The sequence below is a fragment of the Pelomonas margarita genome (assembly GCF_043555875.1).
GTDB lineage: Bacteria > Pseudomonadota > Gammaproteobacteria > Burkholderiales > Burkholderiaceae_C > Pelomonas > Pelomonas margarita.
This window is the reverse complement of record NZ_JBIGHW010000003.1, coordinates 393140-447254: the sequence shown is the minus strand read 5'-3', so window position 1 is coordinate 447254 and position 54115 is coordinate 393140. Positions and strand designations below refer to the sequence as shown.

General features: G+C 69.1%; 53 protein-coding genes (2 of these 53 cut by a window edge). 25 read left to right on the top strand and 28 right to left on the bottom strand.

The genetic code is table 11. The features are described from left to right. Window positions 1–861, bottom strand: partial view of a flagellin N-terminal helical domain-containing protein gene (locus tag ACG0Z3_RS08100; RefSeq protein WP_394396768.1) — the 5' portion only. Its footprint begins 6 nt before the window's first position; 861 of the gene's 867 nt are visible here — the first part of the coding sequence; it begins with the start codon at window positions 859–861; its stop codon lies beyond the left edge, outside the window. A 437-nt stretch (window positions 862–1298) separates the two neighbouring features. Between ACG0Z3_RS08100 and ACG0Z3_RS08095 the strand changes: the two genes are divergently transcribed. The 3 genes from ACG0Z3_RS08095 to flhC all read left to right on the top strand — a co-directional run bounded on the left by ACG0Z3_RS08095 (window position 1299) and on the right by flhC (window position 3033). Continuing rightward, entirely contained in the window at window positions 1299–1763 is a 465-nt protein-coding gene (locus tag ACG0Z3_RS08095) for a hypothetical protein (RefSeq protein ID WP_394396767.1), read from the top strand. A gap of 244 nt (window positions 1764–2007) precedes the next feature. Then, a complete protein-coding gene (gene flhD / locus ACG0Z3_RS08090; RefSeq protein WP_394396766.1) occupies window positions 2008–2328 on the top strand; it encodes a flagellar transcriptional regulator FlhD in 321 nt (106 codons plus the stop codon). A 168-nt stretch (window positions 2329–2496) separates the two neighbouring features. Then, window positions 2497–3033, top strand: coding sequence for a flagellar transcriptional regulator FlhC (flhC, locus tag ACG0Z3_RS08085; protein ID WP_268165336.1), 537 nt, complete (start codon window positions 2497–2499; stop codon window positions 3031–3033). On the opposite strand, the gene ACG0Z3_RS08080 is transcribed toward flhC, so the two are convergent. Genes ACG0Z3_RS08080 through ACG0Z3_RS08070 form a run of 3 tightly spaced genes read right to left on the bottom strand, consistent with a single transcriptional unit; the run spans window position 3034 to window position 5896 of the window. Then, complete coding sequence (locus ACG0Z3_RS08080; RefSeq protein ID WP_394396765.1) at window positions 3034–4590, bottom strand: O-linked N-acetylglucosamine transferase, SPINDLY family protein; 1557 nt, start codon at window positions 4588–4590, stop codon at window positions 3034–3036. It abuts the gene before it with no gap. Continuing rightward, the gene (locus ACG0Z3_RS08075; protein WP_394396764.1) at window positions 4587–5258 is read right to left on the bottom strand and encodes a class I SAM-dependent methyltransferase; all 672 of its coding nucleotides are present in this window, start codon (window positions 5256–5258) and stop codon (window positions 4587–4589) included. Before ACG0Z3_RS08075 ends, ACG0Z3_RS08080 begins: the two co-directional genes overlap by 4 nt. Then, a complete protein-coding gene (locus ACG0Z3_RS08070) occupies window positions 5255–5896 on the bottom strand; it encodes a glycosyltransferase family 32 protein (protein ID WP_394396763.1) in 642 nt (213 codons plus the stop codon). The genes ACG0Z3_RS08075 and ACG0Z3_RS08070 overlap by 4 nt, the downstream gene beginning before the upstream one ends. A gap of 131 nt (window positions 5897–6027) precedes the next feature. Between ACG0Z3_RS08070 and ACG0Z3_RS08065 the strand changes: the two genes are divergently transcribed. The 11 genes from ACG0Z3_RS08065 (at window position 6028) to ACG0Z3_RS08015 (ending at window position 17683) form a co-directional block, all read left to right on the top strand. After that, window positions 6028–7086: a glycosyltransferase family 2 protein gene (locus ACG0Z3_RS08065; protein ID WP_394396762.1), complete on the top strand. Its 1059-nt coding sequence runs from the start codon at window positions 6028–6030 to the stop codon at window positions 7084–7086. Then, on the top strand, window positions 7083–7853 hold the full coding sequence (locus tag ACG0Z3_RS08060; protein WP_394396761.1) for a class I SAM-dependent methyltransferase: 771 nt from the start codon (window positions 7083–7085) through the stop codon (window positions 7851–7853). Before ACG0Z3_RS08065 ends, ACG0Z3_RS08060 begins: the two co-directional genes overlap by 4 nt. A gap of 89 nt (window positions 7854–7942) precedes the next feature. Beyond that, the gene (gene motA, locus ACG0Z3_RS08055) at window positions 7943–8800 is read left to right on the top strand and encodes a flagellar motor stator protein MotA (RefSeq protein ID WP_394396760.1); all 858 of its coding nucleotides are present in this window, start codon (window positions 7943–7945) and stop codon (window positions 8798–8800) included. A gap of 97 nt (window positions 8801–8897) precedes the next feature. Beyond that, window positions 8898–9872, top strand: a complete 975-nt coding sequence (motB, locus tag ACG0Z3_RS08050; RefSeq protein WP_394396759.1) for a flagellar motor protein MotB — start codon at window positions 8898–8900, stop codon at window positions 9870–9872. 55 nt (window positions 9873–9927) lie between these two features. Next, window positions 9928–10320, top strand: a complete 393-nt coding sequence (gene cheY / locus ACG0Z3_RS08045; protein ID WP_233371843.1) for a chemotaxis response regulator CheY — start codon at window positions 9928–9930, stop codon at window positions 10318–10320. Between the two features lie 32 nt (window positions 10321–10352). Further along, window positions 10353–10982 carry a protein phosphatase CheZ gene (locus ACG0Z3_RS08040; RefSeq protein WP_394396853.1) on the top strand — a complete coding sequence of 210 codons (630 nt, stop codon included), beginning with the start codon at window positions 10353–10355 and terminating at the stop codon, window positions 10980–10982. A 185-nt stretch (window positions 10983–11167) separates the two neighbouring features. Beyond that, window positions 11168–12337, top strand: coding sequence for a flagellar biosynthesis protein FlhB (flhB, locus tag ACG0Z3_RS08035; RefSeq protein ID WP_394396758.1), 1170 nt, complete (start codon window positions 11168–11170; stop codon window positions 12335–12337). Window positions 12338–12438: 101 nt separating this feature from the next. Further along, the gene (flhA, locus tag ACG0Z3_RS08030; RefSeq protein ID WP_394396757.1) at window positions 12439–14529 is read left to right on the top strand and encodes a flagellar biosynthesis protein FlhA; all 2091 of its coding nucleotides are present in this window, start codon (window positions 12439–12441) and stop codon (window positions 14527–14529) included. Further along, window positions 14526–16154: a flagellar biosynthesis GTPase FlhF gene (gene flhF, locus ACG0Z3_RS08025; RefSeq protein WP_394396756.1), complete on the top strand. Its 1629-nt coding sequence runs from the start codon at window positions 14526–14528 to the stop codon at window positions 16152–16154. The genes flhA and flhF overlap by 4 nt, the downstream gene beginning before the upstream one ends. A 17-nt stretch (window positions 16155–16171) precedes the next feature. Continuing rightward, window positions 16172–16951 (top strand): flagellar biosynthesis protein, encoded by a 780-nt coding sequence (locus ACG0Z3_RS08020; RefSeq protein WP_394396755.1) that lies wholly within the window; start codon window positions 16172–16174, stop codon window positions 16949–16951. Between the two features lie 18 nt (window positions 16952–16969). After that, window positions 16970–17683 (top strand): RNA polymerase sigma factor FliA, encoded by a 714-nt coding sequence (locus ACG0Z3_RS08015; protein ID WP_394396754.1) that lies wholly within the window; start codon window positions 16970–16972, stop codon window positions 17681–17683. A 168-nt stretch (window positions 17684–17851) separates the two neighbouring features. Here the strand turns inward: ACG0Z3_RS08015 and ACG0Z3_RS08010 are convergent, their stop codons facing one another. Genes ACG0Z3_RS08010 through ACG0Z3_RS08000 form a run of 3 tightly spaced genes read right to left on the bottom strand, consistent with a single transcriptional unit; the run spans window position 17852 to window position 22347 of the window. Continuing rightward, window positions 17852–19690 (bottom strand): GGDEF domain-containing protein, encoded by a 1839-nt coding sequence (locus ACG0Z3_RS08010; protein ID WP_394396753.1) that lies wholly within the window; start codon window positions 19688–19690, stop codon window positions 17852–17854. 60 nt (window positions 19691–19750) lie between these two features. Next, on the bottom strand, window positions 19751–21970 hold the full coding sequence (locus ACG0Z3_RS08005) for a putative bifunctional diguanylate cyclase/phosphodiesterase (RefSeq protein WP_394396752.1): 2220 nt from the start codon (window positions 21968–21970) through the stop codon (window positions 19751–19753). An 8-nt stretch (window positions 21971–21978) separates the two neighbouring features. Next, window positions 21979–22347: an Hpt domain-containing protein gene (locus ACG0Z3_RS08000; protein WP_394396751.1), complete on the bottom strand. Its 369-nt coding sequence runs from the start codon at window positions 22345–22347 to the stop codon at window positions 21979–21981. Window positions 22348–22490: 143 nt separating this feature from the next. On the opposite strand from ACG0Z3_RS08000, the gene ACG0Z3_RS07995 reads away from it, so the two are divergent. Continuing rightward, window positions 22491–23834, top strand: coding sequence for a sensor histidine kinase (locus tag ACG0Z3_RS07995; protein WP_394396750.1), 1344 nt, complete (start codon window positions 22491–22493; stop codon window positions 23832–23834). Between the two features lie 79 nt (window positions 23835–23913). Here ACG0Z3_RS07995 and ACG0Z3_RS07990 read toward each other — a convergent pair whose 3' ends face one another. The 7 genes from ACG0Z3_RS07990 to ACG0Z3_RS07960 all read right to left on the bottom strand — a co-directional run bounded on the left by ACG0Z3_RS07990 (window position 23914) and on the right by ACG0Z3_RS07960 (window position 33622). Then, window positions 23914–24534 carry a response regulator gene (locus tag ACG0Z3_RS07990; protein WP_394396749.1) on the bottom strand — a complete coding sequence of 207 codons (621 nt, stop codon included), beginning with the start codon at window positions 24532–24534 and terminating at the stop codon, window positions 23914–23916. Between the two features lie 9 nt (window positions 24535–24543). Further along, window positions 24544–26985 (bottom strand): PAS domain-containing sensor histidine kinase, encoded by a 2442-nt coding sequence (locus ACG0Z3_RS07985; protein WP_394396748.1) that lies wholly within the window; start codon window positions 26983–26985, stop codon window positions 24544–24546. Between the two features lie 44 nt (window positions 26986–27029). Continuing rightward, complete coding sequence (locus tag ACG0Z3_RS07980) at window positions 27030–28211, bottom strand: EAL and HDOD domain-containing protein (RefSeq protein ID WP_394396747.1); 1182 nt, start codon at window positions 28209–28211, stop codon at window positions 27030–27032. Window positions 28212–28329: 118 nt separating this feature from the next. After that, on the bottom strand, window positions 28330–29631 hold the full coding sequence (gene flgL, locus ACG0Z3_RS07975) for a flagellar hook-associated protein FlgL (protein ID WP_394396746.1): 1302 nt from the start codon (window positions 29629–29631) through the stop codon (window positions 28330–28332). Window positions 29632–29644: 13 nt separating this feature from the next. Then, a complete protein-coding gene (flgK, locus tag ACG0Z3_RS07970; RefSeq protein WP_394396745.1) occupies window positions 29645–31627 on the bottom strand; it encodes a flagellar hook-associated protein FlgK in 1983 nt (660 codons plus the stop codon). Window positions 31628–31640: 13 nt separating this feature from the next. Next, window positions 31641–32522: a flagellar assembly peptidoglycan hydrolase FlgJ gene (gene flgJ, locus ACG0Z3_RS07965; protein WP_394396744.1), complete on the bottom strand. Its 882-nt coding sequence runs from the start codon at window positions 32520–32522 to the stop codon at window positions 31641–31643. After that, window positions 32522–33622, bottom strand: coding sequence for a flagellar basal body P-ring protein FlgI (locus ACG0Z3_RS07960; protein WP_394396743.1), 1101 nt, complete (start codon window positions 33620–33622; stop codon window positions 32522–32524). Before ACG0Z3_RS07960 ends, flgJ begins: the two co-directional genes overlap by 1 nt. A 131-nt stretch (window positions 33623–33753) precedes the next feature. On the opposite strand from ACG0Z3_RS07960, the gene ACG0Z3_RS07955 reads away from it, so the two are divergent. The 5 genes from ACG0Z3_RS07955 to ACG0Z3_RS07935 are packed head-to-tail and all read left to right on the top strand — an operon-like array spanning window position 33754 to window position 39002. Further along, on the top strand, window positions 33754–34155 hold the full coding sequence (locus tag ACG0Z3_RS07955; RefSeq protein ID WP_394396742.1) for a GntR family transcriptional regulator: 402 nt from the start codon (window positions 33754–33756) through the stop codon (window positions 34153–34155). Beyond that, complete coding sequence (locus tag ACG0Z3_RS07950; RefSeq protein WP_394396741.1) at window positions 34152–34994, top strand: ABC transporter ATP-binding protein; 843 nt, start codon at window positions 34152–34154, stop codon at window positions 34992–34994. The genes ACG0Z3_RS07955 and ACG0Z3_RS07950 overlap by 4 nt, the downstream gene beginning before the upstream one ends. Continuing rightward, entirely contained in the window at window positions 34991–36367 is a 1377-nt protein-coding gene (locus ACG0Z3_RS07945) for a hypothetical protein (RefSeq protein ID WP_394396740.1), read from the top strand. Before ACG0Z3_RS07950 ends, ACG0Z3_RS07945 begins: the two co-directional genes overlap by 4 nt. A 4-nt stretch (window positions 36368–36371) precedes the next feature. Continuing rightward, entirely contained in the window at window positions 36372–37709 is a 1338-nt protein-coding gene (locus tag ACG0Z3_RS07940) for a hypothetical protein (RefSeq protein WP_394396739.1), read from the top strand. A gap of 36 nt (window positions 37710–37745) precedes the next feature. After that, window positions 37746–39002, top strand: a complete 1257-nt coding sequence (locus ACG0Z3_RS07935) for an amidohydrolase (RefSeq protein ID WP_394396738.1) — start codon at window positions 37746–37748, stop codon at window positions 39000–39002. 33 nt (window positions 39003–39035) lie between these two features. Here the strand turns inward: ACG0Z3_RS07935 and ACG0Z3_RS07930 are convergent, their stop codons facing one another. From ACG0Z3_RS07930 to flgB, 7 genes are read right to left on the bottom strand one after another with little or no spacing between them, the layout of a single operon-like run. Next, window positions 39036–39710: a flagellar basal body L-ring protein FlgH gene (locus ACG0Z3_RS07930; protein ID WP_394396737.1), complete on the bottom strand. Its 675-nt coding sequence runs from the start codon at window positions 39708–39710 to the stop codon at window positions 39036–39038. A 10-nt stretch (window positions 39711–39720) separates the two neighbouring features. Further along, the gene (flgG, locus tag ACG0Z3_RS07925) at window positions 39721–40503 is read right to left on the bottom strand and encodes a flagellar basal-body rod protein FlgG (RefSeq protein ID WP_394396736.1); all 783 of its coding nucleotides are present in this window, start codon (window positions 40501–40503) and stop codon (window positions 39721–39723) included. Between the two features lie 2 nt (window positions 40504–40505). Next, entirely contained in the window at window positions 40506–41237 is a 732-nt protein-coding gene (flgF, locus tag ACG0Z3_RS07920) for a flagellar basal-body rod protein FlgF (RefSeq protein WP_394396735.1), read from the bottom strand. A gap of 19 nt (window positions 41238–41256) precedes the next feature. Beyond that, a complete protein-coding gene (gene flgE, locus ACG0Z3_RS07915; RefSeq protein WP_394396734.1) occupies window positions 41257–42555 on the bottom strand; it encodes a flagellar hook protein FlgE in 1299 nt (432 codons plus the stop codon). 41 nt (window positions 42556–42596) lie between these two features. Then, window positions 42597–43238 (bottom strand): flagellar hook assembly protein FlgD, encoded by a 642-nt coding sequence (locus tag ACG0Z3_RS07910; protein WP_394396733.1) that lies wholly within the window; start codon window positions 43236–43238, stop codon window positions 42597–42599. Between the two features lie 16 nt (window positions 43239–43254). Continuing rightward, window positions 43255–43671 (bottom strand): flagellar basal body rod protein FlgC, encoded by a 417-nt coding sequence (flgC, locus tag ACG0Z3_RS07905; protein ID WP_394396732.1) that lies wholly within the window; start codon window positions 43669–43671, stop codon window positions 43255–43257. 17 nt (window positions 43672–43688) lie between these two features. Continuing rightward, window positions 43689–44102: a flagellar basal body rod protein FlgB gene (flgB, locus tag ACG0Z3_RS07900; RefSeq protein ID WP_394396731.1), complete on the bottom strand. Its 414-nt coding sequence runs from the start codon at window positions 44100–44102 to the stop codon at window positions 43689–43691. A gap of 145 nt (window positions 44103–44247) precedes the next feature. Here flgB and flgA point away from each other — a divergent pair, with 145 nt between their 5' ends. The 3 genes from flgA (at window position 44248) to ACG0Z3_RS07885 (ending at window position 45818) form a co-directional block, all read left to right on the top strand. After that, window positions 44248–44946 carry a flagellar basal body P-ring formation chaperone FlgA gene (gene flgA / locus ACG0Z3_RS07895; protein WP_394396730.1) on the top strand — a complete coding sequence of 233 codons (699 nt, stop codon included), beginning with the start codon at window positions 44248–44250 and terminating at the stop codon, window positions 44944–44946. Window positions 44947–45085: 139 nt separating this feature from the next. Next, window positions 45086–45421 carry a flagellar biosynthesis anti-sigma factor FlgM gene (gene flgM / locus ACG0Z3_RS07890; protein ID WP_394396729.1) on the top strand — a complete coding sequence of 112 codons (336 nt, stop codon included), beginning with the start codon at window positions 45086–45088 and terminating at the stop codon, window positions 45419–45421. A 4-nt stretch (window positions 45422–45425) separates the two neighbouring features. After that, window positions 45426–45818, top strand: coding sequence for a hypothetical protein (locus tag ACG0Z3_RS07885; protein WP_394396728.1), 393 nt, complete (start codon window positions 45426–45428; stop codon window positions 45816–45818). A gap of 48 nt (window positions 45819–45866) precedes the next feature. Here ACG0Z3_RS07885 and ACG0Z3_RS07880 read toward each other — a convergent pair whose 3' ends face one another. The 3 genes from ACG0Z3_RS07880 to kefF are packed head-to-tail and all read right to left on the bottom strand — an operon-like array spanning window position 45867 to window position 48839. Continuing rightward, entirely contained in the window at window positions 45867–46298 is a 432-nt protein-coding gene (locus ACG0Z3_RS07880; RefSeq protein ID WP_394396727.1) for a DUF1841 family protein, read from the bottom strand. A gap of 49 nt (window positions 46299–46347) precedes the next feature. Further along, window positions 46348–48189: a glutathione-regulated potassium-efflux system protein KefC gene (gene kefC / locus ACG0Z3_RS07875; RefSeq protein WP_394396726.1), complete on the bottom strand. Its 1842-nt coding sequence runs from the start codon at window positions 48187–48189 to the stop codon at window positions 46348–46350. After that, window positions 48186–48839, bottom strand: a complete 654-nt coding sequence (gene kefF, locus ACG0Z3_RS07870) for a glutathione-regulated potassium-efflux system oxidoreductase KefF (RefSeq protein ID WP_394396725.1) — start codon at window positions 48837–48839, stop codon at window positions 48186–48188. Before kefF ends, kefC begins: the two co-directional genes overlap by 4 nt. Window positions 48840–48884: 45 nt before the next feature. On the opposite strand from kefF, the gene ACG0Z3_RS07865 reads away from it, so the two are divergent. Both ACG0Z3_RS07865 and ACG0Z3_RS07860 read left to right on the top strand, forming a co-directional pair. Next, a complete protein-coding gene (locus ACG0Z3_RS07865) occupies window positions 48885–49340 on the top strand; it encodes a MaoC family dehydratase (RefSeq protein ID WP_394396724.1) in 456 nt (151 codons plus the stop codon). A gap of 55 nt (window positions 49341–49395) precedes the next feature. Continuing rightward, window positions 49396–50301, top strand: a complete 906-nt coding sequence (locus ACG0Z3_RS07860; protein ID WP_394396723.1) for a DUF808 domain-containing protein — start codon at window positions 49396–49398, stop codon at window positions 50299–50301. Between the two features lie 10 nt (window positions 50302–50311). Here ACG0Z3_RS07860 and ACG0Z3_RS07855 read toward each other — a convergent pair whose 3' ends face one another. The 4 genes in view from ACG0Z3_RS07855 to metG are tightly spaced (at most 43 nt apart) and all read right to left on the bottom strand, a layout consistent with a single transcriptional unit that may run on beyond the window. Beyond that, the gene (locus ACG0Z3_RS07855; RefSeq protein WP_268165385.1) at window positions 50312–51154 is read right to left on the bottom strand and encodes a segregation and condensation protein A; all 843 of its coding nucleotides are present in this window, start codon (window positions 51152–51154) and stop codon (window positions 50312–50314) included. 43 nt (window positions 51155–51197) lie between these two features. After that, the gene (locus ACG0Z3_RS07850) at window positions 51198–51398 is read right to left on the bottom strand and encodes a DUF3460 family protein (RefSeq protein WP_394396722.1); all 201 of its coding nucleotides are present in this window, start codon (window positions 51396–51398) and stop codon (window positions 51198–51200) included. A 29-nt stretch (window positions 51399–51427) separates the two neighbouring features. After that, window positions 51428–52162, bottom strand: a complete 735-nt coding sequence (locus ACG0Z3_RS07845; protein ID WP_394396721.1) for a YoaK family protein — start codon at window positions 52160–52162, stop codon at window positions 51428–51430. Between the two features lie 31 nt (window positions 52163–52193). Continuing rightward, window positions 52194–54115, bottom strand: the 3' portion of a protein-coding gene (gene metG / locus ACG0Z3_RS07840; protein ID WP_394396720.1) for a methionine--tRNA ligase. Its footprint extends 124 nt past the window's final position; the window shows 1922 of its 2046 coding nt (coding positions 125–2046); the start codon falls outside the window, past its right edge; the stop codon is at window positions 52194–52196.

Genomic DNA, 54115 nt, shown 5'->3' with positions numbered 1-54115 from the left:
AAGCAATGAGAGCACTTGCGACGGAATCTGATTCGCCTGGGCGATCATGGCGTTGCCGGCTTGTTGCAGGATGTTGGCTCGGGAGAGGTTGGCCGTTTCCTGCGCGAAGTCGGCATCGGTGATGCGGCTCTTGGCCGCACTCTGGTTCTCCACCGAGATCTGCAAGTTGGAGATGACCTGGTCCAGCCGGTTCTGCGAGGCGCCCAGCGTGGCGCGCTCGCCGTTGACCTTGTCGATGGCCGTGTCGATGTTGGTGATCACGGTGTCGATGGACGCTTCCGCCCCTGCGGCGGCGGTGATGACCGCGCGGCCAGCGCCGACGTTGTCGGTGCCCGCGACGGCCGTGAGCGTCGACTCGGTCGTCATGTTGGTCGTGGCGACGTCGATGCGGTCGTTGCTGGTCACGTTGGCGCCGACCTGGAAGGTCTGCGTGCCCGAATCAGCCGCCAGCACGGCGCGGCCGTTGAAGGTGGTGCCGCCCAGCACGCGCTGGATTTCCTTGGCGAGCTCGCCGAATTCCTTGTCCAGGGATTCGCGGTCGGCGCTGGTGTTGGTGGCGTTGCGGGACTGCACCGCCAGTTCACGCATGCGCTGCAGCGAGTCGCCCACCTTGGCCAGTGCGCCTTCGGCCGTCTGCGCCAGCGAGATGCCGTCGTTGGCGTTGCGGATGGCGACGTTGGAGCCGCGCACCTGGGCGTTCAGGCGCTCGGAGATGGCCAGACCGGCAGCGTCGTCCTTGGCGGAGTTGACGCGCAGGCCGGAGGACAGGCGTTGCAGCGACGTCGACAGCGATGACTGCGACGTGGACACGTTGCGCTGCGCATTGAGCGACAGCAGATTGGTATTGATGACCGAGGCCATGATGCGCTTCCTTTTCGGTGACAGAGAACCCGGCAACAGCGCCGGACGAAGACCCAGGTGCCCGGGTGCGGCACCCGTGCTGTCCGCCTGAGACGGCCTGGCGGCCAGCCCTGGCGGCGACGCCCGACGCTGTTGGCCGGGAGGACGCGTCGCCCCCCGAGAGAGACCCCGCTTCCTCCGGCGTTCCAGCCGGACCACGGAACTGTTTTCAGCGCCGTTGCATTGGCTATCGGTGCGGGATGGATGTTTCTTTAGGTTGATTTGTCAAGAGCGTGATCTTTTGAATAAAAGGGCGCGCAACGGCTTGTTCTTTGGATGGGCCGTTGGCGCGGGAAGCGCGCCCCAAAAGCACGGCTTTTCATGAGATCGGCGCGCCGCTCGGTTCCTAAAGTGCGGCTCAACCCGGCCGAACCCCTGCGCCGGCCTGGAGTCCCGCCATGCGAGCCCCGACTGCTTCCACCCGCAAGAGCAAGAACGCCCACCGCCCGGTCGCTGCCCCCAGCAACGACCCCAAGCTGCTGCTGGCCCGCGCCCGCAATGCCGCCTTCGCTGAGGCGGCCAAGGGCAATCTGGGTGGTGGCCTGGGTCTGCTCTACAACGCGCTGCAGGACGAGCCGATGAGCCACGACCTGCTGGCCGATATGGCAGCGCTGCTGCTGGCAGCCGGCAAGCTGGAGCACGCGGCGGCCTACGCCGAGCGCGCGCTGCAGGCTTGCCCGCTGCATGGCCCCAGCCTCTACACGTTGGCGTTCTCGTTGTCGGGTCGTGGCGAGGTGGACCGGGCGATCGGCGTGCTGACCGAACTCCAGCACGGCGCTGGCCGGGACAGCCTGCAGGCCGAGGCACCGGAGCTGGTGCTGGTGGCCATGATCGAGCTGGAGCGCCTGCGCCGGGCGCGCTGACGTTCCCTTTTCACGTGCGCGTGTCATCCGACATCGCGCCACACACCGCCGAGGCCCCGCAGCGAAAGCTGCGGGGCCTCGGTGTTTTCAGGCCCGACGCGCATGTAGGAATTTGCCTGACAAGCACTTCCTGCCAGGGTGACGCCGGGCACCGACGCCGCCTGATATCGGCGGAAAAGAGGCTTCAACACAATCCGTTTCACTGATCCGCAACGCCCACCCAACTCTGAAACGGAGCCCCGCCATGAACGCTGACCAAATGCTCGCCGAGATCCGTGAAGCCAACCTGTCCTACCTGATGCTGGCCCAGAGCCTCATCCGTGCGGACCGTGAGCAGGCGCTCTACCGCCTGGGCATCAGCGAGGAGACGGCAACCCTCATCGGCACGCTCAGCCCCGCACAGATCATGAAGATTGCCGCCGGCAACACACTGCTGTGCGCCTTCCGCATGAGCGATGACCTGGTGTGGGGTCTGCTGACCAACCACAGCAAGCCGGGTGCCAACGAAAGCGTCAGCCGCCTGCATGCGTCCATCCTGATGGCTGGTCGCCACGAGCATGCATGAAGCCCCCGGCGGCGCGGGACCGCGCCGCTGACCCCCCGAGGGGGTGGCGATCGCTCAGGGGGGCTGGCCCCTTCGCGACATCGCCCCAGGCGGGCGGCTTGGGGCGGCCCGGCGCTCGCCCGCAACACCGAATACTGAACACATACACACCGATTCCAGGAGCCCACCATGCGCGTCAAGAGCATCCTCACCGAAGCCAAGCAGATCGAACGTGCCGTTCAGCTGATCCACCTCGGTGCGCGCCTGCAGGTGCTGGAGTCCGAGACCGACCTGTCCTACGAGCGCCTGCTGCGCCTCTATAAAGAAGTGAGCGGCAAGTCGCCGTCCAAGGGCCAGTTGCCGTTCTCGACCGATTGGTTCATGACCTGGCAGCCCAACATCCACGCCAGCCTGTTCCTCAACATCCACGAGTACCTGAACAAGGCGGCCGAGATGGATGAGATCGACACCGTCATCAAGGCCTACCAGCTCTACCAGGAGCAGACGCAGGCGCAGGGGCTGGAGGCGATGTTGTCCGTCACCCGTGCATGGCGCCTGGTGAAGTTCGTCGACAACGGCATGTTGACGCTGACCAAGTGCTCCAAGTGCAATGGCCAGTTCGTCACCCACCCGCACGAGGTGGCGCGCCACTTCATCTGCGGTCTGTGCAACCCGCCGGCCCGCGCCGGCAAGGGCCGCGCGCAAGGCTCCATCCAGATGCACTGATCAGGCGGGCAGTGCCTGCGGCGGCAGCCCCGCCAGCGTGCGCGCCCACATGCGCTCGTAGAGCGCCTCCAGGTCGCGCGCGAAGCGCGTCGTGTCGTATAGCCCTGAGGGCCGCGACCGGATCCGTTCTTGCAAGGCTTGGCGCGCTGCGGCATCCCGCCCCAGCGCGTCGATGCGCTGGACATAGTCGGCGGCGTTTTGCGTGATGCAGTCCTCCAGCCCGGCTGCAGCCAGGATGCTTGCCGCCACGCGGCCGGGGAAGCTGTCGTTCATCAGCGTCACCACCGGCACACCGGCCGCCAGTGCATCGCTGGTCGTCGTGTGGCCGTTGCAGGGCCAGCTGTCCAGCGCCAGGTCGGCAACCTGCAGCCGCGCCAGGTGCTCGTCCATGCCCACCGGTGGCGCAAACACCAGGCGGCTGGCCAGGTCGCCCGCCGCCGCGCGCAAGCATGCATCGGCCTGCTCGCCGCCGCTGAGCTGCCAGAGCTGGGCCTCGGGCAAGCCGCGCAGTACGTCCATCCACGCTGCCCACAGCGGCGGCGTGATCTTGTAGGGTGCATTCGCTGCCAGCAGCACCAGCGCGTCGTCCCGCAAACCCAGGGCGGCGCGCGTCGGTGCCGGGCCGGGCGTGCGCCGGCGGTCTTGCGGCTGGTAACAGTGCGGCAACTGGGCGATGCACTCGCGGTAGTCGGCGGCGTGGGCCAGTGGCGTGACGACCGGGTCGCCGATCACGTAGTCGATGAAGCCGGCGCCGCTGGTGCCGGGGAAGCCCAGCCAGCTCACCTGCACGGGCGCCGGCCGGCAGGCGAGGGCGGCCATGCGGCTGCCGGCAGTGTGGCCCTTCAGGTCCACGAGGATGTCGATCTCATCGGCACGGATGCGCCGGGCCAGCGCCGCCAGATCCAGTCCGCCCACCTCGACCAGCGCGCCGCTGGCTGCGATGCGCTGCCGCAGCGCCGAGCCGTCGTCGGGGCCGTGCGAGTACAGCCGGATGTCGAAGCGCTGGCGGTCGTGGCTTTCCAGCAGGTCCACGATCAGCGCGGTCGTGGCGTGGGCGTGGAAGTCGGCCGACAGGTAGCCCACGCGCAAGCGCTCACGCCGCGTGGGCATGCGGGCGGGTAGCGGCTGCAAGTCGCGCGCCAGGTGGCGGCTGGCCAGCGCGGCGGACTTCAGCAGCTCGGTGCGCGTGTGTGGCAAGCCCACCAGCGCGAACGGCATGCCGAACTCGTCGTCGGCGGTGTCGGGCTTGGCAGCGAGTGCGGCGCGCAGCGCGGCGAGGTCGGCGTCCAGTTGGGACCAGTCGGCCGCCTTCTGTGTGGCGTGCACCAGATAGCCTTGGGCCATCACGCTGCCGGGCTCCAGCAGCGCGGGGGTGCGAAATGCTTCGGCCGCCTGGGCATGCAGGCCCAGTGCCTGCAACGCAAAGCCCAGTTGCAGGTAGGTCGCCGTGTCGGTGGGCGCCAATGCCAGGGCCTGCATCAGCAGGTCGATGGCTTCGACGGCGCGGCCGGCATGGCGCAGCGCCTCGGCCTCGGCGCGCAGGGTGGCGGGCGTCACTCGGCAGCCGAGGGCGCCGCCGTCCGGCTGGCCACGGCCAGCAGCGACATGCCGTTGAAGAAGAACATGCCGTCCAGCTGCCAGGGCGTGTACTTGCGGATCACGTTGGCCAGTGTGTATGGCGTGTACCAGCAGTTGTGGTCCGGGTGCACGACCTCGACAAAGGTCTGCGCGCCACTGTTGTAGTCGAAGTGCCGGCGAAAGCAGGAGTACGCATCGGGCACGGTGATGATGTATTGCTCGGCGCCCACGGCATCCAGCTGCTTCAGGAAGCCGCCCACGTCGGGCACATGCTCCAGCACCTCGGGCACCAGCACGGTGTCGTAGCGGTCGGTCACGTCGGCCCAGTCGCTGAAGAGACGGCCCTTCAGGTGGGGCTGCATCAACGGGAAGACCTCGCCGTGGATGTCGAAGCCGTCGAGCTGGCAGTGCGCGTCGAGCTGCAGGTGCAGCGATCGTTTCAGGTCGGTGATGGGCCAGTCCACGCAGCCCACGTGCAGCACGCGCTTGTCCGCGCACAACGCGACGAAGGCGTCCAGCCGCGGCACGCCGACGAAGTCCTCGCCGACCTTGACCTTCTGCACGAAGTACTTCTGATGCGCGTATTCCAGCGGGGAGACGGGCAGCTCATCCATGGTCTTGCGCTCGGTGGCGAGGACGGCGCTCATGCGACTTTCCTCTTGTGCAATTCGTCGTACTTGCCCAGGGTACTGCCCCATTCTTGCGCGGCGAACACAGGGCCGCCGCCGGTGTATTCCAGGCCGGTGAAGTGGCGCGGGATGAAGAAGTGGCTGGGCCAGATGGTCAGGTTGGCATAGCGCTGCATGCGCACCTGCTCGGTCAGGTACAGCGGGCCCACGCTCTGCCAGGCCATGCGGTCGACAACAGTGGTTTCCTTCTGCAGGTCCAGGATGATCTGGCCGAAGAAGGGGTTCTCGGGCACGGAGGCCACATAGCCGGCGGCGATCAGGCCGGGGCGGATCAGCTCGTTTTCCCAGCAGGCGCAGGCCTCGCCCTCGAACAGCCAGGGCTCCAGCGGGCGCTTGCAGATGCTGTCGGCGTCCACGACGAAGCCACCCTCGTGATACAGGATCTCCCAGCGCATCAGGTCGGCCACACCGTTGAGCTCGCGCTTGGCCATGTCGCGCATGTGGCTGGCGTTCACCCAGCCATAGCTGGCGAGCTCCTCGTTGCCCCAGACGCGCACGGTCCAGTCGGGGTTGTGCTGGCGCCAGGTGTCTATGCAGTTGTCGGGGCGCTTGGATTCGTCGCCCACCCAGATCACGTGCAGGGTGCGGGGGATCATGAGAGAGCCTCGCGGACGGTGGAAGTGGCGTGACTCTAGGCCGCCTGCCGCCGGCGCGAAACGCGGTGAAGAGGGGGAAATCCGCCCTTGAAATCGCCGAGCGGGGCCTCGCGCATGACCACAATGCCGGCATGACCGCTGCTGTGCCCTGCCGCCTGGCCCTTGTCGTGATCGCCCGCGACGAGGCCGCGCGCATCGGTCGGCTGCTGGACAGCGTGCGGCCGTGGGTGGACGAGATGCTGGTGCTGGACACCGGCTCGCGCGACGACACGGTACGGGTCGCCCGCTTGCACGGCGCGCGCGTTGCCCGCTTTGCGTGGTGCGACGACTTCTCGGCCGCCCGCAACGAGGCGCTGGCGCTGGCCGGCGCGGACTGGCATCTGGTGCTGGATGCCGACGAGTGGCTGATCGATGGTGGCGAGGCGCTGCAGGCGCTTCGCGACACGCCGCCGTCGTTCGTCGGCGCGTTGCAGCTGCGTGACCGCTTCGACCTCGCGCCCGAGCGCCAGGCTGAGGCTGTCGCCTGGCTAAGCCGTGTGCTGCCCGGCCCGTTGCGCTATGCCGGCCGGGTGCACGAGCAGCCTCAGCACGCCTTGCCGGTGCGCCGACTGCCGCTGGTGGTTGGGCATGACGGCTACGTGGCCGAGCGGCTGGCCCACAAGCGAGGCCGCAATCGCCAGCTGCTGCAGCAGGCGCTGGCCGAGGCGCCGGACGACGCCTACCTCTGGTACCAGCTGGGCAAGGACTGCGCGGTTTACGACGAGCACGACGGCGCCGAAGCGGCCTTCGCCCGAGCCTGCGCGCTGCCGGCCGTGGGCGCCGCCCCCTGGTGGCCCGATCTGCTGCCGCGCCGCCTGTTTGCGCTGAAATGCCTGGGGCGCCATGCCGATGCGATGGACTTCGCGAACACGCAGCTGGACGCCGCGGCCGACTCGCCCGATTTCTTCTTCGCCATTGGCGATGTGCTGCTGGACCTGGCGGCCGAGCAGCCGGCGCAGGCGGGCGAGCTGCTGCCCATGATCGAGGCGGCCTGGCAGCGCTGCCTGGCGCTGGGCGAGCGCCCGGAGCAGCCCGGTGCGGTGGCCGGCCGCGGCAGCTTCCTCGCCGCGCACAACCTGGCCCTGGTGCTGGAAGGTACGGGCCGCGCGGCCGAGGCTGCGGAACTGCGCGCGGCGCACCCGTGGCCGTGAGCGCCGGCCTGCGTCGGCTGGTCACGGTCTGGCCCTTGTCGGCCCTGCTGGTGTGGCTGGCCGCCTGGCTCGCCCAAGCGCTGCTGCTGCGGCTGGGCCTGGGGCGGGAGATCGCGCTCATCGCGGGCGCCGGGCTCGGCGGTGCGCTGGCGCTGCTCTACGCGGCACGCTGGCGGCGCCTGATCGCGGCCTTGGGTTTCCCGCTGTCGACGCTGATGCTGGGCTGGCAGGGTGGGGCGCCCGCGCTGCTGTGGCTGCTGCCGCTGGCGCTGCTGTGGTGGCTGTACCCGCGGCGCAGCTGGAGCGAGGCGCCGCTGTTTCCGACGCCGCGTGGCGCGCTGGCCGGCCTGGCCGAGGCGGCGCCGCTGGCGCCCGGCGCGCGGGTGCTGGACGCCGGCTGCGGCACGGGTGACGGCCTGCGCGAGCTGCGGGCGGCCTATCCGCAGGCGGATGTCGAAGGAGTGGAGTGGAGTCGGCCGCTGGCTTGGCTGGCCCGCTGGCGGGCGCGCGGCGCGCGTGTGCGGCGGGGCGACCTGTGGGCCGACGACTGGGCGCCGTTCGCGCTGGTCTATGTGTTCCAGCGGCCCGAGTCCATGCCGCGGGTCTGGGCCAAGGCCTGCGCCGAGATGGCGCCCGGCGCCTGGCTGGTCAGCCTGGACTTCGCGGTGCCCGAGGTGGCGCCAGCCGCGCAGTGGCAGCTGCCCCACGGCCAGTACGTCCGGGTCTACCGGGTGGCGCGTAATGTTGCGTCAAAGCCCGCTAAATGATGCGTTCAGGGCCGCGCCCGGCGCGGCATACTTTATGAACCTCCCGGCAGCGGGCCGTTGAGGGTTGACCACCTCCACCTCGACCAAGCATGTTCGTCATCATCGGCTGGCTCCTCGCCTTGGCCTGCATCTTCGGCGTCTACATCGTGCACGGCGGGAACATGGGCGTGATCCTGAAGGCGTTGCCTTTCGAGATGACGACCATCTTCGGCGCGGCCATCGGCGCCTTTCTGGCCAACAACCAGATGAAGGTCGTCAAGGCCACCATCGCGGGCCTGGGCCTGTGTTTCAAGGGCAGCAAGTACAGCAAAGCGCGGTACATGGAGCTGCTGGCGCTGATGTACGACATCCTGCAGAAGGCGCGCAAGGAAGGCCTGATGTCCATCGAGAAGGACGTCGAGGATCCGCACAGCTCGCCGCTGTTCCAGAAATACCCGGTGGTGGGCAATGACCACCACGTCACGGAGTTCATCACCGACTACCTGCGCATGATGGTGTCGGGCAACCTGAACGCGCACGAGATCGAGTCGCTGATGGACAGCGAGATCGAGACCCACCACCAGGAAGAGCACGCAGCCGTGGCCGCGCTGGGTCGCCTGGCCGGCGGCCTGCCGGCCTTCGGCATCGTGGCGGCAGTGCTGGGCGTGGTGAACACCATGGGCTCGGTGGGCCAGCCGCCCGCGGTGCTGGGCGGCATGATCGGCTCGGCACTGGTCGGTACCTTCCTGGGCATTCTGCTGGCCTACGGCTTCGTCGAGCCGCTGGGCGGCCTGCTGGAGCAGAAGGTGGAAGACGCCGGCAAGGAATTCCAGTGCATCAAGACCACGCTGCTGGCCAGCATGCAGGGCTACGCGCCGCAGGTGGCCATCGAGTTCGGCCGCAAGGTGCTGTTCTCTGGCGACCGTCCGAGCTTCTCCGAGCTCGAAGGTCACGTGAAGAAGAAGTGATGACAAGCGCAGCCATGGCCGGCCGCCGGGCCGCCCCAAGGCCGGCCGCGCCCCCTCGGGCGGCGGCAGCCGTACTCGGTGACATGGGGGCTGCGTAGTGGCCGGCGACGCAAAGAAGCTCCAGCCCATCATCATCAAGAAGGTGAAGAAGGGCGGCCACGCGGCGCACGGCGGCGCGTGGAAGATTGCCTACGCCGACTTCGTGACGGCCATGATGGCCTTCTTCCTGCTGATGTGGCTGCTGGGCTCCACCACCGAGGGCGACAAGAAGGGCATCGCCGAGTACTTCCAGTCGCCATTGCGCGTGGCCATGCTGGGCGGCTCGGGCTCGGGCGACTCCTCCAGCGTCGTGCGCGGCGGCGGCAAGGACCTCACACGCGAGACCGGCCAGGTCAAGGAAGGCCAGAGCGACGCCAAGAAGTCCAGCTACACGCTGCGCGCGCTCAAGGAAGAGCAGCGCAAAGCCGAGCGGGCGCGGTTGGAGCAGCTCAAGACCAAGGTCGAGGACGTGCTGGCCGAGAACCCCAAGCTGGCTGCTTTGGGCGGCCAGATCCGGCTGGACATGACCAAGGAAGGTCTGCGCATCCAGATCGTCGACGAGGGCAACCGGCCCATGTTCGACAGTGGCAGCGCCGTCGTGAAGCCCTACATGCGCGAGCTGCTGCAGGAGTTGGGCAGCGTGCTGACCGAAGTGCCCAACCGCCTGACGGTGGAAGGTCATACCGACGCCCAGCCCTTCTCCGCAGGTGACAAGGGCTACAGCAACTGGGAGCTGTCGGCCGACCGGGCCAATGCGTCCCGCCGCGAACTGGTGGCAGGCGGGCTGCAGGAGGCGCGCATGCTGCGCGTGCAAGGGCTGGCGGCCAGCAAGCTGCTGGATGCCAAGGACCCGAATGGCGCTCTGAACCGCCGCATCAGCATCATCGTCATGAACCGTGACGCGGAGGATGCGGTGCTGAAGAACGTGCCGGACGAGCCCGAGGTCGATGCGGCTTCCGCGCCGCAGGAGGCCACGCAAGTGCCCGCTATCGGCAAAATGCCGCAAACTCAGCCGCCGGGGGCCGGCCGCTAGAAACTAGACTGCGGCCTGACCCTGAAATCCCGCCTGCCCCAGATAGAGGATCGCCATGAGCGCTGACATGAAATTCCTGGTCGTTGACGACTTCTCCACCATGCGCCGCATCGTCCGCGGTCTGCTGAAAGAGATCGGCTACAACAACTGTGAAGAGGCCGAAGACGGCGTCGAGGCGCTGAGCATGCTCAAGGGCGCCAAGTTCGATTTCGTCGTCAGCGACATCAACATGCCCAACATGACGGGCTTCGAGTTGCTGAAGGCCATCAAGGAGGACCCCAACCTCAAGCACCTGCCGGTGCTGATGGTGACGGCCGAGGCCCGCAAGGAAGACATCGTGCTGGCGGCGCAGTCCGGCGCCGCCGGCTACATCGTCAAGCCTTTCACCAAGGCGACGCTGGAAGAGAAAGTTCTCAAGATCATGCAGAAGCTGGCAGCGGCTGCTTGACGACAACAATTCAAAAGGGGACTGTCATGTCGATGGATCAGTTGGATCAGTTGGGCAACGCGCAGGAGCCGCTGCTTGTCTCGCCCGAAGTCTTCCAGCAGCTCGGTACCATCACCCGCACGCTGCATGACACCATGCAGCGCCTGGGCGTCATGCCCAAGCTGCAGGTGGCCACCGACGGCCTGCCCGATGCGCGCAGCCGCCTGAGCTACATCGCCAGCAAGACGGCCGCTGCGGCCGAGAAGGTGCTGAATTCTGTAGACCAGGCCAAGGCCGAGCACGCGGGCATCAGCAAGGCGACGCAGGAGCTGGCTGCCGCCATCGTGGCCGACCCCGTCCGGGCCGTCGCCAGCGGTGCGGTGATGAACTTCGTCAAGGATGTCGAGAGCCGCACCACGAGCATCGACAACCACCTGACCGACATCATGCTGGCGCAGGACTTCCACGACCTCACCGGCCAGGTCGTCGCCAAGGTCGTGAACCTGGCCAACGACCTGGAAGACAGCCTTGTGAAGTTGCTGGTGCAGGTGGTGCCGCCGGAGCAGCGAGAGAAGGTTGACCCGAACATCCTGCAGGGGCCGGTCGTCAACGCCGAAGGCCGCACCGACGTCGTCACCAACCAGGGCGAGGTCGACGACCTGCTGGCCAGCCTGGGTTTCTGAACCCCTCGCTGCGCAGCGGGCGCACCAGACAGGGCCGGCAATTGCCGGCCTTTTGCATTTCTGGCGGTGCTGCTGTGGCGGTGTTGGCCGTGGTGGACGCGGAACAGGGCGGTGTGTGCCACGCTATTCCCGCTCAAGTGGGCGGGGCAGGCTCGGAACAATCTGGCCAGCGCTGACAAACCGCCATGGCCGACCAAGACGCACAAGACCGCAACCTACCCGCCTCGCCCAAGAAGATCCAGAAATCTCGGGCCGAGGGGCAGTTGCCGCGGTCGCGCGACCTGCCGCACTTCGCGATGATGGCTGCGGGCGGTGCCGCGCTGATGGCGGGTGGGCCGCTCATCGTCGATGAGCTGCGCAGCATGCTGCGCACGGGCCTGCACTTCGACGCCAGCCTGCTGGCGCGGCCCGGTTTCATGGCTGAGCGCCTGGTGGAGATGTCACTGGCCTTCGCACTCGTCGCGCTGCCGCTGGGGCTGCTGCTGATGCTGGCGGCCATCGCCAGCAACCTGGCCAGCGGAGGCTGGAACTGGACGATGAAGCCGCTGGCGCCGAAGTTCAGCCACCTGGACCCGATCTCCGGCCTCAAGCGGCTGTTCACCGGCCAGGGTCTGGGCACGGCACTGAAGGCCGTGCTGCTGGCGCTGGTGCTGGGTACCGTGGGCGCGCTGGTGCTGAAGGACAGGCTGGCGGCCTACGTGAGCATCATGTCCGTGCCGCTGCCGTCGGCGCTGGCCTATGCGGGCCAGCAGCTGATGGGCGGGTTGGCGCTGCTGGCCGTGGCGCTGGCGGTGTTCGCGGCCATCGATGTGCCGCTGCAGCGCCAGCTGTGGCTGCGCCGCCTGCGCATGAGCCGTGAGGAGGCGAAGCAGGAACTCAAGGAGATGGAAGGCAACATGGAGGTCAAGGCCAGAATCCGCGCCAAGATGCGCGAGATGGCCAAGCGCCGCATGCTGGCAGCCGTGCCGCAGGCCGACCTCGTGGTCATGAACCCGACCCACTATGCCGTGGCCCTCAAGTACGAGGAAGGCAAGATGGCCGCGCCCAAGGTGATTGCCAAGGGTGCGGACCTGCTGGCGCTGAAGATCCGCGACCTGGCCAAGGAGAGCAAGGTACCCGTGTTGCAGCAGCCGGTGCTGGCGCGTGCGCTGTACGCCCACGCCAAGCTGGACCACGAGATCCCCGCTGCGCTGTTCGGTGCTGTGGCGCAGGTGCTGGCCTACGTCTACCAGCTGCGCGCCGCACTGGCCTCGCGTCATGTGGCCCGGCCCGACATGCCCAAGCCGCATGTGCCGCCCGAGCTGGACCCGCACAACCAGCCGGGCTGGGTGCCCGACGAGGACCTCGCCGAATAGGCGCCGTTGCGGGCCGCGAAACAGCGCGGTTTTCCCGCCGCTTCTCCGGCTCAAGTTTGGCGGGCTGCCGCGAAAAATGCGGGTGAGATCCCTGTCGCCCCATGAACCAGCTCACCGCCAAACTCCAAGCCCTGCTCGGCCCGCGTGCCGGCGTCATCGCCGCGCTTGGCGCACCGGTGGCCGTGCTGCTGGTGCTGGCCATGATGGTGCTGCCGCTGCCGCCCTTCGTGCTGGACCTGCTGTTCACCTTCAACATCGCGATGGCGGTGATGGTGACCATGGTGGCGGCCAACATGATCCGGCCGCTGGACTTCGCGGCTTTCCCGACCGTGTTGCTGCTGACCACGCTGATGCGCCTGTCGCTCAACGTCGCGTCCACGCGCGTGGTGCTGCTGGAGGGCCACACGGGCACGGGCGCGGCCGGCAAGGTCATCGAGGCCTTCGGGCACTTCCTGATCGGTGGCAACTTCGCAGTCGGCCTGATCGTGTTCGCCATCCTTGTGGTCATCAACTTCATCGTCGTGACCAAGGGTGCGGAGCGCATCGCCGAGGTCGGCGCGCGCTTCACGCTGGATGCCATGCCCGGCAAGCAGATGGCCGTGGACGCCGACCTCAACGCCGGCCTCATCAACGAGGCCGAGGCCAAGCGCCGCCGCGCCGAGCTGTCGGACGAAGCGGACTTCTTCGGCTCCATGGATGGTGCCAGCAAGTTCGTGCGAGGCGACGCTATCGCGGGCATGCTGATCCTGGCGATCAACATCGTCGGCGGCTTCATCATCGGCGTGGCGCAGCACGGCCTGTCTGCCGGTCAGGCTGCCAACAGCTACATCCTGCTGGCCGTGGGTGACGCGCTCGTCGCGCAGATCCCGGCGCTGCTGATCTCGGTGGCGGCTGCGATGGTGGTGTCGCGCGTGGGCACGGACAAGGCCATCGGCAGCCAGATCGGCAAGCAGGTGTTCGGCTCGGCCAAGAGCATCGCCATCACGGCTGGCGTCATTGGCGCGCTGGGGCTGATCCCGGGCATGCCGCATGTCGTGTTCCTGCTGATCGCCTCCGGGTTGGGTTACCTGGCCTGGTGGCTGCGCACCAAGGAGCAGGCCGCCGAGGTGGCCAAGGCCGTCAAGCCGGTGATGCCGCCCAGCGAGGGCAGCGGCGAGGCCAGCTGGGAAGACCTGGTGCCTGTGGACACGCTGGGCCTGGAGGTGGGTTATCGCCTCATCACGCTGGTCGACAAGACCCGCGAGGGCGACCTGCTGAGCCGCATCAAGGGCGTGCGCCGCAAGTTCGCGCAGGAGGTCGGCTTCCTGCCGCCGCCGGTGCACATCCGCGACAACCTGGAGCTGCGCCCCAGCCAGTACCGTATCTCGCTGCGTGGCGCTGTCGTCGGCGAGGCCGAGGCCTTCCCCGGCATGTGGCTGGCCATCAACCCAGGCCATGCGACGCAGAAGCTCATCGGCACTCAGACCACCGACCCCGCCTTCGGCCTGCCGGCCGTGTGGATTGAAGAGCGGCAAAAAGAGATGGCCCAAATGAGCGGGTTTACGGTGGTTGATTGCTCGACTGTCGTGGCCACCCACCTTTCACACTTGATGCAAGTGCATGCAGCCAAGCTGCTGGGCCGCGTGGAGACACAGGCCCTGGTGGAACACCTCACCAAGCAGGCGCCGCAATTGATCGAAGACGTGATTCCCAAGATGGTCAGCATCGCCACACTGCAACGAGTTCTCCAGCTGCTGCTGGAAGAGGGCGTGCACGTGCGCGACATGCGCTCCATCGTTGAATGCCTGGCCGAGACATCGGCTACCGTGACGGACCCGCAGGAGCTGGCCCGCCGCATCCGCACCCACATTGCGCCGGCCATCGTGCAGCAGATCTACGGCTCCACCAAAGAGCTGGACGTCATCGCGCTGGAGCCCGAGCTGGAGCGCCTCGTCACGCAGGCCCTCAATTCGCCGCACGGCGCGGCGCTGGACCCCGGTGTGGCCGACACGCTGGCTCGCAGTGCCGCCGAGACGGCCCAGAAGCAGGAAGACCGCGGCGTGCCCGCCACGCTGCTGGTGCCCGACCTGATTCGCGCGCCCATGGCTCGCCTGCTCAAGCGCGCTGCGCCGCGCCTCAAGGTGCTGGGCCACAGCGAGATCCCTGAGACCCACACCATCCGCATCGGCTCCATCATCGGAGGCACAGCATGAATGTCCGAAAGTTCACCGCGAGGACGTCCCGCGAGGCCCTCGCTCTCGTCAAGCAGGCCTTCGGCCCCGACGCGGTCGTGCTGTCCAACAAAACCGTGCCGAACGGCGTGGAAGTGCTGGCCATGGCGCCCGAGGGCATGGGGCAGATCGAGCAGATCGCCCAGACCGCACCTCGCACCGTGGCCCGCCCGGCTGCGCAGCCCTCACCGGCCCAGCCGCAGCCGCGTGCCAGCTTTGCCGAGCGTTCGCGCCAGGAGCCCAGCTTCGGTGCGCCCGAGGTGCGCCAGGACGTCGAGCAACTGGCCATGAGCACGCTGAGCTTCCAGGACTATGTCCGCGAGCGCGTGCTGCGTCGCCGCCAGGCCGAGATGGCCGGCCAGCCTGACCCGGTCATGGCGTCCGCGGCGCCTGCACCGCAGCAGCCGCCGGCGGTGTCGCTGGACGCTGTGCGCGCCCAACGCGAACGCCGCGCCGCAGAGGCCATGGCTGCGCTGGCACCGCGCCGCGCCGCCGCGCCCGCGCCGCGCAACATGCCGCCGGTGCTGCGCGACGAGATCCGCATCCCGCCGGCTGCGCCCGCACGCCCGGTGCCGCTGCTCAGCGACATCGCGACGGTCGAGCCCCAGCCGCTGCCCGGTCAGCCCACGGCCACACAGCGCAGCCAGATGGACATGGCCTCCGAGCTGCGCCAGATGCGCGGCTTGATCGAGGAGCGGTTCTCGTCGCTGGCCTTCATGGAAAAGCTGCAGCGCCAGCCCGTGCAGGCGCGCCTGACGCAAAAGCTGCTTGAGCTGGGTTTTTCACCCGCCCTGGTGCGCAAGCTGGCCGAGAGCTGCCCATCCGAGTTCAAGGCCGGTGCCACGCACGACCCCGCCGACGAGACCGCCTGGGCCGCCCATGTGCTGTCGCGCAATCTGCAGACCGACGAGGCCGCGCCGGCCATCGAGGACCGCGGCGGCGTGTTCGCGCTGATCGGCTCCACCGGTGTCGGCAAGACCACGACGACCGCCAAGCTGGCCGCCCACTTCGCCACAAAGTACGGCGCGGGCCAACTGGGCCTGATCACGTTGGACGCCTACCGCGTCGGCGCCCACGAACAGCTGCGCGCCTACGGCCGCATCCTCGGCGTGCCGGTGCACACCGCCCACGACCGAGCGTCGCTGGACGACCTGCTGGACCTGCTGTCCAGCAAGAAGCTGGTGCTCATCGACACCGCCGGCATGGCCCAGCGCGACAGCCGCACGCAGGAGCTGCTGGAGATGCTGGCCCACCCCAGCATCAAGAAGCTGCTGGTCATCAATGCCGCGCAGCAGGGCGAGACGATCGAGGACGTCGTCAACGCCTGGAAGGCGGCGGCCTGCGAAGGCGTCGTGCTCAGCAAGATCGACGAGGCTGTCAAGCTGGCTCCGGCGCTGGACACGCTGATCCGTCACAAGCTCAAGGTGCTTGGCGTGGCCAACGGCCAGCGCGTGCCGGAGGACTGGCACCGCCTGCCTAGCGTGGCCCTGGTGCAGAAGGCGCTCAAGAGCCCTGCCGCCGGCGCCTGGCGCATGGACAACACCGATGTGAACCTCATCTTCGCCGGCGCGCCGCTGAGCGATCTCGGCCCGCAGGCCCTGCATTGATGTCCCAAGGCCCGAGCATGCTCCAGGATCAAGCCCACGGTCTGCGCCGGCTGTTCGCCGCCAGCAAGACGCGCTTCGTGCCCGTCGTCAGCAACCCCGCCGTCATGGGCGCTGGTGTGCTGCTGGAAGGCTTGTGCGCCGCTTTCGCCGAACTGAACCTGCAGACGCTGGTGGTGGATGCGGGCGAGTCGTCGCCGGCGCCTTCCGAGCTCGCGCAGGTCGAGTTGTCCAACTGCATCGAGCGCCTGTCGCCCCGCGTCTCCTACCTGGCCGCGCGCGGCCTGCCGATGCGCTACATCAACGCCCAGGGGTCGGCGGCGTCCTTCCTGGAGGCGCTGGCCGCGGCGGCGCCCGAGGCAGACATCATCCTGCTGCACGCACCGGCGGCCGAGCTGGCTCGTGTCGTCGCGCTGCGCGAAGTGCGCCCGCTGCTGCTGGCCGATACCGACCCGCGCAGCATCACCGAAGCCTACGCGGGCATGAAATGGCTCACACAGCGCGCCGGGCTGATGGTCTACAGTCTGCTGATGGCCTGCCACCCCCAACTGCGCGTGGCCACCCGCATCGCGCAACAGCTGCACTCCTGCGCCGACGGCTTCCTCGGCGCGGTGCTGCGGGACTGGGCCTGCCTGGACCCGCGCGCCTCCCAGCACGCACCGTTGTCGCCCGAGCTGCGCCACCTTGCCCGCGAGCTGCTGCTGGCGGCGCCGCCCGGCGCGGCCATCGGTGCTTCGTCCGACGCCACCCCGCTGCGCCCGGTGCGCAGCCCCGTCCACGCCCCGCTCGCCGCGCACTGACCTCACGTCGGAGCTGACATGTACACGCCCAAAGGCCGTCTCGACAACAGCACGCTGATCAAGCAGTACAGCCCGCTGGTGCGACGCCTGGCGCATCAGATGATCGCCAAGCTGCCGGCCAACGTGGAGGTGGACGACCTGATCCAGGTGGGCCTCATCGGTCTGACCGACGCGCTGTCGCGTTTCGACGCCGAGCAGGGCGTGCAGTTCGAGACCTTTGCGACCCAGCGCATCCGTGGCGCCATGCTCGACGAGCTGCGCGGCGGCGACTGGATGAGCCGAGGCACGCGCCGTCAGCAGCGCGAGATCGAGGCTGCCGTCCACAGGGTCGAACAGCGCCTGGGCCGCGCGCCCAGTGAGGCCGAGATCGCTGCCGAAATGGGGCTGGGGCTGCAGGAGTACCAGGAGCTGCTGTCCAAGGTGCGCGGCACGCAGCTGATCTACCTGGAAGACATGTCCGGCGACGACGGCGACGAGGACTACCTCGACCGCCATGTCGCCGACGAGGCCGGCAACCCCATGCTGCAGTTGCAGGACCACCGCATGCGCGAGGCGCTGGTGGCGGCCATCAAGAACCTGCCCGAGCGCGAGCAGTTCGTGATGAGCATGTACTACGAGCACGACATGAATCTCAAGGAGATCGCGGCCGTCCTCAAGGTCACCGAGTCCCGCGTGTGCCAGCTGCACAGCCAGTCCATCGCCAGGTTGCGCGTCAAGCTGCGCGACTGGTAGCACGAGGTGCCCGGAAAACCAGGTCCGGGACCAACGCAGGGCCCACGTGGCCCCGCCTCATGGTCCGCAAATGGCACGGGGCTGGCCGGCGCGATTGTTCAGCGTTGAACAGCCGCATCACCCGGGCTGGGCGCCCGACACGCGGTCAGGTGCGAAGGGCGCTGATCCTCATTCGGCGATGCACGCGCGGTTCTTGCCCGTGTGCTTGGCCTCGTAGAGTGCGACGTCGGCGCGGTCCAGGGCGGCTTCCAGCGTCTCGCCGGCCCGGTACAGCGTGACGCCGGCCGAGAAGGTGACGAACACGTCCTTGCCCTCATGGTTGAACAGTGCCGAGGACAGCGAGCGCTGCAGCCGCACCAGCACGGCTTGTGCCTCGTCCAGCGGCGTGTCGGGCAGCATCAACACAAACTCCTCGCCGCCGTAGCGCGCCACCATGTCGCCCGGCCTCAGCGAGGCCTGGGTGCGTTCGGCCAGTGACTTCAGCGCGATGTCGCCCGCATGGTGACCCAGCGTGTCGTTGAGCTTCTTGAAGTTGTCGATGTCCAGCAGTGCCAGCGCCACGCGCGTCTGCTCGCGCTCGGCGCGCGCCTGTTCGATGCCGAAGGCCTGAATCAGGCCGCGGCGGTTGGCTACCTGTGTCAGCTGATCGGTGTGGACTTCATTGGAGAGCCGGCGCAGCTCGCCCTCCAGCGTCTCGACGCGCTGCGTCAGCGCGCTGGCGCGGTCGTGCTCCAGCGTCAGCCGTTCCTGCGTCTGGGCCACCAGGCCCTGCACGCTGCGGCTTTCCTCCACCATCTCGCGCACCGTGCCCGCCAGGCTTTCCAGCGAATCGGCCTGCTCGATGGCGTCGGCGTAGCGGCCCACGCTGTTCTGGAAACGGTCGGTGTGCTGGCCCAGCTCGCCCAGCTCGGTCAGCATGCGCTGGATCAAGCCCTTCAGCGCATCGCGGGCCTTGGAGCGCTCGTCGCGCAGCGCGCGCTGACGCTCGCGTGTGCCGCTCAGCAGTTCGGACACCACGCGAACGCCGCGGCCGGACAGGCCCTGCGCCAGCGTGTTGTTCATGGCCTCGGCTTGGCCGCGTGCCCAGGAGTCGTCCTCGGCCAGATCCACCAGGCTGCCGCTGAGTTCGCGGCACAGGCCGCCGAGCTCGTCGAACAGGTGGCGGCGGTGGTCCAGCAGGTGACGGGCGCGCAGGCACAACGCAGCCATCTGGGCGGCCCGCTGCGGTGTCGCGCCGTCGGCCTGCAGCTCGGCCTGCGCCGCGTCCAGCTCCAGCATCAGCGCCTCGGCCGTCGTGGCCTCGGTTTGCGGTGAGCGCAGCGCATGGGTGACCGTGCCGCTGAGCTCGCGGCTCACATCGCGCCAGGGCGCGAGGTCCACGGCGGGCGTCGACAGGTCCAGGCGCATTGGCTCTTCCAGGCCGCCGCTGTCGCGGAAGTCGGAGGCGGCAAAGTCGCTGTCGGCAAACAGCTGGCTGGGCGTGCCGCCGTCCTCGTCGGTCTCGATCTCGCTGCCGTCGCCGTCTTTGTCCCAACTGGCCACCAGCTGCAGCAGTCGCTTGACCAGCTTGCCGCTGTCGGCGCGACCCAGCTCCAGCGCGCGCTGGATGCCTTCCTTCTTGCGCGCCAGCGTCCATTGCCGGCCGCCGCGCTCCAGCCCGCGCACCAGGCGCTCGATGGCCTGGGCGAGCGCCTCGGCCTGCGCGGCGGGGCCGGCCACATCCAGCAGCTTGTCCACCTGGCGCTGCAATTCGTCCAGCCGCTGCTCGCGCAGCGAGGTCTGCAACTCCTGACGCGTGGTGCCGGAGGGCAGGGCCAGGCTGATCAGGCGCGACAGCAGCTGCTGCACACGCTCAGGAACGGCCGCGCCGCTGCCGGCAGCGGCCTCGCCCCCGGCCTCGATCGCATAGGCGCGCGCGTAGTTCTCGGGCGTGGGTTCCAGTCTTGCCTGGGCCAGGCGCTGCAGAGCAGCCTTGGCGAGTTGGGCCGGTGGAAGGGTCGATCGCATCTCAGTGGTCCGTGCCGTTTTGTCGGCATTCTGCAGGCCGCACCCGAGCGAGCGGCGGCCTCATCGCTGTCCGCGAGACAGGTCGCTGCTGCCGTCGGCCTGCGTGATCCAGGGAGCCTTGCGCGGCAGCACGGTCTGGGCAATCCAGCGCTCCAGCTCGTCAGGCGGCAGTGGCTTGCTGAACAGGAAACCCTGCATCAGCGAGCAGCCCAGGCGGTGCAGCACCTCCATCTGACGCAGCGTCTCCACGCCCTCGGCGATGACGCGCAGGCCCAGGGCGCGTGCCAGCGCGATGATGGCTGTGACGACGGCCGAGCTCTGCGGCGTGATGCCCAGGTCGCGCACGAAGGTGCGGTCGATCTTGACCTCTGAGATGGGCAGCGTGGTCAGGTAGGCGAGCGACGAGTAGCCGGTGCCGAAGTCGTCGATGGAGATCTCGACGCCCACCTCGTTCAGCCGGTGCAGAGACGGGATGACGTTCTGCAGGTCCTTCATCAGGTTGTTCTCGGTGATCTCGAGCTGGATGGACCTGTGCGGCACGCCGTAGGCGCTGACGCATTGGTGGATGTGCTCCACGAGATCAGTGCGCTCGAACAGCCGGCTGGGCAGGTTGACGGCGATGGAGTCGGAGAAGCCGAACTGCAGTTGCCACAGCTTGGCCTGGCGGGCGGCTTCCTTCAACGCCCACTCGGACAGCGGCACGATGAGGCCGGTTTCCTCGGCCAGCGGGATGAAGTCGGCCGGCGGCACGAGCACATTGCCGCGCTGCCAGCGCATCAGCGCCTCGGCGCCCACCATGCGGGCGGCGCGCACGTCGATCTTGGGCTGGTAGTGCAGCACGATCTCGTTGCGCTCCAGCGCCTTGTGCAGCGCGGACTCCAGCTCCAGCTTCTGCTTGCCGTGGCCGGCGAGCTGCGGCGAATACACGGCCGAGGCGTTGCGGCCCTGGCTCTTCACCGCGTACATGGCGACGTCGGAATTGCGCAGCAGGTCGGCCATGGTCTGGCCGTCGCGCGGGTAGATGGCGATGCCGACGCTGGCCGTGACGAAACACTCCTGGCCACCGACGAAGATCGGCTCGCGCAGCGCGTCCAGCACGCGCTGGGCGACGCGCTCGGCGTCGCGTTCGTCCGTCACCTCGGGCAGCAGCGCAACGAACTCGTCACCGCCCAGCCGCCCGACGGCCTCCAGGCCGCGGTGGCTGCGGCCGCCCAGGCCTTCGAGCACGCCTTCCATGATCTGGTCGGAGTGGCGCACGCAGCCGCGCAGGCGCCGACCGACCTCGATCAGCAACTCGTCGCCGGCCGCGTGGCCCAGCGTGTCGTTGATGACCTTGAAGCGGTCCAGGTCGATCAGCAGCAGGCCCACCTCGTGGCCGCCGCGGCGCGCGCTCTCGATGGCGCGCTCCACGCGCCAAATCAGCTGGCGACGGTTGGGCAGGCCGGTGAGGGCGTCGAAGTGCGCCAGCTGGCGGATGCGGTCCTCGGCCTGGCGGCGGTCGGTCACATCCTGCAGGATGCCGGTGTAGCCGCTGGCAGCGCCCTGGTCGCTGAACTCGGGCTCGGCTTCGATGTGCACGACGCGCTGGCGGCCGTCGGGCAGCGTCAGCGGCAGGTCGGTGATGAGGACGGACGTGTGGGCGATGACGTCGCGCAGCAGCCTCAGGAACATGTGGCGGTCATCCGCCGGCACCATGCGCAGCACGCTGAGGAAGTCCAGCCGGTCCTGCGGGCCACGGCCGAAGACGCGCAGGCCTTCGGCTGAGATCGTGAAGCTGCCGGGCACGTCGCGGCGCCACTCGAAGCTGCCCATGCGGGCCAGATCCTGGGCGCGCGCCAGCTTGGCCTTGCTGCGCTCCAGCTCCAGCCGCGTGCGCGAGCTGCGAAGCAGGTAGCGCAGCCGCCCATCCAGCAGGCTCCACTGCGGCGACTTGACGAAGAAGTCCGTCGCACCGGCCTGGTAGGCCCGGTTGATGGAGGCCTCGTCGTCCAGGCCGGTCAGCATCAGCACGGGCAGGGATTCGAAGCCCGGCGTGGCCCGCAGCAGCGAGCAGGTCTCGAAGCCGTCCAGTTCGGGCATCAGCGCGTCCAGGACGACAACGTCCGGCGGGCGGATGGACAACTGGGCCAGCGCCTCGCTGCCGCTGGGGGCCTCGGTCACCTCGAAGCCGCGCTCACGCAGCGCCGCCGCCGTCAGGATCAGATTGACCTCATCGTCGTCGACCAGCAGCACCCGAGGGCGCGGCGGCAGATCGTCGAGGTCTTGACCGATGGGCTGCATGGAGGGGCTCACAGCAGCGCGGCCAGGGCCACGCGCACCTGTTGGATGTCCTGCAGCATAGCGTCCAGTTGTTCAGGCAGTCCGTCGGCGCGCTCCTCGCGCGCCATCGATTCGATGTCGGCGCAACGCGCCGACAGTGCCATCGCGCCCAGGCTGGCCGATGACGACTTCAGCGTGTGGCTGACGTGGCGGATAGCGGTGAAGTCCAGCTTTCCGTCCAGGCGGGCACGCTCCAGCTCGGGCAGCAGGCGCTCAAGCGAGGTGGAGAAGGCGCCCACGACGCGTTCCAGCAGCTTGTTGCCGCCACTGGGGTCGAGCTCGCGCAGGCGTTGGACGGCCTGGGGGTCGAGCAGTGCTGCGTTGAGGGGGGCGGACATGTCGTGCAGGAGGGGCGGGTACTGCAGAAATGTAGCCTGGGCCACAGGGGGGGGCGCCGCGAAGGAATGCACAGTTTCCGCAGAGCCGGCTCGGTCGTGCATCTGCACCTGGGCGGTGCCGGGTGCTGCCTACAATCTCCCGCATGAACAGTCTCAGCGACGACAGCGCGCCATCGCGCCGCCCGCAGCGGCGCCTGCCGATGCGGCTGGTGATGGCGGCCCTGGCGGGGGCTGGGCTGCTGATGCTGGTGCTGGGAACCCTGGTAGTGCTGGCACTGGTGCGGGTGTGGGGTGGTGATGTCGGGCTGGTGCATGTGGCGCTGGTGCTGACGGCATTCTTCACCGGTGTTTTGGTGCTGGTGGCCGCGGCGCTGGGCTGGCATGCCGGCGTGCGCCTGACTCGCCAGCGCTTGGCTGAGCCGCTGCGCGAGGCGCGCCAGCAGCTGTTGATGCAAGCCCAGTTGCAACGCGACTGGCAGTGGGCGACAGACGCTACCCATCACCTGGTGCGCTGGCAGGCGCCGCAGGGCGGGCTGGCGTCCAGCTGGGTCGGTGCCAGCCTCAGCACTCAGCTGTTGTGGGAGCGCTTTGCGGCGTCGGACGCCGGCAACGAGCTGCGCGAGCGGGTGCAGGCCCACCAAGCGTTCGGAGATCTTGTGATGGCGGCCCCAGAAGGTGTGGCGCGCTGGCGCCTGCGCGGGTTGCCCTGCATGGATGCCCAGGGGCAGTTCGCCGGTTACGTGGGCACGGCGTGCCCGGAGGAGGCCTCGGCTGCCGTTGCGGTGCCTGTGCCCTTGCCCGCGCCGCCGCCCGACCCGGCGGCCGAGCAGGAGTCCTTCAGCTACACGGTGTCGCACGACCTGCGTGCGCCCTTGCGCGTGGTGGAAGGGTTTGCACGCATCCTGAAGGAGGACTACGGCAGCCGGCTGGACCGCGTGGGCAACGACCACCTGGACCGCGTCATGAGCGCTGCGGCACGCATGAACAGCATGATTGACGCGCTGCTGTCGCTGAGCCAGCTGTCGACGCGGCCGCTGGCCTGTCAGCCGGTCAACCTGTCGCAGCTCGCCGGCTATGTGGTGGAGGAACTGCGCCGCGCTGCGCCGCAGCGCGAGCTGGTGCTGGACATCGAGCCCGGCCTGAGCGTGCAGGGCGACCCGACGCTGCTGCGCATGGTGCTGGAGAACCTGCTGGGCAATGCCTGGAAGTACAGCGCCAAGGTCGAGCGGGCCGAGATCGGTTTCGGCAGCGCGGTGCAGAACGGGCGGCGTGTCTTTGTCGTGTCCGACAACGGCGCGGGCTTCGACATGCGCTTCGCTGAGCGGCTGTTCGGGGTGTTCCAGCGCCTGCACAGCGCCAGCGATTTCCAGGGCACCGGCGTGGGTCTGGCGCTGGTGCGCCGCATCGTGCGCCGCCACGGCGGCGACATCTGGGCGGAATCTTCGGTGGGCGAGGGCGCCCGGTTCTACTTCACGTTGGCGCCGTAGGGCGGGTCGCGACCCGCCGCTTTGCCGCGCGATCCCGGCCTGATCTGGCCCTCAGCTCGACGGCGGGTCGCGACCCGCCCTACGCCGGCCTCTGACCCGGCCGGGCCAGCAACTCCACCGCGTCGACGATGCGCCGCGCCTGCTCGGGCAGGCTGTGGTCGTCGGCCGCGGCCAGGCTCATCAGGCGGGCCAGCGCCTCATCGCGTGGCAGCGAGTAGCGGTGCATCAGCACGCCCACGGCCAGCGCCGTGGGGTCCAGCGTCAGCGGCAGCTCGGACGGCGGCTGCCGCAGCGGCGCGGCCGGCAGCGTGGGTGCCGGCGCGGCCGGGGCTGTGCCGGTGCGGGCGAAGGCGGCCTCCACGGCCGGCACGATCTGCGAGATGTCCAGCGGCTTGATGAGGTAGGCCACCGCGCCCAGTTCCTTGACCTTGGCGACGGTGGCGTCGTCGGCGAAGGCGGACAGGAACATGAACGGCGTCTGCAAGTATTCGCGCAGATAGGCCGCCACGTCGAAGCCCGTGAGCCCCTCCATGCGGATGTCCAGCAGCGCCAGCTCGGGCCGGTGTTCGCGTGCGAGCAGGATGGCGTCGTCGCCGTTGTCGGCGTCGATGACCTCGAAGCCCGCCTGCGTCAGCCCGTAGCTCAACGTCGCCAACACCAGTCGGTCGTCATCGACGACCAGGATCTTGCCCTTGCTCACCGCGCCCCTCTACCCAGAACTTGGTTTTGTGGCCGGATTGTGAACCACGCTGGGCGGGATCAGTTCCAGCCGGCAGACGACGTCGCTGCCTTGCTGCTCCAGGCTCAGGATGGCGCTGCGCCGTGGCAGCAGCGCGCGCACCAGGCCCAGGCCCGAGACGCCGCTCTTCACGTTCTGCAGCAGGAAGCCGTCCGGCAGCCGGCCCGGGTTGACGATCTCGACGGTCACGCCGCAAGGGTCGCAGATGAGCTGGCAGCGCACTTGGGCGCCGTCGCTGTGGCGCAGCGCATTGCCCAGCAACTCGTTGAGGCTGAGCGCGATGGGAATGGCCTCGGCCTCCGGCAGGCACCAGTTGTCCAGCAACGCGCCGCCTTCGGCCGCGGTGGTGATGACGCGGCCCTGCGTGCGCTGCACCGAGCCGACGATGGCGTCGAATACGCGCTTGAGCAGCAGCGGGCCGCTGGCGCCCACCTGCAGCCCGTAGACCTGCGCGATGGCCTGCACCTGGCCCACGGCCTCCTTGAGCACCGGCGCGACTTCCGGTCGGCGCTGGGCGATCTGCTGCAGCAGGCCGGCGACGCCCTGCAGGTTGTTCTTGATGCGGTGGTGGACCTCGCGCACCAGCAGCTCGCGCTGCGAGATGGCGGCCTGCAGCCGCGCCTGCTCGGCGGCGCGCTGCTCTGTCACGTCGCTGGCGACGAGCAGCAGCAGCTCGGGCGTGTCGTCGCTGCCGGCCAGGTGCAGCAGACGGGTGTCCCAGACGCGGCTGAGGGCGCCCTTTGTGACGGCGTACTCGCGCTGCACCACGGCCTGCGAGGCCAGCGCCTCTCGCATGTCGGCCGCGACGCGTGTGCCCAGCTCGTCGCCGAACAGCTGGGCTGGCGTGCCGCCGAGCAGCGCGGCTTCCGGGCGGCCGGCCAGTGCGGCTGCGGCTTGGTTGAGCTTGACGATGCGCAGGCTCTGCGCCTCGTGCAGCGTGATGGCCAGCGGCGCGCCCTCGATGATGCGGGCCAGCGAGGCCTGGGCCAGCCGGCTCTGTGCCTCGGCCTGGCGGCGGCGGTCGATGTCCAGCAGCGCGTAGGTCAGGCGCAGTCCCCCGTCCTCGCGCGGCGTCTGCACGGCGTTGCCGATGACCCAGAACTCGCGCCCGTCGCGGCCGCGCAGCCGGCACTCGAAGACCTCGCTGCCGGGCTCGCCATGGAACACGTGGCCCTCGTCATCGGGCGCGAGCACGCCCATGGGCTGACCCAGCACGTCGTCCAGCTCGCAGCTGAACATGCGCCGCGCGGAGCGGTTCATCCATTCGATGCCGTCGGACCCGACGGTGACGATGCCCACCAGCACGGAGTCCAGCACCGTGCGTTCGTTCTCGGCGCGCAGCAGCAGTGCATTCTCGGCTTGGGCCTGGGCAGTGACGTCCAGTGTGACGACGGACGTGGAGCGCCGCCCGCCGGCCAGCAGGCCTGGCGCCACGCGCGTCAGCAGCCAGCGCCGGCCCAGCTCGGGGTGGCGCACGGCGTAGCGCACCTCGACGGCGTCGCCCTTCTTCAGCGCGCGTTGCAGGCGTTCGAACTCGGGCAGCGAGGCGGGTTCGACCAGCTCGCGGCTGATGCCCTGCAGCGAGGCGGCCGGCTGCTTGGCTCCGGCCTTGAACGGCGAGCCCTTGCGGTGGGCCTTGAGCCAGCCGGCCTCGGGCTGGAAGGTTGCCAGGCCCACGGCGGCGGTGTCCATCAGCGCGTCCAGCTGCTGGTGGGCAAGGTCGCGTTCGTGCTGGACGCTGTGGTCCTCCAGCAGCGCCAGCAGCAGCGTGCGGCCGGGCTGGCGCCACAGGCGCAGCCGCGCCTGCAGCCAGCGGTGGCGGCCCTGGGCGTCGACGAACTCGGCCTCGGTCAGCAGTGGCGGGTCCTGCGGGCGTTGCGCGGCCAGCGCGGGGAGCACCGTGTCCTGGCTCCAGCCGAGCAGGGCCTGCAGCAGATCGGGCAACTCGTTGAGGTGGCGGGGCGCGCCGGGGCACAGCACATCGAAGGCGCCGCTGCGGCGCAGCAGCGCGCCGCTGCCGGCGTCAGCCAGCGCGGCGGGCTGGGGCGACAGCGCGAGCCATTCGGCCAGCGGCGGCTCGTCGCTGTCAGCGGCGCTGAGGCGGGCGTGCAGCAGCCAGTTGGGCCGGTCGCGCAGCAGGTGCAGCGTGGCGCGCTGGCCGCCGGCCAGCTTGAGGGGCGGCGCGAGCGGCGGCGTACGGCCAGCGTCGATGGCGCGGGTGGCGTCGCGCAGCCAGATTTCCAGGCGGCTGCCCGCGGCCTGGCGCAGCAACCGCCAGCCTTCGATGGCGTCGCCGCCCAGCCAGTCGCGCGCAGCCGGGTTGGCACGCAGCGTAGACAGGTCTGCGCGCAGCGTCAGCACCGGGTCGCTGAGGAGTTCCAGCAGCGCAGCGGAGGGGGCTTGGCCGAACATGAGTCAGTTGCGGTGGCGGGCCGTGCGCCGCGCAGGCGAGCCGGTCATTCGAGCTGGGCGGCCTTGTGCAGCGCCCGCAGCACGCAGGCGTTGACTTCGCCCGCGCCAATCATCAGCGCGGCGGTGCGCTCGCGGTAGTCGAACACGCTCTCGGCCTCGATGGCCCGCACCAGCTCCAGGTAGGGCAGGAAGGGGCCGGTCTCGTCCACCAGCGCCTGGCGCACACGCTCGGGCACGGGGATGCTCTGCAGCAGCTTGTCGAACGGCGCCTTGAGCATGTGGTCCAGCAGCGAGAACAGGCCGCAGATGAACATCTCGTCGCGCTGTTCGCGGTCATCCATGCCGGCGGCCAGCTCTTCCATGATGAGGCCGCGGCGCACGGCGCCGTACATGATGGGCCGCATGCTGTGGTCCTTGCTGGCCGTCGTCAGCAGCAGTGCCAGCCAGCGCTTCAGGCGCGCATAGCCCAGCAGCATGATGGCGTGGCGGAAGCTGGATACCTCCACCGGCAGGCCGAAGGCGGCCGAGTTCATGTAGCGCAGCAGCTTGAAGGCCAGGCTGGGGTCGCGCTTCAGGGTCTGTTCCAGGCGCTCGACGTCCTCGCCCTCGTCCACGCGCGACATCAGCTCGACGATGACCTGCAGGTCGGCCGCGACTTCGGTCTTGGCGCCGGGCTCGGCCTCGTAGCTGCCGTCCATGGGCCAGCCGATGACGTGCTGAGCACCGGCCTCGAAGGCGGCGTCCAGGGCCTGGCCACCGCGCAGGCCGGCGCACACCAGCCGGGTACCGGCCGGCGGCGTCTGGCCGGGCTCCAGCACGATGTCCTTGAACACCGCGGCCACCGGCGCGGGCAGGGCGATGCTGGGCAGGCCCTTGAGCAGGCCGCTGTGGCCGGCGCCCTTGAGCGCCGCGATGGCCGGGCCGTGAACCTCGTCGGCGGCGATGAAGGCGGGCACCTCGATCTGCACGGGCTGGGCCGGGGGCTGTTGCAGCAGCGCGCCCAACAGCGCCTCGCCCTGCGGGCTGAGCACGATGCCGCCGGCCGGGAAGGCGGCTGCGAGGGCGGCCAGCAGTTCGGCGTGGTCCACCTTCGCGTCGGGCCGCAGCGGCACCAGCGTCAGCCGTGTGCCGGCGATGGCGCGCTGGCGGTCGATGACCGGCGAGTAGCCCAGTGCGACGCCCGGCAGGATGGCGTGGTCGAGGGCGGCGGGGGTGTTGTCGGACATGGTGGGCGCGGGGACGGCGGGAATGCGGCAGTCTGCCACGCCATGCCGGCTCCCATCGCAGCCGGGCGTGACGGCTTCACGATCCGCGCTGCCGGCCGTCAGGCCGCCGCGCGCGGGCTCAGGTCAGGTACTGGAACAGCGACATGCGCTGCACCATCGCGTAGGTCTTGAGCGCGGTGTCGTAGCCGGTCTGCTGGTTCTGGAAGTCGGAGATGCCCTGCACCATGTCCAGATCCTCGGCGGCGCTGCGTTCCTCGCTGCTGTACTGCTTCAGCGCCGCGAGCCGGCTTTCGGTGCCGTCCAGGTTGTTCAGCCGTTCGCCGACCTGGCTGCGCATGCTCTGCAGGTTGCCCATCACGGCATCGATGTCGCGGATAGCAGCCGCGTTGCCCTGCGTGACCTGCACCGGCGTGCGCAGCGTGGTCTTGAGGTCGATGATGGCCTTGTCGATGGCGTCGAACAGCTTCAGCCCGTTGCGCGAGCCGGCAACCGCGAAGGCGTCGCCGTCGACCGGCGTGCCGGTGATGGTGAGGGCCATGCCGTCGCCCACGATGGCCTGGCCAGGCTTGAAGGCGCCGCTGGAGACGACGCTGCCCAGGTCCTGGTCGATCAGCGTGTAGGTCTGGCTGGGCGAGCTGCCGGCGATGTCGACGCGGTAGTTGTGGCCGGTCAGCAGCGACGGGTCGACGACGCGGCCGCTGTCGATCCAGCCGGACGCGACCGCGCCGGTGATGCCGTTGACCAGCGGCACGGGCACGCCGCCGTTGGCGGCGGTGGCACCGGGGTCGATGAGTTGCACGCGCGGGGCGCCGGTGGCGGGGTCGGCGACGATGGCGCGCGGTGCGGTCTCGAAGCTGCCGTTGCCGCTGGCGGCCTGCTCCCAGGCGCCACGGCCGTCGACGCTGAGCTGGAAGTTGTCGATGTTGCCGGTCTGCACGGTGCCGGCCACGCCCACGTAGGACACGCCGCCGGGCTGGTCCAGGAAGGGCGGGCTGGCCGAGCCCTGGCCCGAGAAGATGTAGCCGCCGCTGCCGTCGCTGCGGTTGGCGATGGTGAGCAACTGGTCGCGCAGGCCCTGCAGCTTGTTGGCCAGGCCTTCGCGCTCGGCGTCGGAGTAGCTGGCGTTGCCGGCGGCCACCATGGTCTCGCGCGCCTGTTGCAGCAGTTCGTTGGCGTCGCCCAGGGCGGATTCGGCCAGCGTCATGCCGTTGCGGCTGGCTTCCAGCGCGCGCTGGTTGGCCTCGACGCGGCCGATGGAGGCCAACGCCCGTTCGGCCCGTGCGGCGCCGGTGGGGTCGTCGCTGGCCAGCGCGATGCGCTTGCCGGAGGTGAGCTGCTGCTGCTGGTCCTGCAGTGCGTTCTGGCGCCGCTGCAGGTTGGCGATGGAGCCATCGAAGAAGTTGGCGGTGGCGATTCTCATGACGGGCTCCTAGTCATCGTTGGGCGACGCGCATCAGCTCGTCGAACAGCGCCTGGGCCGTCTGCAGCACCTTGGCGGCGGCCTGGTAGCCCTGCTGGAACTGCATCAGCCGTGCGGCCTCCTCGTCGAGGTTGACGCCGGCCTGGCCGGCGCGCGTGGTCTCGGCGTCCGTGGCCACGCTGGTGGACACGCTCGACAGGTAGGTGGCGCTCTGCACGCGCGCGCCGATCTCGCTCATCGCGGCGGCGTAGGTGTCGTTGATGGTGCTGCCGGCGGTGATGCTGCCGTCGGGCAGCAGCTGGCGGCCGATGTAGGCCTCGGACTGGATGTTCAGGAAGGCCTTGGCGTTGCCATTGTTCGTGGACGTGTAGACGGTGGGCGCGATGCTGAGGGTGTCGAACTCCCGGGGCACGCCGTTGGTGCGCAGCTCGAAGCCGAGGTTGATGCCCAAGTCGGGCTGGTTGCCGATGGGCTGGCCGGACTTCCAGCTGCCATTGAGTACGCTGCCGTCGGCCAGCGTCAGCGTGTAGGTGACGGCATTCGCATCGGCCGGGTCGGCGCCGCCGAAGACCAGCGTCATGGGCGCGCGGCTGGCGTCGAAGCTGTCGTTGACGGCGTAGATGCTGTCTACGGTCAGTGTGCCCTTGTTGGCGACAGCGGCCGAGGCGGTCAGCGGCGAGGCGGCCGCAATGCCGTTGGGGCTGTCCAGCAGGCGGCGCATCTCGACGGCGGCTTCACCGACCGGCTCGATCAGGAAGCTCTCGCCCGGCGAGGGTGCGCCGGGCGTGAAGGTCAGCTGGAAGCCGTCGATTGTGTCGCCATCGTTGACGGTCCGCTTCAGGCCGTCGGACATCCGTGTCAGCTCATACACGCCTGGCGCACTGGACGTGAGCTTGTAGCTGCTGGCCTGCAGTTGCCCGGCATTGACGATGCTGGCCTGCACGCCGCTGAAGAAGGCGCCGTTGGCGTCGCGCGGATTGGTGGAGGCGGGCAGCACGCGAGGCACGGCGACGTTGAAGATGTTGGCGCCGGCGCCGGGCGGGTTGGAGAGGTCCAGCCCCAGCGAGTTCTGGTCATTGATGCGCGTGCCTATGGTGGCCGCCAGCTGCCCCAGCAGGTTGCGGCCGTCCTGCAGGTCGCGGTTCTGGAAGGCCAGCAGCGCCGTCATGGAGCCGCCGGTCAGCACGCTCTCGTCCAGCGGGCGGGTGCTGTTGCCCTCTTTCAGCGAGATCTGGGCGCGGGCCGAGTCGTAGCTGTCGGCGGTGATCTGCAGCGCCGCGGCCTGGTTGCCCAGCACCAGCCGCTGGCCGCCACCGATGAACACACCCAGCGAGCCGTCGTCGGCCGGCAGCGTGCTGACGGCCATGTACTCGCTGATCTGCGACACCAGTTGCTCACGCTTGTCGAGCAGGTCGTTGGGCTCGTGGCCCACGCCCTTCATCTTGGAGATCTGGTCGTTGACGAAGGCGATCTGCTGCGCGAGCTGGTTGACCACCGTGACCGAGGCCCGCAAGTCGCTGACGACGCCGGCCTGCAGGTCGGTCAGTTGCTGGCCGGCGTTGGAGAAGCGCGTGGCCATCTCGCTGGCGCGGCCCAGCGCGACCTGGCGGGCCGAGGGGTCGCTGGGGCGGCTGGCCACATCCACCATCGCGTTGAGGAACTGGCTGGCCGCGTAGCCCAGGCCCTCGGTGCCGGGCGGGAACACCTTCTCCATTCGCGATAGCTGCTCGGCGCGCGTGGCGTCGGCGGACGCGGTGGCCTTGGCGCTGGCGGCCTCGCGGGTCAGGAACTGGTTGTGGGCGCGCTCCACCGTCTGGATGTCCACGCCGCGGCCGAAGAAGCCGGCGCCGGTGTACTGGCCTTCCGAAGGAGCCAGCACCACCGACTGGCGCGAGTAGCCCGCCGTGTTGGCGTTGGCAATGTTCTGGCCGACCGTCTGCAATGCCGCCTGGTTGGCGAACATTGCGCGGGCGCCGAGAGTGAGCAGGCCGGCCATGTCGTGCTAGTCCTTAGGCGAGGGTGCTCTGCACGCGTTGCGTGGTCTGGATGGTGCGGGCGATCTTCTCGGCATAGGCCGGGTCGGTCGCGTAGCCGGCCTGCTGCAGGCCACGAGCGAAGCCGGCAGCATTCCCGTTCTGCGCCTGGGCCACCACCTTGGCATAGCGGTCGTTGTTGCTGAGCAGGCGGGCGTAGTCCTTGAAGGCCTCGTCGTAGCTGCCGTAGGCTCGGAACTTGGCCGTCACCTTGACCGCCTGGCCGTTGATGACTTCGGTGGTCTTCACGTCCACGGTCTTGCCCGTCCAGCCGGGCGTCGCCTTGATGCCGAAGATGTTGTGGCTCTTGCTGCCATCGGCACCGGTGATCTCGCGCTTGCCCCAGCCGCTTTCGTGGGCGGCCTGCGCCACCATGAAGCTGGCCGGGATGCCCGTGGCCGCTGACGCTGCGCGGGCCGAGGCGTCGTGCTGCTGGATGAAGCTCTGCACGTGGTTGGGAATGCCCTTGGTGGCCAGTGCTGGCAATGCCTGGGCCAGCGTTGTTTGGCTGGCCCGGCGCACGGCCTCGGGGCTGAGGTCCTGCACGCCCATCTGGCGCTGCAGCTGGCGGGTGATGGCGTCGGACAGCCCTCCCGGCAGCCCGCTCATCTTGCCGGCGAACTGCGTGTCCAGCATCTCCGTGCCCAGCTGCGTGGCGCTGTTGTCCAGCATGCCGCTAGCCAGCGTGGAGGCGCGCATGCTCTTCATGACTTCTTGCATGAACAGCGACTCGAACTGCTTGGCGGTCTCGCGGATGCTGGCCTTGGGGTCGCGCGAGGCCTGGGCCTTGAGGCTGTTCAGCGTGTCGAGGCCGCCCAGGTTCTGGCCAGCGATGGACTGGAACGACGGAGAAGCCATCAGATCACCTCGAGCTCCGCATTGAGGGCACCCGCGCTTTTCATGGCCTGCAGGATGGCGAGCAAGTCCTGGGGGGTGGCACCCAGTGAATTGAGGGCGCGCACGACGTCGGCCAGCCGCGCGCCGGCGGGCAGCTGAATCAGGCTGCCGGGCTCCTGGCGGATGGCGATGTCGGCCTTCTCGGCCACCACCGTCTGCCCGCCCGACAGAGCGTTGGGCTGGCTGATGATGGGCGTGGAGCTGATGGTGACGGACAGACTGCCGTGCGCCACTGCGCAGGCTGACAGCGTGACTGCCTGGTTCATGACGATGGAGCCGGTGCGCGCGTTGATGACCACGCGGGCGGCGGCGGGCGCCATGTCCACCGGCAGGTTTTCCACGTCGGCCAGGAAGGCGACGCGTTCGTCCGGCGCCGTGGGCGCCTTCACGCGCACGACGCGGCCGTCCATGGCTTGAGCGACGCCGTTGCCCTTGAGCTTGTTGATGGCCTGGGCCACGGCGCGGGCGGTGGCGAAGTCGCTGCTGTTGAGGTCGAACTGGATGAAGTCGCCCTGGGCCAGTGGCGTGGGCACCGAGCGTTCGACGAGGGCGCCACCCGGGATGCGGCCGGCGCTGAGGTGGTTGATCTGCACCTTGGAGCCGCCCGCCGACGCGCCGGCCCCGCCCACCACCAGGTTGCCTTGGGCGATGGCATAGACCTGGCCGTCCGCGCCGCGCAGCGGCGTCGCGATCAGCGTGCCGCCGCGCAGGCTCTTGGCATTGCCGATGGAGGAGACGTTGATGTCCAGCGGCTGGCCTGGCTGGGCGAACGCCGGCAGCGACGTGGTCACCAGCACCGCGGCGATGTTGCGAGGCTGCATGGTCACGCCCTGGGGCAGCAGCACGCCGAACTGCTGCAGCATGGCGGTCAGGCTCTGGCCGGTGAAGGGGGCCTGTGTAGTCTGGTCACCCGTGCCGTCCAGCCCCACGACCAGCCCGTAGCCCGTCAACGGGTTGGAGCGCACGCCGGCCACCGACGCTACTTCCTTGATGCGCGCGGCATGCGAGAAGGGCGCCAGCACGAGGCTGAGGCAAAGGAGGAGGGCGTTCAGGGTCTTCACTCGGCGAATTCTGAGCAGGCTTGAGCCCGCGAAGCCGTGGAATAGGGCTGCTGACGCCCGCCAATTTCGCGCCTGCTGGCGCGGCCCGGGTGTCTTGTGTTGTGTATTGTGAAAGTAATACACTAATACGCATGCCGGACGCCCCGTTCAGTTTCGACATCCAGCCCCAACTGGCCACGCCCATCTACCGCCAGGTGGTGGAACAGGTGCAGCGGCTGGTGGCGGGCGGCCAGTTGAGGCCGGGCGACGAATTGCCCAGCGTGCGCACCGTCGCGGAGCGGCATGCCATCAATCCCATGACGGTCAGCAAGGCCTACAGCCTGCTGGAGGCCGAGGGCCTGCTGGCGCGCCGCCGCGGTGTGGGCATGGTGGTGGCGGCCGGTGTGCAGCCGGCGGGCGACGACCGCCTGGCGCTGCTGGCCCCGGCGCTGCAGGCGCTGGCGCGGCAGGCCCGCCAGCTCGGCATCACGCCCGACGACACCTTGGCAGGCCTCGCCCAGGTCTTTGACTCCCTCGAACAGGACGCCCCATGACCCCCGCCATCCAAACCCGGCAGCTCGGCCTGCGCGTGCAAGACAGCCAGTGGAGCTCGGCCCGCCCGCAGTTGCTGGATGGCATTGATCTGGACATTCCCGAGGGCGCCGTTGTGGGCCTGGTGGGGCGCAACGGCGCCGGCAAGAGCACGCTGATGCGCTGCCTGCTGGGCCTGCAGACGCCCGATGCGGGCGAGGCCTGGTTGCTGGGCGAACCCAGCCTGGCGTTGACCGACACAGTGCGCGAGCGCCTGGGCTATGCAGCGCAGACGCCCGACTTGTTCCCGCGCTTGACCGGGCAGGAGCATCTGTCCGAGATGGCGGCCGTCTATCCGGGCGTGCACCTGCCCGACGCGCTGGCGCTGGCGGTGCGACTGGACCTGCCGCTGGGCCGGCGTGCCGACGCGTTGTCGTTGGGCGACCAGCAGAAGCTGGCCGTCGTGCTGGCGCTGGCCCACGACCCCGACCTGCTGCTGCTGGACGAGCCCGTGGCCAGCCTGGACCCGATCTCACGTCGCGACTTCATGCGTGCGCTGTTCGCGTTGCGCCGCAAGCCCGCGCCGCGCACGGTCCTGGTGTCCAGCCATCTGCTCAGCGACCTGGAGCGTGTGGTCAGCCATGTGTTGTTCCTGCGCGAGGGCCGGGTGCAGCTGTTCATCGAATGGGACGATGCCGTGGAGCATCTGCGCTGCGTGCCGGCGCGCGATCCCGACTCGACGGGCCTGCACTGGAGCGCGGCGCAGGGCGGGCAGCTGTTGGTGGATGCGCGCCAGCGGCCTGACGCTGCGGGCCAGCCGGGCCTGGGCATGGAAGACCTGCTGGAGGTGCTGAACACATGATCGCCCTGGCCAACACCACGCCGGGCGGCGAGCCCGTCGCCTTCGACCTGCCGCTGCTGACGCGTCTGCTGCCCGGCCTGGTCAGCGCCGTGGCGCTGCTGCCGGCCTCGCTGGCGCTGGAGTTCCGTGGCGCCGCGATCGCGCTGCTGCCGCTGCTGATCATTCAGGGCACGCTGCTGGCGCTTGGCGCGGGCACGCTGGCTCTGGCGGCGCACGATCGCCTGCGTCACTGGGAGGGCCGGGTCGCGCCGCAGGGCGCGCGGGATCGCGTGCGTGCTGGTTTGCTGGGCGATGTTTGGCGCATGGGCGCCATCGCTGCAGCCGGGCCGCTGGCCCTGGCCCTGGTGCTGGCTTGGCGGGGCGACGGCTGGGCGGCGGTCTTCAGCGCGTTGACGGTTCCCGTCACTTGTTTGTTCGCGGGCCTGGCCGCCGCGCTGAGCTGGCATGGCCGCGCGCCGCGTGTGCTGCTAGTGCCCGCAGGGATGTTGCTGGTCGGGCTGTTGGGGGCGTTGCCGCATGAAGGTGCGCTCGGCAGCGGCTGGCCGCTGGTCCCTGTGGCTGCTAGCGCTGCGCTGCTGTGGCGCTGGTTGGGTTTGCCCCGCGCGCTTGCCGTGTTGGCGCCGCCGCTGCCCTGGCCCCGGCCCCGGCCCATTGCCTGGCTGCGCCGCACCACGAGCTACCAGAGCTGGCGCGTGACCAGCGGCCTGGAGCCGACCGCGCCGGTGCGGCAGAGCAGCCATCGCTACCGGTTCGTGGGCATGCTGCTGCCACTGACCTGGCTGCCACAGCTCGTCGGCCAGGCCGAGCGCATGCGCTGGCTCAGTTGGGGCCAGGCCTATGAGGGCTTCTATGACTGCGCGCTGTATGGCGGCCTCCTGCTGTTCGCCTGCATGACCTCGGCGGGCTGCCGTGTGGCGCCGCCTCTGCACTGGCGCCTGCGGCTGGCCCCGCGCGGCATGAGCCCGCAGCGCTGGGCCGTGCGCATGGTGCTGGGCTCCATGGCGGCGGCTGGCGCCTTGATCACCGTGGCGCTGGCCCTGGTCGTGCTGTTTCGTGTCAGTGGCAGCCCCTATGTCACGGCCGGCAACTGGCTGCTGTTGATGGGCGATGTGCTGCTGGCCAGCAGCTTCATGCTTTGGCTGGGCAGCCTGTTCAGCCTTCGTTTGACTGCCTGGCGGGCTGGGCTGCTGGGCCTGATGTTGGTACTGGCCGTCCCCGGGCTGCCGGCGCTGGTCCTCTACGGCCTGATGGGCCTGGGCCTGACTCCACAGCGGGGCGCCTTGTGGCTGGCGCTGCAACTGGCACTGACTGTGCCGATGACGCTGGCGGCGATACGCGCGTGGAGCCGCCGCGACCTCAACAAGGAGGCCTGAACCGATGGCGGCCTCCTTCACCATGCCACGCGGCCCGTTCTTCGATGACGGGCCGACCATCATGGGCCTGCTAGCGCCGGGGCTGACCAGCTTGCTGGCGCTGGGTACGGCCTTGATGGCTTCTAGCGTGTCCCAGACGGTGTTGAGCGCCTTCATCGGGCTGCAGGCCGCGATGCTGGCGCTGGCTGCCTCCATGTCGGCGTCCGCGGCGGCGCTGTGGACTGCGAACTGGCAGGGCCGCGTGGCGCCATCGCGCGCTGTGGCACAGGTGCGGCAACGGCTGTGGTGGCAGTTGCTCGTCAGCGCTGGCTTCGGCGTGTGCGGTCCGCTGGCGCTGGCATTCCATGCCGAGGTGTCCACGTCGTACTCGCTCGCCCGCATGCCGCAGGCTTTGCTGGCGGTGCTGGCCTTGCTGCTGGCAGCGCAGGCGCTGGGCGGCTGGTGCGGGCTGGCCTGGCGCGGCAGGGCGGGCCGCTGGGTGCTGCTGAGCTGGATCGTGTTGGTGCTGGCCTTGAGCTGGCAGCGAGCCTTGCGGGAGTGGCTGCTGGCCTGGCCGGCGTTGTCAATGCTGACCTTGCTGCTGCTCTCGCTGGGCTGGCGGGTGCTGAGGCAGCGGCTGGTGCAGCACCGCCAGCGCTGGGCCGGTGTGCCGGCGACCGGTGCGGCCACGGCCGCGTTCCAGCCGGCGCAGGTCTGGCAGTCCTTGCCTTTCGATGGCGAGGAGGCGGAGGGCCAGGGCGGGCGCTTTTCCGAGATGCCTGCTTGGCGCCGGTCGGTGCTGGCCCCTCTTTTGGCCTTGGCTTGTACGGCGTGGCGGCACCAGGTGTGGGAGACCCCGGTGCAGGGTGTCGGCCTGGCGACCTACGCCGGCTGGATGGCTTTGCTGACGGGGCTGGCAGCTTGCGCGCTGGTCCATCCGGCCGCGCACTGGCGGCGCCAACTCGCGCCCGGTGGCATCACGCCGCCACAGTGGGCCCGGCGCATGGTGCTGCGCAGCGTGGCTGGCGGCGTGTTGGCGTTGACGGTGTTGGTGGCCGTGGCGGCTTTTAGCACGCCCGTCCAGGGGCGCTGGGCCGTGCTGGGCACCGGGGCCACGGTGTTGGGCGACCTGTGCGTGGCCTTCACGCTGGCAGCCTGGGTGCGCGCGCGGCGCAACGATCTTGTCGGCTTGTTGCTCGCCGTTGCTCTGATGTTCGGCGCCGTGTTCTTGCTCACGGCGGCTGCGGCCGCCATCGGCCTGCCACTGGTGCGCGGGGCCGGCTGGCTCGCCGTGGAACTGGCGCTCGCCGCCGTGCTGGGGGTGGCGTCAGTGCGGCGGTGGGCCGCTCGCAAAGGCATCTGAGGCCATACTGGCCGCGTTTGCCCCGGAGGCTCGTACATGTCCCTGACCACCGCCATCGACGCCGCCGCCGCAGCCTTGCAAGACCAGGTAATCGCCTGGCGCCGCGACCTGCACCAGCATCCCGAGCTAGGCAACCGCGAGTTCCGTACCGCCGCCCTCGTCGCCGAGCACCTGCGTGTTCTGGGTTTTGACGAGGTGCGCACGGGCGTGGCCCACACCGGCGTCGTCGGGCTGCTCAAGGGCGGCCAGCCTGGCGGTGTGGTGGCGCTGCGTGCGGACATGGATGCGCTGCCCGTCACCGAGGCCGTGGACCTGCCGTTTGCGTCCAAGGCGCGGGCGTTGTGGAACGGCGAAGAGGTGGGTGTCATGCATGCCTGCGGGCACGACTGCCATGTCGCCATCCTGATGGGCGTGGCCAGCATCCTGGCCGGGCTGCGCGAGCGGATCCACGGCAGCATCAAGTTCATCTTCCAGCCCGCCGAGGAGATGCCGCCCGAGGGCGAGCAGGGCGGCGCGGCGCTGATGATCCAGGAAGGCGCGCTGGAGAAGCCCACGCCCAGCGCCATCTTCGGCCTGCACGTCACCTCGCGGCAGCCGGCCGGCGTGATCGGCTACCGGCCAGGGCCGACGATGGCCAGCTCCGACAAGCTCAAGATCACCGTGCAGGGCCGACAGACGCATGGCGCGGCGCCGTGGCTGGGGGTGGACCCCATCGTCACGTCAGCCCAGATCGTGCTGGGCCTGCAGACAGTGGTCAGCCGCACGCTGGACCTCAACCGCGAGCCGGCGGTGGTGACCATCGGCGCCATCAAGGGCGGCGTGCGCGAGAACATCATCCCGGAGACGGTGGAGATGCGCGGCACCATCCGCAGCTTCGACGAGGGCATGCGCGACGACATCCATGCGCGCGTTACGGAGCTGGCCGAGGGCATCGCGGCAGCGTCGCGCGCGAGCTGCCAGGTGTGCATCACGAAGAACTACCCGGTCACGCGCAACGACCCCGCGCTGACCGCACAGATGCTGCCCACGCTGACACGCGTGGCCAGCACCGGCCCGCGGCCCATGGGCATCGAGCTGGTGCCCAAGGTCACCGGCGCGGAGGACTTCTCGTTCTTCCAGCGGCTGATTCCGGGGCTGTTTTTCTTCGTCGGCGTGACGCCGCCCGAGATCGCCCCCAGCCAGGCCCACGCCAATCACTCGCCACGCTTCTTCGTCGACGAGCGCGGGCTGGAGGTGGGCGTGCGCGCACTGGCGCACCTGGCGGTGGACTACCTGGGGTCGATCAAGGGCTGAGGGGCTGCTGCTGCAGCGGGTCGCAACGTCCGATCAGCTCGGTGCAATGTTCAAGAAGAAGCGCGACAGCCAGCCCACGGCATGGGCGTCGGCCGTGGCGCCGCGGCCGCGCTGCTCGATGCGCACGTTGGCCACGGCCGTGGACGACACGGCGTTGCCCTGTCCGATGGAGCGCGGGTCCACCTGGCCGGAGAAGCGCAGCACGTCCACGTTGCGGTTGACGCCGATCTGCTTCTCGCCGCTGATCATCAGGTGGCCGTTGGGCAGCACGCCGGTCACGATGGCCGTGATGGCACCGGTGAATTCGTTGGTGTTCTGGTTGCTGCCCTTGCCCTTGTTGTCGTTGGCCGAGGTGGCCTCGGCCGAGGCGCGGCCGAAGGAGTTGCCGGCCACCAGCGGCAGCGCGGTGACGCCGGCGGCCAGCGTGCCGCTCTTGCTGAGCTCGCTGGTGCTGGTCTGCGAGGCCGACACGCGCTCGGTGATGTTGATGGTCAGCGTGTCGCCCACCAGCCGCGCGCGGTGGTCCTCGAAAAGCGGCCGGTACGCGGCGGCCTGGTAGATGGCGCCGTTGGCGGCGGCCGGCTGTGGCAGGTGCGGCAGGTTGACGACCGGCGTGTGACTGAGCTCCACCTGCGGCGTGGGGTAGGGCGTGGCGCAGCCGGTGAGCAGGGCGGCGGCGAGGAGCAGCGGGGTGACGGCGTGCTTCATGGCGATGGCCTCAAATCTGCGCAAGCTTCTGCAGCATCTGGTCGGAGGTCTGCACGGCCTTGGAGTTCAGTTCGTAGGCGCGTTGCGTCTGGATCATCTGCACCAGCTCCTCAACGACGTTGACGTTGGACGTCTCGACGAAGCCTTGCTGCAGCGCGCCCATGCCGTTGTTGTTGGGCGCGCCGGTGTTGGGCGTGCCGCTGGCGGCCGTCTCGGTGAACAGGTTCTGGCCCTTCGGGTCCAGACCGGCCGGGTTCACGAAGTTGGCCAGCTGCAGTTGTCCCACCGTTTGCGGCGCGGCCTGGCCGGGCAGCGTGACGCTGACGGTACCGTCGTTGCCGATGGTCAGCGTTTGTGCGTTCTGCGGGATCGTGATGCCGGGTAGCACGGTGTAGCCGTTGCTGGTGACCATCTGGCCGTTGGCATTGAGCTGGAAGGCGCCATCGCGGGTGTAGGCGGTGGTGCCGTCGGGCATCTGGATCTGAAAGAAGCCGTCGCCCTTGATGGCCAGGTCCAGGTTGTTGCTGGTCTGCTGCAGGTTGCCCTGCGTGTAGATACGGGCGGTGGCCACCGGGCGCACGCCCAGACCCACCTGCAGGCCGGTGGGCAGCGTGGTCTGCTCGGTGCTGTTGGCGCCGGCCTGGCGCATGTTCTGGTAAATCAGGTCCTCGAACACCGCGTGCGAGCGCTTGTAGCCGTTGGTGGCGACGTTGGCGAGGTTGTGGGAGATGTTGTCCAGCTGGGTCTGCTGGGCTTCCATGCCGGTCTTGGCAATCCAGAGCGAGCGCATCATGGTCAGGTACTCCCCAAAAGTTTGGCCGACTGCTGGCCCTGGGTCTGGGCGATCTGCATCAGCTTCATCTGCTGCTCGAACTGGCGGCCGGCAGCGATCATGGCCACCATGGTTTCGACGGCGCTGACGTTGGAGCCTTCCAGCGCACCGTCCTGCAGCCGTGCGGCGGGGTCGGCGGGCAGGTCGCCATCGGCGGCGCGGAACAGGCCGTCGTCGCCGCGCGTGAGCTGGGCCGTCGTCTCGGGCGTGACGAGCTTGAGCCGGCCCACGGTGGTGGGCCGCTGGCCGGCCTGCTTGGCGCTGATGGTGCCGTCGCTGCCGATGGACACCTGGCTGTTCTGCGGCACGTTGATGGGGCCGCCGTCGCCCAGCACCTGCAGGCCGTTGCGCATCACCAGCAGGCCTTCGGCGTTGACGTCCAGCGAGCCGGCGCGGGTGTAGGCCTCGGTGCCGTCCAGCCCCTGCACGGCCAGCCAGGCGCGGCCTTGCATCGCCACGTCGAGATTGCGACCGGTGGGCGTCAGCGCGCCGGGGGCGTCGTTGTAGCCAATGGTGGTTTCCAGCGCGAAGGCGCGCGTGGACGCGCCATCGCCGCGCACCGGCACGGCGCGAAAGGCCTGCAGCTCGGCGCGAAAGCCATTGGTCGTGACGTTGGCGAGGTTGTGCGAAAGCACGTCCTGCCGCTGCATGGCGGCTTTCGCGCCGGCCATCGACAGGTAAATCATCCGATCCATGCTTCAGCCTCGCCCGCGTTCAGCGGAGATTGACGATGGTTTGCAGGACCTGGTCCTGCGTCTTGATGGTCTGCGCGTTGGCTTGGTAGGCCCGCTGGGCGGTCACCATGTTCACCAGCTCCGCGGTGAGGTCGACATTGCTCTCTTCCAAGGCGCCAGATTGCAGCGCGCCCATGTTGCCGTCGCCAGGGACGCCCACGACCGCGTCGCCGGAGTCCACGGTGCGGATCCACACGTTGCCGCCCATGGTCTGCAGGCCCTGCGGGTTGCGGAAGGACGCCAGCTCCACCTGGCCGGCCGGCTTGCTCTGGCCGTTGGAGTAGCGCGCCAGCACCACACCGTTGTTGGCCACGGTGATGCCGGTCAGCTGACCTGGCGCGTAGCCGTCCTGCGTCAGGTTGGTCACGGCGAAGCTGCTGCCGTTCTCGGTGGCGCCGGTCAGGTCGAGCTGGATGCCGTCGATGGCGAGCGTCGCGTTGCCGCGGGCGCTGAAGCCAGCCGGCACGTTCATCGTGATGGGTGCAGCCGGGCTGGTGGGCGAGCCACCGGTGGGCGGGAAGGTGATGGTGGTGAAAGGCGCCGTCAGCAGATTGGGATTGGCCGCGTCTGGGGCAGTCTCGGCGAAGGGCGTGCCGTTGGCCGTCGCGTAGACGTTCCAGGTGTCGCTGCCATCGGCGGCGGTGGCGGCCTTCTGGAAGTAGAAGGTGATGGCAACATCCTGGCCCTTGGCGTCGTACACCGTCATCGAGGTGGCGTTGTTGTAGGTGGTGCTGTCGGTCAGGTCCATGCCCGCGCCGCTGGCCGGGGCGGTGATGGCCAGGCGAGAGTCGAGGTTGAATTCCATCTCCACCTCCGAGGTCACGGCGGGCGGGATGCCGCCGGTGGGCAGCTGCAGCGGCGTGGCCGTGCCGGGCTGGATGACGCCCGCGCCGTTGGCGGGGTAGCCCATCAGCTTGAGCTGGTCGTTGTTGACGATGAAGCCGTCCTTGCTGACCTTGAACTGGCCGTTGCGCGTGTAGCGCGTCGGGTTCACCCCGTCGGTCACCTGGAAGAAGCCCCCGCCGTTGATGGCGAGGTCCATGGGGTTCTCGGTGGTCGAGATGTTGCCCTGCGTGAACTGCTGGGCGACCGTGGACAGCGTGGTGCCGATGCCGATCTGGTTCTGGCCCGCGCCGTTCAGCGCGGCGGCGTAGACATCGGCGAACTCCGCCCGCGAGCCCTTGGCGCCATAGGTGCCGGAGTTGGCAATGTTGTTGCCAATGACGTCCAGGTTCTTGGAGGAGGCGTTGAGCCCGGAGAGGCCTTGCTGGAAGCTCATGGGGGAGTCCTTGCTGTCGTGCGGTAGGCGGGAGAGGGCGGTCAGTTCACGGCCGAGACGGACGCGTAGTCCACCGGGCCGAGGCGATCGAGGTTGAGCTTGAGGCTGCCGCCCTCGCTGTAGACGGCATTGACCTTGTCGTAGGCGTAGGTGGTGGCGGTCACGGCGGCCGTGCCGTTGGTGGCGGTGATGCGGTACTTCACTTCGCTGCCTTCGGCGACCTTGGTGCCGGCGGCCCAAGAGAAGGTCTGGCGGCCCGAGCCCTGCGCGCCCAGCTGCACCGTGTCGATGACGGCGCCAGCCCCGTTGAGGATCTCCAGCTTCACGTTCTTGGCGGGACCGTCCAGCTCGTAGCTGCCCTCGGCCGCGCCGCTGACGACCTGGATCTTGTCGCTGGGCACGCTGACCTCGCGGCCCACCAGCGAGATGGACTGCAGCGCCTGCATCTGGCCCAGCTGCGACCCCAGGCTCTTGATGCTGGTGTCCAGCGTGGACAGGCTGGTGACCTGCTGGATCTGCGCCATCTGGCTCGTCACCTGCGCGTTGTCCATCGGGTTCAGCGGGTCCTGGTTGTTCATCTGCGCGACGAGCAGCTTCAGGAAACGGTCCTGCGTGTCGGCAGCGTTCTTGGTCGAGGTCGACGTGGTCTGCGAGCTGCTGCCGTTGAGGGCGGTGATGTCCATGGCGGTTCCTCAGCGCTCAGGACTGGCCGAGCTGCAGCGTCTTGAGCAGCAGGCTCTTGGCCGTGCTCATGACTTCGATGTTGTTCTGGTACGAGCGCGACGCCGAGATCATGTTGACCATCTCTTCCACCGGGTTCACGTTGGAGTAGGTCACGTAGCCTTCGGCGTCGGCCTGCGGGTGCTTGGGGTCCAGCACGCGGCGGCCCGGCGTCTGGTCCTCGGTGATGTTGGTCACGCGCACACCGGCGCTGCCGCTGTCGGTGCCAGCGCCCATCAGCGCTGTCTGGAACACCACCTGGCGCGCCTTGTAGGCCTGGCCGTCCGGGCCCGCCACGGTGTCGGCGTTGGCCAGGTTGCTGGCCACGACGTTGAGCCGCTGGCTTTGCGCACTGACCGCGCTGCCGGAGACGTTGAAGATCTGGAACATCGACATGGCGGCCTACTCCTCGGTCAACCTTGGGTGTGGGACTTCATCGAGTCCAGCGTCGTGCGCACCGAGCCGTTGATGAAGCGCAGCGTCGCCTCGTACTTCACGGCGTTGTCGGCAAAGCTGGCGCGCTCACGGTCCATGTCCACGCCGTTGCTGTCCAGGCTGGTTTGCGACTGCAGCGCGTACTCCTTGCCGCTCTCGCCCCGGGCGCCGGCCAGCGGCGCGATGTGGCCGCGCTGCGTGGCGGCCATCGCGCCCGGCGTGCCTATCTCGCCGGTGGCCTCGCGCAAAGCCTTGGCGAAGTCGATCTCGCGGGCCTGGTAGCCCGGCGTGTCGGCGTTGGCGATGTTGCTGGCGAGCAGGCGCTGCCGCTCCGCCCGCAGCGTGAGCGCCTGGGTCTGGAAATTCAGCGTGTCGGTCAGTCGGTTCAACATCGGGAGCCTCGTCCGAGGAGCGGGCCGGCATGGCCCTTGGCGCAAATTGTCTGAACCGGCCCCGAAAACATGAGCGGGATTAACGGGGGCAAAGCCGCTCAATTCCGGCCTCGTGGCGGCGGCTGCGCTGCCTAGAGTGACGGCCATGCTGCGTCTCATGGCGTCCCTGTCGTGCCTCTTGCTGGTCGGGCTGAATGCCCAGGCCCAGGCCGTGCTCGACCCGGCCCTGGTCGAGCGCGTGCGCCAGCTGGCCGAGACGGCCGCCCGTGCCACGGCGCCACCCGGCACCCGCGTGGTGGTGGAAACCGGCCAGCTTGATGCCCGGCTGCGCCTGGCGCCCTGCCGGCAGGTGCAGCCCTACCTGCCGGCCGGCGTGGCCGCCTGGGGGCGCAGCCGCATCGGCCTGCGCTGCACCGACGGCACGGCCCGCTGGAACGTGACGCTGCCGGTGCGCGTGGCCGTCTATGGCCGCGCCGTCGTGGCCGGCGCCGCGCTACCGGCTGGCGTCGCGCTGACTCAAGAATACCTGGCGCTGGCCGATATCGACATCGCAGCCGAGCCTGGCGCCGTGTTCAGCGACCCGGCGCAGCTGCTTGGGCGCACGCTGGCCCGTCCGCTGGCTGCGGCCGAGGCGGTGCGCGCGCCGGCGCTGAAGGCGCGCCAGTGGTTTGCGGCGGGCGAGACCGTCAAGGTGTTGGCACTGGGGCCGGGATTTGCCGTGGCCAGCGAGGCGCAGGCGCTGTCGGCCGGCATCGAAGGGCAAGACGTGCGCGTGCGTTTTGAGAGCGGTCGGGTGGCCAGCGGGCGTGCGGTCGGTGAACGTCAGGTGGAGCTGCCGCTGTGAGCATTGCGCCACGAACGGCCCGAAAAGGCCCTAAAAACCCGACTGTTCTCGCTCAAGTCGAAGCGCGAAGTGCCGATACAAGGGGAAACTCACCTGTATTGCCCCTCGGCGAGGCCCGCCTCGCGACCTGGAGAAGCCCATGAAGATCGGTAACAGCCCCGAAGGCAGCGTTGCTCCGGCCAAGGCCGAGCAGCGGCCTGCTGCGCGCAAGCCGGAGGCCACCGGGACGACGGAAGGCGCTCGCCCGGCCGCCAGCGCACCGGCGCCCAGCACGCAGGTCGCCATCTCCAGCGCGGCCAAGCTGGCCGCCAGTGCCAGCACCAGCACGGAGGACGGCAGCTTTGACACCGCCAAGGTGCAACGCATCGCCCAGGCCATTACCGAGGGCAAGTTCACGATCAACGCCCAGGCCATCGCGGACAAACTGGTCTCGAATGCGCAAGAATTGCTGGACAGCCGCGCCAACAAGCACTGAACCCATGACCGCCATCGCCTCGCCCACCCCCCTCAGCGCCGAGCTGGAAGCGCCGCTGCTGGCCGTCGAGTCCACGCTGAACCAGCTGGGCGACGCGCTGGCCCGCCGCGACGCGGCCGCCATCGAGCAGCATGCGGCCGAGTTGCACCAGCACCTGGCCCGTGCCGTGCAGAGCTTCGGCGAAGCCGCACGCAGCGGCGGTGTTCCTGCGGCGCTGCGCAACCGGCTGGTGCGCGCCGGCGGCCTGCTGGCCGCGCAGCGCGAGAGTCTGGCACGCGGCAACGCGTCGCTGGATCGTGCGCTGGATGTGCTGATCCCCAGCGAGCCCACGGGCTTGTATGGCGCGGGCGGCAAGGCCGAGCGTCGCAGCCTGGGCGGCGGCAGCTACACCGCCTGACGGGTTCCGCGTCCCCTGCAAAGCCACCCTCGGGTGGCTTTGTCATTTCTAGCGCGTCGCAGCCTGCCGCACCTTGTCCAGGTAGGCATGGCCGTCGGGCGGCAGGCCACTGCGCTGCGAGGCCCAGATCATCTCGCCCAGTGCATCCATGGCCACGTGGTGCGCCTCATGGCGCGAGTTGCGCCGCGCGCTCAGCAGGTCGATGGCCTGGCGGATGCCGGAGGGCTGGTCGATGGCGTGCTGCTCCGTGATGGTCAGGTGCATGGACAGGTGCAGAAAGGGGTTGGTACGGCCTTCCTCCACCGTGTAGACCTTCTCCAGCGCGGCGGCTTCGTCCGCGAGCTCGTCGTGGTACTCGGGATGCTCGGCGATCCAGTCGGCCGCCAGCGCCTCCATCGGGATCAGCGGCAGGCCATCGCGCCACTTTCGGTAGGTGGCGCAGAAGAATCGGCGGACTTCGAGCTGGGACGGGGCGAACATGCGGCGATTGTCGCTGCCCGCCTCAAGCCGGCTGCGGCATGGGCGGGGTTCATGGGGGTGCGCCTGCGTCCCAGCCGCCGCGCTGCGCCTGGCGGTGGGCCTCGTCGGCCTCGCGTTCGGCGGCCATCTGCTGCTCGAACTGCTGGCGGCCCAGCTTGGCGGCAGCGATCAGCGCGTTCTCGTCTCCCTGCAGCGGCAGCATGCGGTGCAGCACCTCGATGTTGTGGCGGCGAAAGCGCATCGCCTGGCGCCGCGCGGCGTGCGGCTCCATGCCCGTCAGCTCCAGCACGCTGCGGGCGCTCATCAGCGCGGCATCGAAGGTCTCGCGCTCGATGTGGCCCACGCCGGCGGCCTGCAGCTGGTGGTAGTGCTGCACATTGCGCGCGCGGGCCACCACGGTCAGTTGCGGGAAATGCTCGCGCGCCAGCTCGGCGATGCCGACGCTTTGGGCGATGTCGTCGATGGCGATGACGAGGATGCGCGCGCTCGCCGCACCCGCCGTGCGCAGCATGTCCAGGCGCGTCGCGTCACCGTAGTACACCGTCCAGCCGAAGCGGCGCAGGCTCTCGATGGCCTCGGAGTCGTGGTCCAGTACCGTGGCCTCCAGGCCGCTGGCGCGCAGCATGCGGGCCACGACCTGACCGTAGCGGCCACTGCCGGCAATGATGATGGGCGAGGGCGGTGGTGGCGCTTCGGCGCGGGCGCCCTTCAGGCCGCGGCGCGCGAGCTTCTGGGACATCAGCCGGTCGCCGCCTGTCAGCAGCAGCGGCGTCAACGCCAGCGACAGCGCCACGGCCGCCACCAGTGCGGAGTTCTGGGCCGCGTCGATCATGCCTTCGCCGCGCGCGAGCTGGAACACGACGAAGCCGAACTCCCCGCCCTGGGCCAGCAGGATGACGAAGGCCGGGCGCTCCACCAGCGGGATCTTCATGGCCTTGGCTATCAGCGCGAGCACGACGATCTTGCAGGCCAGCAGCGCGGCCACCAGCGCCGCGACGACGCCGGGCTGGGCCGCGACGGCCTTCAGGTCCAGCCCCATGCCGACGGCGATGAAGAACAGGCCCAGCAGCAGGCCCTTGAAGGGCTCCAGGTCGGTCTCCAGCTCGCGGCGGTACTCGCTTTCTGCCAGCAGCACGCCGGCCAGGAAGGCGCCCAGCGCCATCGACAGCCCGACCGTCAGCATCAGCGCGGCCGTGCCCATGACCAGCAGCAGCGCGGCGGCCGTGAAGATCTCGGGCGTCTTGCTGTGCGCGATCCAGCGCAGTGCCGGGCGCAGCAACAGCCGGCCGCCGAAGATGATGACGACGATGGCGCCCACGGCCCTGGCGGCGGCGAGCCAGGTCTGACCGTCGCCATCGTCCGCAGCGCCGCCCACGGCCAGGATGGGCACCAGCGCCAGCACGGGAATCGCGGCAATGTCCTGCAGCAGCGCGACGGACAGGATGCTCTCGCCCGCCGTCGTGCGGCCCAGGTTGCGCTCGGCCAGCACCGCCAGCGCCACGGCCGTGGACGACATGGCCAGCCCCAGGCTGACCACCACGGTCAGCCGCCACGGGTAGCCCAGCGCCAGGCCCACGGCGGTCAGCGCCGCCGCGCAGCCCAGCAGCTGCACGCTGCCCCAGCCAAAGATGGGCCGCCGCATGGCCCACAGCCGCTTGGGCTCCAGCTCCAGACCGACGAGGAACAGCATCAGCACCACGCCCAGTTCAGCCACTTCGGGGATGGCGCTGGCGTTGGGAACCAGGCCCAGTACCTGCGGGCCTATCAGCAGACCCGCGACCAGGTAGCCCAGGATGGATCCGAGCCGCAGCCAGCGCGCCAGCGGCACGGCCAGCACGGCGGCAGCCAGAAAGACCAGCGGCAGTTGCAGCCAGGCGCCGTGGTGGTTCATGCCGTGCCTCCGTCCAGGGATGAGAACAGCGGCGGGCGTTCGTCCAGTGCAACGGCATCCTCGTCGCCCGCGCCCGGGTCGGCCGCGCGCTCGCACCAGTCCGGGAATTGCTGCAGCCGCTTCACGAACAGGTCGGCATGGGCCTGGACCTGCGCCGGCGTCGCGCGGTGCGCGGCATGCAGGACCTGCGGGGGCAGCCAGGTCATGCCGCAGGTGTGGACCGACTGGCGATAGGGCAGCAGGAAGTCTTCGATGGGGTGATGGTTGTGGCCGCCGGGCGCGTAGGCTTCGGCGCCGCCGCCGGTGGAGGCCACCAGCCAGAAGTTCTTGCCGTGCAGCGCGGTGCCGCCGGGGCCATAGGCCCAGCCCAGGCGCGGCACCTCGTCCAGCCACAGCTTCTGCAGCGCCGGCATGCTGTACCAGTAGATGGGGTGCAGCATCACCACCAGCCGCGCGGCCTGCAGGGCCTGCTGCTCGGCGGGGACGTCGATGTGGAAGTCCGGGTAGAGGCGGTAGAGGTCGCGCAGCTCGACGCGGTCAGCCGCGGGCGACGCGCGCAGCGCCTCCAGCAGCGTGCGCGTGACGTGGGAGCGCGCCAGGTCGGGGTGGGCTGCGAGGACGAGGATGTCGCGTAAGGGTCGGTCGGCCATGGCCGGCTAGGGTAACTTCTCCGGCACGACAGCCTCTTCATTCCCATGCGCATCTTCGACACCCTGGCCGACATGCAGGCCCTCATCGGTCAGCCCCTGGGCCACAGCGACTGGATCAGCGTCGACCAGCCGCGCGTCAACGCCTTCGCCGAGGCCACCGAGGACCGGCAGTGGATCCACGTCGACCCCGAGCGCGCCAAGGCCGGCCCGTTCGGCGGGCCGATCGCGCATGGCTTTCTGACGCTGTCGCTGATCCCGTACTTCTTCGAGACCGGCTTCGCCGTGCGCGAGACGCGCATGGTCGTCAACTACGGGCTGAACAAGGTGCGCTTCACGGCGCCTGTGCCCGTGGGCAGCCGGCTGCGCGCGGCCTTCCGGCTGTTGGCCATGGACGAGGTGGCGGGCGGCGCGATGCAGCTGACGGTGGAAGTGGCCGTCGAGGCCGAGGGCATTGCCAAGCCGGTCTGCATCGCAGAAAGCCTGGCAAGACACTACCGCTGAGTTCGTGCTGAGCGGATAGCATCGCGGCCGTTTCCACGACCGCATTGCTTCCGCCATGGCCTCCAGCCTGTTCGTACTGCTCGACGACATCGCCACCATCCTCGACGATGTGGCGGTCATGACCAAGGTGGCCGCCAAGAAGACGGCCGGTGTGCTGGGCGACGATCTTGCGCTGAACGCGCAGCAGGTCACCGGCGTCAACGCCGACCGCGAGCTGCCGGTGGTGTGGGCCGTCGCGCTGGGCTCGCTGCTGAACAAGGCCATCCTGGTGCCGGCAGCGCTGGCCATCGCCACGTTTGCGCCCTGGGCCATCACGCCGCTGCTGATGCTGGGCGGTGCCTTCCTGTGCTTCGAGGGCTTTGAGAAGCTGGCGCACAAGTTCCTGCACAGCGCGGCCGAGGATGACGCGCATCACGCGGAACTCCAGCAGGCCGTGGCCAACCCGCAGGTGGACATGGTCCAGTTCGAGAAGGACAAGATCAAGGGCGCGGTGCGCACCGACTTCATCCTGTCGGCCGAGATCATCGTCATTTCGCTGGGCACGGTGGCCGACAAGCCCTTCATGTCGCAGTTGGCCGTGCTCGTGGCCATCTCGCTGGCGATGACGGTGGGTGTCTACGGCCTGGTGGCCGGCATCGTGAAGCTGGACGACGCCGGGCTGTGGCTGTCGCGCCAAGCCGGCGCTGCGGCGCGTGCACTCGGCCGGGGCCTGCTGATGGCGGCGCCGTGGCTGATGAAGACCTTGTCGGTGGTGGGCACGGCAGCAATGTTCCTCGTCGGCGGCGGCATCCTGGTGCATGGCATCCCGGCGCTGCACCACGTCGTGGAGCACTGGGTGGCCGGCCAGTCCTGGGGCGTCGCGGCGCTGATCGAGAACGGCAGCAACGGCCTGACCGGCATCGTCGCCGGCGCGGTGGTGCTGGGCGTCGTGATGGCCGTGCAGAAGCTGCGCGGCAAGTGAGGCGGGCCCGTCAGGCGGGCGTGTAGGCCAGCCTGACGTAGATCGGCGCGAACGCCTCGGCTTGCGTGATCTCCAGCAGGCGCTCGCGCGCCAGCTCCAGCATCGCGATGAAAGTGACGACGAGCACGGCCTGGCCGCGTGAGACGTCGAACAGGTGCTCGAACTCGACGAAACGCTGGCCCTGCAGCCGGCGCAGCACGATGCTCATGTGTTCACGCACCGACAGCTGCTCGCGGCTGATCTTGTGGTGCTGGTTGAGCTTGGCGCGCTTGAGGATGTCCAGCCACGCCTCGCGCAGGTCGTCGGCATTCACGTCCGGGAACACCGGCGTCAGCGATTGCTCGATATGAACCTGCGCGCGCAGGAAATCGCGCCCCAGTTGAGGCAGGCGATCCAGCCGGGCGGCGGCCAGCTTCATCTGCTCGTACTCCAGCAGTCGGCGCACCAGCTCGGCGCGCGGGTCTTCCACTTCCTTGCCGTCTTCGCTCTTCTTGGGCGGCAGCAGCATGCGCGACTTGATCTCGATGAGCATCGCGGCCATCAGCAGGTATTCGCTGGCCAGCTCGAGGTTGTGCACGCGGATCTGCTCGACATAGCTCAGGTATTGGCGCGTCACGTCGGCCAGCGGGATGTCGAGGATGTTGAAGTTCTGCTTGCGGATCAGATAGAGCAGCAGGTCCAGCGGGCCCTGGAAGGCCTCCAGGAAGACCTCCAGCGCATCCGGCGGGATGTAGAGGTCCAGTGGCATCTGGAACAGCGGCTCGCCGTACAGGCGAGCGACGGCCACCGTATCGACCGCTTCCGGTAGATCCGACGAAATCTCGGGGGTGTCGTCCGTGGTGACCGTGGTCATCGACAGGCCGTGTCAGCACCCCATGGGTGGGCCGAGATGGACCTTATGCCTTGGTTTGATAGACGTAGGGCTGCTGGGGTACGCGGGCTTCGTTGAAGCCGGCCTGGGCGGTGCGATCCTGCGCCTTGTCCCACAGCAGGGCGCGGCCGGCGCGCTGTTCGGCTTCCAGCGTGGGGCGCTGGGCCTTCAGCTGCTCGATGAAGGACGTGACTTCGGACTTGTAGGGTTTCCAGAACAGCGGCATGACAGGGCTTTCAAACGAATCCCGGCATTTTATCGGCCGCGCGCACGGGTCAGGTCGTCCAGTGCCGGCACGACGCCCAGGAAGGCCAGCGCGCCCGCCAGCGGCAGTGTGGCCGCGTAGCCGATGGCCTTGAAGGCCCATGCACCGACCACGCCGCCCACCGCGAAAGCCAGCAGCAGGCCGCCCAGCAGCCGCAGCCGCGTGGTGTTGGCGGGCATGGGCGTGCCGCCCATGCCGTAGAGCGTACGGCCCAGCTCAATGCCCAGGTCGGTGACGATGCCGGTGACATGCGTGGTGCGGATCTCGGCGCGCGACACCTTGGTGATCAGCGCGTTCTGCAGCCCCATCGTGAAGCACAGCATGGACACGGTGGCCGGCACCAGCAGACCTTGCAGGCTGGCCAGCCAGGCGCCCATGAGGCCGAAGGCCAGCAGGCAGGCGGCCTCCAGCAGCAGCGGCAGCGCATAAATGCTGTGTGCCAGCCGCTGGCGGCCGAAGTTGACGAGCACGGCCGTCGTCGCGGCGCCGGCCAGGAAGAACAGCAGCGCGCCGACCGCCGTGACCCACACCTGGTGCCGCCCCAGCACCAGGGCATCGGCCGCGGCCGACACCAAACCGGTCATGTGTGACGTGTAGTGGTGCACGGCCAGGAACCCGCCCGCATTGGTGGCGCCGGCCACGAAGGCCAGCAGCCAGCCCAGGTGGGCGTTGCCCTCGGCCGTGCGCTCCACGGCGAGCAGGCGGCGGGCGTAGGCAGCGTGCATGGCGAGCGGGTTGCCAGGGCCCCGCTGGCGTTCAGCGGACCCGCATGCCGGGCTGGGCGCCGTCGTGGGGTTCGAGGACGAAGATGCCGGGTGTGGATTTCTCATCGGCATGGCTGGCAGCAAGGACCATGCCTTCACTGACGCCGAATTTCATCTTGCGCGGCGCCAGGTTGGCCACCAGCACGGTCAGCTTGCCTTCCAGGTCCTCGGGCTTGTAGGCGCTGCGGATGCCGCTGAAGACGTTGCGTGTGCGACCCTCCCCAGCGTCCAGCGTCAGGCGCAGCAGCTTGTCGGAGCCTTCCACCAATTCGGCCTTCACGATCTTGGCGATGCGCAGGTCGACCTTGGCGAAGTCGTCGATCTTGATCTCGGGGGCGATGTCCTCGCCGCCGGGCACGACCTTGGGAGCCGGGGGCGCTTCGAACAGCTGTTCGACCTTGGCCACGTCCACGCGCTGCATCAGGTGCTGGTAGGCGCCGATCTGGTGGGCGCCGAGCGCGCGGGCGCTGTCGCTCCACTGCAGCGGCTCGACCTTCAGGAAGGCTTCCACCTGGCCGCTCAGCGCCGGCAGCACGGGCTTGAGGTAGATGGTGAGCAGGCGGAAGGCCTCGATGCAGACGCTGCAGACGTCATGGAGCGCGGCGTCCATGCCTTGCTGCTTGGCCAACTCCCAGGGCTTGTGGGCGTCGACGAACTCGTTGACCTTGTCGGCCAGCGCCATGGTCTCGCGCAGCGCCTTGCCGAACTCGCGGGTTTCGTAGAGCTCGGCAATCACGCCGCTCTGTGCGCGCAGCGCGTCCAGCAGCGCGCGGCCTTCCACGCCGAGGTCGGCGCTCAGCCGGCCGTCAAAGCGCTTGGTCAGGAAGCCGGCGGCGCGCGACGCGATGTTGATGTACTTGCCGACCAGGTCGCTGTTGATGCGGGCGGCAAAGTCCTCGGGGTTGAAGTCGATGTCCTCGACGCGTGCGTTGAGCTTGGCCGCGATGTAGTAGCGCAGCCATTCGGCGTTCAGGCCCAGGCTCAGGTACTTCAGCGGGTCCAGCCCCGTGCCGCGGCTCTTGCTCATCTTCTCGCCGCCGTTGACGGTCATGAAGCCGTGCACGAAGACGTGGTTGGGCGTCTTGCGGCCGCTGAAGTGCAGCATCGCCGGCCAGAACAGCGTGTGGAAGTACGTGATGTCCTTGCCGATGAAGTGGATCTGCTCGGTGGCGGGATCGTTCACGAAGGCGTCGAAGTCGCGGCCGGTCTTGGCGAAGTAGTTCTTCAGCGAGGCCAGGTAGCCGATGGGCGCATCCAGCCAGACGTAGAAGTACTTGCCCGGCGCGTCCGGGATCTCGATGCCGAAGTAGGGCGCGTCGCGGCTGATGTCCCAGTCCGACAGCTTGTTATTGCCGTCCTCGTCGGTCTCGAACCACTCGCGGATCTTGTTCAGCACCTCGGGCTGCAGCCGGCCGGGCGTCTGCGTCCACTCGGTCAGGAAGTCCACGCAGCGCGGGTCGCTGAGCTTGAAGAAGTAGTGCTCGCTGCTCTTGAGCACCGGCGTGGCACCCGACAGCACCGAGTAGGGGTTCTTCAACTCGGTCGGTGCATAGACGGCGCCGCAGACCTCGCAGGAGTCGCCGTACTGGTCCTTCGCGCCACACTTGGGGCACTCGCCCTTGATGAAGCGGTCCGGCAGGAACATGGACTTCGCCGGGTCGAAGAACTGCTCGATGGTCTTGGTCGAGATCAGCTCGTTGTGGCGCAGCGAGAGGTAGACGGCCTTGGAGAGCTCGTGGTTCTCCGGCCCGTCGGTCGAGTGCCAGTTGTCGAAGCTGATGTGAAAGCCGTCCAGGTATTGCTTGCGGCCGGCGGCGATGCCGGCGACGAACTCCTGCGGCGTCTTCCCGGCCTTTTCGGCCGAGATCATGATGGGTGCGCCGTGGGCGTCGTCCGCGCAGACGAAGTGCACCT

Excerpts from the sequence above, each read along its gene's own strand:
- motA (WP_394396760.1), top strand. The coding sequence starts at position 7,943 with ATGTTCGTCATCATCGGCTGGCTCCTCGCCTTGGCCTGCATCTTCGGC.
- ACG0Z3_RS07995 (WP_394396750.1), top strand. The coding sequence starts at position 22,491 with ATGAACAGTCTCAGCGACGACAGCGCGCCATCGCGCCGCCCGCAGCGG.
- ACG0Z3_RS08070 (WP_394396763.1), bottom strand. The coding sequence starts at position 5,896 with ATGATCCCCCGCACCCTGCACGTGATCTGGGTGGGCGACGAATCCAAG.
- ACG0Z3_RS07945 (WP_394396740.1), top strand. The coding sequence starts at position 34,991 with ATGATCGCCCTGGCCAACACCACGCCGGGCGGCGAGCCCGTCGCCTTC.
- kefF (WP_394396725.1), bottom strand. The coding sequence starts at position 48,839 with ATGGCCGACCGACCCTTACGCGACATCCTCGTCCTCGCAGCCCACCCC.
- ACG0Z3_RS07860 (WP_394396723.1), top strand. The coding sequence starts at position 49,396 with ATGGCCTCCAGCCTGTTCGTACTGCTCGACGACATCGCCACCATCCTC.
- ACG0Z3_RS07955 (WP_394396742.1), top strand. The coding sequence starts at position 33,754 with ATGCCGGACGCCCCGTTCAGTTTCGACATCCAGCCCCAACTGGCCACG.
- ACG0Z3_RS07930 (WP_394396737.1), bottom strand. The coding sequence starts at position 39,710 with ATGAAGCACGCCGTCACCCCGCTGCTCCTCGCCGCCGCCCTGCTCACC.
- ACG0Z3_RS08015 (WP_394396754.1), top strand. The coding sequence starts at position 16,970 with ATGTACACGCCCAAAGGCCGTCTCGACAACAGCACGCTGATCAAGCAG.
- ACG0Z3_RS07865 (WP_394396724.1), top strand. The coding sequence starts at position 48,885 with ATGCGCATCTTCGACACCCTGGCCGACATGCAGGCCCTCATCGGTCAG.
- flhA (WP_394396757.1), top strand. The coding sequence starts at position 12,439 with ATGAACCAGCTCACCGCCAAACTCCAAGCCCTGCTCGGCCCGCGTGCC.
- flgG (WP_394396736.1), bottom strand. The coding sequence starts at position 40,503 with ATGATGCGCTCGCTCTGGATTGCCAAGACCGGCATGGAAGCCCAGCAG.
- flhD (WP_394396766.1), top strand. The coding sequence starts at position 2,008 with ATGAACGCTGACCAAATGCTCGCCGAGATCCGTGAAGCCAACCTGTCC.
- flgJ (WP_394396744.1), bottom strand. The coding sequence starts at position 32,522 with ATGGCTTCTCCGTCGTTCCAGTCCATCGCTGGCCAGAACCTGGGCGGC.
- ACG0Z3_RS07845 (WP_394396721.1), bottom strand. The coding sequence starts at position 52,162 with ATGCACGCTGCCTACGCCCGCCGCCTGCTCGCCGTGGAGCGCACGGCC.
- flgC (WP_394396732.1), bottom strand. The coding sequence starts at position 43,671 with ATGTCGATGTTCCAGATCTTCAACGTCTCCGGCAGCGCGGTCAGTGCG.
- ACG0Z3_RS07985 (WP_394396748.1), bottom strand. The coding sequence starts at position 26,985 with ATGTTCGGCCAAGCCCCCTCCGCTGCGCTGCTGGAACTCCTCAGCGAC.
- ACG0Z3_RS07950 (WP_394396741.1), top strand. The coding sequence starts at position 34,152 with ATGACCCCCGCCATCCAAACCCGGCAGCTCGGCCTGCGCGTGCAAGAC.
- flgB (WP_394396731.1), bottom strand. The coding sequence starts at position 44,102 with ATGTTGAACCGACTGACCGACACGCTGAATTTCCAGACCCAGGCGCTC.
- ACG0Z3_RS08065 (WP_394396762.1), top strand. The coding sequence starts at position 6,028 with ATGACCGCTGCTGTGCCCTGCCGCCTGGCCCTTGTCGTGATCGCCCGC.
- ACG0Z3_RS07980 (WP_394396747.1), bottom strand. The coding sequence starts at position 28,211 with ATGTCCGACAACACCCCCGCCGCCCTCGACCACGCCATCCTGCCGGGC.
- ACG0Z3_RS07880 (WP_394396727.1), bottom strand. The coding sequence starts at position 46,298 with ATGTTCGCCCCGTCCCAGCTCGAAGTCCGCCGATTCTTCTGCGCCACC.
- ACG0Z3_RS08020 (WP_394396755.1), top strand. The coding sequence starts at position 16,172 with ATGCTCCAGGATCAAGCCCACGGTCTGCGCCGGCTGTTCGCCGCCAGC.
- ACG0Z3_RS08010 (WP_394396753.1), bottom strand. The coding sequence starts at position 19,690 with ATGCGATCGACCCTTCCACCGGCCCAACTCGCCAAGGCTGCTCTGCAG.
- flhC (WP_268165336.1), top strand. The coding sequence starts at position 2,497 with ATGCGCGTCAAGAGCATCCTCACCGAAGCCAAGCAGATCGAACGTGCC.
- ACG0Z3_RS07910 (WP_394396733.1), bottom strand. The coding sequence starts at position 43,238 with ATGGACATCACCGCCCTCAACGGCAGCAGCTCGCAGACCACGTCGACC.
- flgK (WP_394396745.1), bottom strand. The coding sequence starts at position 31,627 with ATGGCCGGCCTGCTCACTCTCGGCGCCCGCGCAATGTTCGCCAACCAG.
- kefC (WP_394396726.1), bottom strand. The coding sequence starts at position 48,189 with ATGAACCACCACGGCGCCTGGCTGCAACTGCCGCTGGTCTTTCTGGCT.
- flgE (WP_394396734.1), bottom strand. The coding sequence starts at position 42,555 with ATGAGCTTCCAGCAAGGCCTCTCCGGGCTCAACGCCTCCTCCAAGAAC.
- ACG0Z3_RS08000 (WP_394396751.1), bottom strand. The coding sequence starts at position 22,347 with ATGTCCGCCCCCCTCAACGCAGCACTGCTCGACCCCCAGGCCGTCCAA.
- flgF (WP_394396735.1), bottom strand. The coding sequence starts at position 41,237 with ATGGATCGGATGATTTACCTGTCGATGGCCGGCGCGAAAGCCGCCATG.
- cheY (WP_233371843.1), top strand. The coding sequence starts at position 9,928 with ATGAGCGCTGACATGAAATTCCTGGTCGTTGACGACTTCTCCACCATG.
- ACG0Z3_RS08095 (WP_394396767.1), top strand. The coding sequence starts at position 1,299 with ATGCGAGCCCCGACTGCTTCCACCCGCAAGAGCAAGAACGCCCACCGC.
- flgL (WP_394396746.1), bottom strand. The coding sequence starts at position 29,631 with ATGAGAATCGCCACCGCCAACTTCTTCGATGGCTCCATCGCCAACCTG.
- ACG0Z3_RS07940 (WP_394396739.1), top strand. The coding sequence starts at position 36,372 with ATGGCGGCCTCCTTCACCATGCCACGCGGCCCGTTCTTCGATGACGGG.
- ACG0Z3_RS07885 (WP_394396728.1), top strand. The coding sequence starts at position 45,426 with ATGACCGCCATCGCCTCGCCCACCCCCCTCAGCGCCGAGCTGGAAGCG.
- ACG0Z3_RS08040 (WP_394396853.1), top strand. The coding sequence starts at position 10,353 with ATGGATCAGTTGGATCAGTTGGGCAACGCGCAGGAGCCGCTGCTTGTC.
- flgA (WP_394396730.1), top strand. The coding sequence starts at position 44,248 with ATGCTGCGTCTCATGGCGTCCCTGTCGTGCCTCTTGCTGGTCGGGCTG.
- ACG0Z3_RS07850 (WP_394396722.1), bottom strand. The coding sequence starts at position 51,398 with ATGCCGCTGTTCTGGAAACCCTACAAGTCCGAAGTCACGTCCTTCATC.
- ACG0Z3_RS08005 (WP_394396752.1), bottom strand. The coding sequence starts at position 21,970 with ATGCAGCCCATCGGTCAAGACCTCGACGATCTGCCGCCGCGCCCTCGG.
- ACG0Z3_RS07935 (WP_394396738.1), top strand. The coding sequence starts at position 37,746 with ATGTCCCTGACCACCGCCATCGACGCCGCCGCCGCAGCCTTGCAAGAC.
- flhB (WP_394396758.1), top strand. The coding sequence starts at position 11,168 with ATGGCCGACCAAGACGCACAAGACCGCAACCTACCCGCCTCGCCCAAG.
- ACG0Z3_RS07855 (WP_268165385.1), bottom strand. The coding sequence starts at position 51,154 with ATGACCACGGTCACCACGGACGACACCCCCGAGATTTCGTCGGATCTA.
- flhF (WP_394396756.1), top strand. The coding sequence starts at position 14,526 with ATGAATGTCCGAAAGTTCACCGCGAGGACGTCCCGCGAGGCCCTCGCT.
- flgM (WP_394396729.1), top strand. The coding sequence starts at position 45,086 with ATGAAGATCGGTAACAGCCCCGAAGGCAGCGTTGCTCCGGCCAAGGCC.
- ACG0Z3_RS08075 (WP_394396764.1), bottom strand. The coding sequence starts at position 5,258 with ATGAGCGCCGTCCTCGCCACCGAGCGCAAGACCATGGATGAGCTGCCC.